A 47,176-nucleotide genomic window follows, 5' to 3' on the forward strand; every position below is an offset into this window, starting at 1 on the left:
AACTCTAATGAGTTAAACAATTTTCAAAATAATGGTGGAGGGAGATGGATTCGAACCATCGAAGGCGGAGCCGTCAGATTTACAGTCTGATCCCTTTGGCCACTCGGGAACCCCTCCACGGGGTGTTGCTTTGGCAACAAGCCATCAAAGCTTGTTTAGGCCGGAAAGATGTACCTTACAACAAATAAGGAACAGCTTTCAAAATAATGGTGGAGGGAGATGGATTCGAACCATCGAAGGCAGAGCCGTCAGATTTACAGTCTGATCCCTTTGGCCACTCGGGAACCCCTCCACAAGTGCGGAGCGGATAATAGCAAACAATGAGTTGCTGTAAACCTTTTTCCTACGAATTTTTGTTTGCATGCTGCTATTTTCATCACATTGTTGATTGTCAGGACATTCCAGCAGTGAACGAAGCCATATTTCTGAGTTATAAACGGAATATTGCCTAACTTTACATTTCTTTACGCCGTTTAAGGCCTGGTTCAGATATTATTCAACCAGTTTTCTTTAAGCGGTTTTTATCATGAAAAAAGTCCTTGTAGCAGCACTGGTAACGGCTGCTCTTTCTGGTGGTGGATTCTTGTATTTTCAGGGCGAGTCTCATGCAGCTGAAAAAAAAGCGCCTCCTGGTGCCGGTCGGCTTATTCCTGTCACCACGGGGGAAGTGTCATCACACCCTGTTGCTCAGTCGTTATCCCTTATCGGTAAACTCGAAGCACAGCGTTCGGTGAATGTCGCCACTCAGGTTGCGGCCAAGGTAGACAATATAGTTGTTGGGGTGAATAGCCAGGTTGCCAAAGGCGAGCTACTGGTTCAGCTTGATGATGCCAAGGCTCGTGCTGCTTATGATGAGGCTTTGGCTTATCTAAATGATGAAAAGCGTAAATACACCGAATTTAAAAGCCTGGTTAAGCGTGGAGCGGTTACTCAGACCGAGCTTGATGCCCAGCTAGCCAGTGTGAGTATTGCTGATGCCAGATTAAAAGCGGCCAGGGCGGAGCTGGATGATCACGCGATTCATGCGCCGTTCGCCGGCACCGTTGGTCTGATCGACATTAGCCCGGGCCATATGCTGACGGTGGGCAGTGAATTGTTTTCGCTGGATGACTTATCGTCGATGCGCCTGGATATTCAGGTTCCCGAGCAGTACCTTTCTTTTCTTTCTGAAGGCATGTCCGTGATGGCGACAAGCCAGGCGTGGCCGGGACGTGAGTTCAGAGGCGAAATTCAGGCCATTGATTCACGGGTACAGGCTGATTCGCTGAATATTAAGGTACGGGTGAACTTTCAAAATGAAGATAACCGATTAAAGCCGGGCATGCTGATGGCGGCAACCATAGGTTTTGTTCCTCAAGATGCGGCTATTATCCCGGTTCAGGCTCTGGAGTATTCAGGTACCAAGCGTTTTGTCTATTTGGTCGATGAGCAGAGTATCGCCCGTCGAACCGAGGTTACTTTGGGCGCCCGTGTTGAAAATGAAGTTGTCATACAGTCAGGCATTAATATTGGTGATCGCATTGTGGTTCAGGGGCTGGTGAATATGCGTGATGGCGTGAGTGTTAACGATCTGACGGCACAAAAACAGTCGACATCGGGAGATAGTGCCTAATGTGGTTATCTGATGTCTCTGTTAAACGCCCTGTTGTTGCGATTGTATTGAGCTTGCTGTTGTGTGTCTTTGGTATTGTCTCTTTTTCTAAATTGTCGGTAAGGGAAATGCCGGATGTCGAAAACCCGGTCGTCACGGTAATGACAACCTATGAGGGGGCGTCAGCCACCATCATGGAAAGCCGGATCACGACGATGCTGGAAGACGAGCTGTCCGGGATCAGCGGGATCGATAGCATCAGTTCCGTAACTCGGAACGGCATGTCACGGATCACGGTGGAATTTGAAATGGGGTGGAACCTGACCGAGGGAGTCAGTGATATCCGAGATGCGGTTGCCCGTGCCCAGCGCCGTTTGCCTGACGAGGCCGATGATCCTGTGGTCTCCAAAGATAACGGTTCCGGTGAACCGGCAGTATATGTCAACCTGACGTCGAGCACGATGGACCGTACCCAGCTTACGGACTATGCCGAACGGGTGTTGATGGATCGCTTTAGCCTTATCAATGGGGTGAGCTCGGTTCAGCTAAGCGGTGCACTATACCGTGTGATGTATGTGAAATTACATCCTGAGCAGATGGCCGGTCGTGGAGTGACGACAAGCGATATTGTTAATGCTCTGAAAGATGAAAATGTCGAGCTGCCGGGGGGAGAAGTGCGTAATGACACCACGACCATGTCGGTACGAACGGCGCGTTTGTACCGTACCCCGGATGATTTTGCTTATCTGGTGGTGCGTACGGCAGAAGACGGAGCCCCTATTTACCTTAAAGATGTGGCCGATGTTGCTATCGGGGCGCAGAACGAGAATGCAACGTTTAAAAATAATGGGGTCTCTAACCTAAGTCTTGGCATGGTAACTATGACCGATGCCAATCCGCTGAACGTTGCGGCGGATGTACATGCAGAGGTTGAGCGGATGCAGCGCTTTATTCCGGAAGGGACGTCGCTGTATGTCGACTATGACTCTACTGTATTTATCGACCGCTCAATCAGTGAAGTTTATAGCACCTTGTTTATAACCGGTTTGCTGGTGGTATTGGTGCTGTACATCTTTATTGGCCAGGCTCGGGCAACGCTGATCCCCGCCATTACCGTACCCGTCTCGTTGATCTCTGCCTTTATGGTGGCTTATTTCCTAGGGTTCTCAATTAACCTGCTGACACTGATGGCTTTGATCTTAGCGATTGGTCTGGTCGTCGATGATGCCATCGTGGTGGTGGAAAACATCTATCACCATATCGAAAAAGGCGAGCCGCCATTGCTGGCTGCCTACAAGGGTACTCGCGAAGTCGGCTTTGCTGTTGTGGCAACCACTGTGGTACTGGTGATGGTCTTCCTGCCAATCTCCTTTATGGATGGTATGGTCGGCCCGCTCTTTACCGAGTTCTCGGTATTGCTGGCCGTCTCTGTGGTTTTCTCCTCCCTGGTTGCCCTTACCTTAAGTCCGGTATTAGGTAGTAAATTACTGAAAGCAAACGTGAAGCCGGGGAAATTCAATCTTTGGGTCGATCGGATGTTCGCTAGGCTCGAAGCGCGTTACCGTCGGCTGGTTACTTTCTCAATTCGCTACCGCTTTGTTGCACCGCTGATCGTACTGGTTTTTATCGGCCTGAGCGTAGTGTTGATGAAGTCTGTGCCTTCGCAGCTGGCACCGCAGGAAGATCGCGGGGTGATCTTTGCTTTTGTTAAAGGGGCTGAAGGCACCAGCTATAACCGCATGGTCGGCAATATCGAAGAGGTGGAAAGCCGCTTGCTGCCGATGGTCGGTGAAGGGGTGATTAAGTCTGTGTCCATCCAAACGCCAGCATTTGGTGGTCGTGCCGGAGATCAGACAGGCTTTGTGATCATGCAGCTGGAGAACTGGGAAGATCGTGAAGTGAGCGCTGCCGATGCACTCGGTATGGTACGTAATGCGCTGCAGGGGATCCCTGATATCCGGGTTTGGCCATTTATGCCGGGTTTCCGAGGCGGATCGTCAGAGCCGATACAGTTTGTGCTTAATGGTGCTGATTATGACGAGCTGTTTAAGTGGGCAAGCCAGCTCATGGATATTGCTGAAGCGAGTCCGATGATGGAAGGTGCCGATCTGGATTATGCGGAAACAACGCCTGAGTTGGTGGTAACGGTTAACCGTCAGCGTGCTGCCGAGTTGGGTATTCCGGTATCTGATATCGCCGAAACTTTGGAAATTATGCTCGGTGGGCGCAGTGAAACTACATTCGTTGACCGTGGTGAGGAGTATGATGTTTACCTGCGGGGTGACGAGAACAGTTTCAACAACGCCACAGATCTGAGCCAGATTTATGTAAGGGCCCGATCCGGCCAGTTGATCACTCTGGAGTCCGTGGCTGAGGTTGAAGAAATAGCATCTGCCCAGAAGCTTAGCCACAACCAGAAGCAAAAATCGATCACCCTGAAAGCGAGCCTGATGCCGGGTTACACTTTGGGAGAGGCGCTGGAGTTTCTCGATGCACAGGCGCTGGAAATGCTGCCGAGCGACATCGTGATTGACTACGCCGGTGAGTCAAAAGATTTTCGTGAAAACCAGAGCAGCATTTTCATGGTATTCGGCTTGGCGCTTCTGGTGGCTTATTTGGTGCTGGCAGCACAGTTTGAGAGCTTCATTAACCCGATGGTGGTAATGCTAACAGTGCCGATGGGGGTATTCGGCGGTTTGGCTGGCTTGCTGATCCTTAACCAGAGCCTGAATATCTTCAGCCAGATAGGGATGATCATGTTGATCGGGATGGTGACCAAAAACGGTATTCTTATTGTCGAGTTTGCCAACCAGCTGCGTGATAAAGGCGTGGCTTTTGAGCAAGCCATTATTGATGCCTCTGAGCGCCGTTTGCGTCCTATTCTGATGACGGCATTTACCACCTTGTTCGGCTCCGTGCCATTAATTTTATCAACGGGTGCGGGTGCCGAGAGTAGAATGGCAGTCGGTACGGTAGTTTTCTTCGGAATGGCGTTTGCTACCTTTGTTACCTTATTGGTGATCCCGGCTATGTATCGATTGATGTCGGCCAAAACGGCATCGCCGGGTCATGTGGCTGAACAATTGGAAAAAGCCCTGCAGCATGATTATATTGGCCGCACAAGCCATGGTGAACTGCCGGATGCGAAGTAAACTGAGATTTGAATAGTTCGGTTCTATTCGCTGAATATAGAAACCGCCCCAATGAGGGCGGTTTTTTTATGTCAAAAGAAGTCGAGTCAATAGTTTGACGGTTTGAATGGCTGAATGAAATGTGAATATTCAATCGAATTCTTTGGTTTTTTATAGAAGTGACAATGACATTGGTTATACCTGTAACAAATAAAACATAGTTTTTAATAGTTAACTAAAGTTAATTCGGCTGTCCATATTTATGAGGCTGTAAAAATAGCTTGGCTATACATAAAGGAGTTTTATTAGTTTTATATTATGTTTATTGATATTGAGAATAAGACTTCAGTCAAATTAATTAAATAACCCTCGGTTAAAAAATGATCGCAACTGGTCGGAGTTGTTTAAGATGAAAGCAATCAGGTGCTTTGCTTGTTGAATAAAGTGAATATTGAAAATAACATATTTTAGTATTTGGCGTGATTTGGGAACAAGGTCACGCTTTTTTCTCTGTTGTTGAAAATTAAATTCCAAATGAATAATGATGATGAGCAGAATGCATCTGAACCCAGTTTTTGGGTAAAAATGCATAGTACTGCATTTGCTGTTGCAGCAATTATGCTGTCTCTTGGGCAATGGAATGATACAAAAGATGTTGTTGGTATGCTTTATGAGTCAGTAATTACGAACTGGACCAATGAAGTCGAGTACGAGCAAATATCTCAAATTAAAGTAGGGCAGACTCACGAGTATATTCAGTCGTTAATTGGTGTCGCACAGGCGTCGAAAAGTTCGAAAGTTGATGCCAATGTTACCTTCTATTATTACGGTAACAATAAATATCTGCTGACTCTGGCAGTGAAGAATGAAAGGCTATCAGGATATAGTGTTACAGGGCTTACTGAAGACTTCTATGCAGAAGTTCCATTTACTGAACTGGTCTTAAATAACAGTACGATTTCAGAACAAGTGACAGAGTTAGAAAACTATTATACTGACAATGGTAATTTGGATTATTACGTCGAGTCTCATAGCCTCGGTCGAAATGCAATGTTCTATACCTTGTCATTCGGTATCGTGAATTATGGTTTGCTGGGTAGTGAAACTTTGCACGAAATTAGCGAGCTCAATAATAAATTGAATCAGGGTGAAGACCTGAACGTGGCTGATATGGCTGGCATTCGTATGTTGAAGCCAAATGTCTTTGCTATCTCCGAAATCAATGCTGATGTGATGGTCGAAGGCCTACTTACACGCTTTGAATATAACGCGTATTTTAACAATTAAAACAAGGGATAAAGCGATGAAAGCTAAGTTGCTCGGCGCTTTGCTGTGCCTGTCTATGCTTACTGGTTGCCAGACTACACCAGAAGTACCAGAGTGGTTTATTAATCCTGTATCAAATACCAATATCGAACTGTATTCCGTTGGAAAAGGTCGCTCACTTGCTGCCGCAAAAAAAATGGCGATGGTTGAGATGAATAAGCAACTGGCGATACAAGTGGAATCAGCTGATTCTCATCAAACAAATACAAATGATGTCAACGGTAACGAGACTTATCAAACAACGACTCGCACTAATGACAAGTTTAAAACTGCGCCGATGGTCTTTGCTGGTGTTGAATATGACCGTATTGAACAGCATGGAAATATCTACTTTGTTGAAGCGAAAATTAGCAAAGACAAAATCAAAGCGCAGTTAATTAGCGAGTTAAAAGCAATTGATGATGATACTAATACCGCATTATTAGAAAGGCAGCATAGTGACTTGTTAGTGTGGTGGCTAAAGCATCGAGATATCAAAAACATTAAGAATAGGTTAAAGATATGTCAAGATAGGTTGCGAGCGGTAAGCTATGGTGAGCCCGTAAATAAACAGATTGATAACGTTATCGAATTAGAAAGAATCTTAGCGGAAACACAAAATCAGCTGCTCATTAAAGTTGATGCAAAGGCTCGTGATAAAGAGATAAAGGGATTTATTGAAAGTCAATTTTCTGAAAAAAATATTAGTACAACAAATAGTAATAATAAAAAGATCACACATCGCGTTAAGCTTTCTACCAACTGGCGACAAAATAAAGTGGGTGACGCTTATATTTCGACAGTGATTGCTAAGCTAAGTGTGAAAAATAAGCAAGGTAAAGCGGTGGCAAGCAGTGAAGTGATTGCCAGCGGTAACTCTGTTTCAAATTATAAAATGTCTAAAGAAGGCGCTTCTCGCCATTTTTCAGCCCAGATGAGTGACAAAGGTATTTGGCACTTCCTTGGCTTTATTTAATACCACAATTACAACAATTGGATAACTAGGTTATGTCTAAAAAACTATTATTAGCAGCGATGATTACATCAACGCTAAGTGGCTGCCAGCTAATGAGTGACGTTGAGCCAGCACCTGAAGGTGTTTGTCGCTCAAATGCACGTATTAATATCCCGCAAGGTGACGTAGCAGTAAAAACATCACAAGGCAAAAAAGCAATTGTACTACCTGTCGATGTTGCTTCGGGTATTGACCACTCTAAGGCTGTTGCAAACGCGTTTCAACGTCGCCTAGAAAGCCAGGTAGATGTATCGGGCGCAAAATTGGTTGACCGCTCTTTGGCGGGCAAAATGAAGCAAGAAATTGAATTGGCGGAGCAGAGCGGGCGCTATAATACTTCAGGTGTGGCGATTGCTGATTATGCTGTTCTAGCAGAAGTGACTTCTTCGACGTTGTCATATTCATTCTCTGATGAAGAGACTAAGGTCAATGATGAAGGTGAGAGAAAATACTATCCTGCATCATGTAAATTTACCGGTAAGGTAGAAGGTCTAGTTAAGGTCGTTGCGCTACCAAGCATGGAAGTGTTGAAGCGTATTGAGATTGCAGGTAAAGAAAGTAGTTCTTTTGACCAGGATCGTCCAGATTCTGATTGCCCGATTTCACAGCGACAATACAAGCGTCTGATCGAAGAAGCTGCTAAAAATGCAGTGAATCGAAATGATGACCTAAAAAACCAGTTGGCACCAAGCGGTGTGGTCGAAGAGCTGCGTCAGTGTGAAGAGTTCGGTGCGATGGTGCGTGTAAACATGGGATCCAATCAGGGTATTCGCCCTGAAACGGAAATGCATATTTCATCACCTGAGCAAGTAGAGACACCGGATGGCAAGGTTGAGGTTGAAATGTATCCGGTAGCCAAAGGTACAACGACGGAAGATGAAGTACGTAATGGTATTAAGCCCACTTATTCCTGGATGAGTGTTGCTCCAGAAAAAGTGGAGCTAATCCAGCGCGGTGATTTAGTTGAAGCCCGTTTTGACAGCGGTTGTAATGATTTACCACAAATCATGCAAGAAGGTTGTTGGAATCTGTATGAATCATTTGGTGGTGATAAATCATGAAAAAACTATTAATTGCTAGCGCCTTGCTTACTGCTCTGACTGGTTGCCAAAGTACGTCTTCTGTTGGTAACGATATTAACCAGATGGCTTGTTATTTCCCTGATGATCTTGCTCAGGAACATCAGGCACCACAATGGGTGTGTGGTACCATGCCTCAAGGTGTAGAAATTGGTGGTATCGGTTATGCCAAGAAAAGTGCTGCAGGCCTTAGTGTAATGCGCACGGTTGCTGTTAATAACGCTCGTAAAGACCTTGCACAGCAGTTTGAAACTAATGTGAACACCATGTTCAAGCAGGCGATGGACTCGACGATCACCTCAACCGGTGAAGCTGTATCTGAAAAAGTAAACGAGCATTTCGAGTCAGTGACTAAGAACATGACATCGCGCTCACTAGCAAATAGCCGTGTGATTGCTACAACTCGTAGTCCGAAAGGTGGCTTGCTTACACTGGTTGGTATGGACAAAGCGACCTTCGACAGTAACCTTGCCCAGGTCGTAGAAGCGGCCGGTAGCAAAGAGTCAGGGTTGTGGAAGAAGTTCAACAACAAGAAAGCTGAAGAGAGTTTGCAGCAAGCGCTGAACTCGATGATCCAGCAGTAATGTGTTGATGAGGGCTACTTCGGTAGCCCTTTTTCGTTCAAGAGATAAGGACAATAAAATGAAGCTTTCCAACTTAGCTTTATGCTGTGGATTATTGCTAAGTGCACCATCACTATACGCCAATGATCCTTTTAGCGAACTGGATGCCTCTATTGAACAGCTTAATCAGCCTCAGGCACAAAAAGAAGCTGAGTTTCGTGAATTTGCTGCTGACTATCTGGGTGAGTATGAAAGCTGGCGTACTGAATATCTGAAGGAGTTCGATCAGTTTCGTGCCGAAGTGATTGCCAAGTGGGGTGACGGCGAGGTTTCTGTTAGCCATAAAAGTGTCGACTACAGCGACACTAAAGATGTAAGAACCATTGTGGATTACGCGAGTAATGAAGCAACTGTGGCTATTTTGGTTGAGCCGAATTTATCGGCTGAAGCAGCACAGCAGAAAATCCAGCAGATGGCGGATAAACTGCTGAGCAACGAAAGCTCATCGTTAGCTGAGGCATTAGGTCATGGAGCATTATTGCCTGACGGTAAGGTGGTCGAAAACCAGGTGAGCTTCTCTGAGCAAAAAGAGAAAGTCGCTAAAAATGTGATCATTGAGCAAACGCGTGCCCAGCTGCAAGAGATTGACAAAGAATCAGAATCTTTATTTGCTGCATCTGAGGTTATTGATGCTGAGTTAGTTGAAGAAGTCGCGGTTAAGAAAAAACAAGCTTTGCTGGCTCAAACCGCAAAGCGCCTGGAAAGTGTTGAGCAATCCTATGATGAAGCACGCAGCCAGGTGGCACAGTTAACTCAGAAAAAAATTGTCGAGTACCGAATTCAGTTACCGGCGAATGGACTGGGCAAGCGAGCAGCAAAATTTGTCGATTATGCTGAAAAAGAAAGTGAACGCTTTGATATTCCTGCTGCGCTGGTGATGGCGATTATGCACTCGGAGTCCAGCTTTAACCCCCGCGCCAAGTCACCGATCCCTGCGTACGGCTTGATGCAGATTGTACCGACCACGGCTGGACGGGATGTAAATGCTCGAGTACGTAAGATTGATGAGCCAATGCGTCCGAATGAACTGTATATGGCTGAAGTTAATGTTGAAACAGGCACGGCTTATCTGAACATCTTAGATAAGAGCTACCTCAAAACCATTACAGATGAGAAAAGCCGACTTTATTGTACGATTGCTGCCTACAATACCGGGGCGGGGAATGTGGCTAAGGCGTTCAACGCTGATGGTTCTCGTAACATCAGAAAAGCGGCGAAAGTCATTAATCAGCTATCGCCGGATGAAGTGTATGACCAGCTTATTGCCAACCTGCCTTATGATGAAACGAAAAATTATCTGAAAAAGGTGACAAAGCGCATCTCTCTCTATGAGAAGCACACGTCATAAGAGATTTGATCAATTGGCTATCTTCGTCAATTTTTCTTTTTCTTGCACTCAACCGCCTGTTCTGGGCGGTTTTTCTTTTTTAAGGCTCTCATTATGTAATAAGCCTTAATGTTGTGAAGTCGATTCATTTGGTCTGATTTTGATAATTCCTTTTCTAGTACCCCATGAGATTGGTAGAATTAGTGGGTATAGCAAACTCAATGACCTTGATCGCGTTGCGAAACGCTCATTAAAGAAGAACATCATGTCTCAGAAACAGCCTCAGAATCCAACTGACAATGCCGACCAGAATCAGGCAAAAGCAGTACGTTTAAACAAATTTATTAGTGATACGGGCTTTTGCTCACGCCGTGAGGCGGACAAGCTTATCGATCAAGGACGTGTGACCATCAATGGCCAAGTACCTGAAATGGGTATGAAAGTACAGCCAGATGATGAGGTGCTGGTGGACGATAAACCGCTACGTGCCAAAGAAAAACCAATTTACATCGCGCTGAACAAACCGACGGGGATTACCTGTACCACCGAGCGCCATGTGAAAGACAATATTGTTGATTTTATTGGTCACCGTAAGCGTATTTTCCCTATCGGTCGTCTGGATAAGCCATCCGACGGTCTGATCTTCCTGACCAACGACGGTGACATCGTCAACAAGATTCTTCGTGCGGGGAACTCGCATGAGAAAGAATACGTGGTACGTGTTGATAAGCCGATCACCCAGGAATTTATCGACAAAATGGCCTCTGGTGTCGAGATCCTCGATACCGTGACGTTGCCATGTAAAGTCACCAAGGAAACGACATATTCATTCCGTATCGTGCTGACACAGGGCCTAAACCGCCAGATCCGTCGTATGTGTGAGGCGCTGGGTTATGATGTTTTCAAGCTGCGCCGCGTTCGTATCATGAACATCAGCATCGATGGCCTGCCAAACGGCAAGTGGCGTTATCTGACGGATGCTGAGATTAACGAGATCCACAGCCTGATTTCTGGCTCTAGCGGTACACAAGAAGCCTCGCAGGTTGATGGCAAGGGTCAATCCATCAAGAAAGCCACCGATGCCAAATTGTTTGACAGTCGTCAGCAAGACGCAGCAGAACGCAGTAATGGCAAAGTGCAGTACAAAACGTATAAAGGCAAAGGTGAGTTTAACCGTAAGCGTCGTCCTGGCGAGCGTGATGATGCGCGCTCTGGTGAACGCAGTGGTTCTCGCCCTAACCGCGGTAGCAAGCCAAGCCACCGCAAACCGAGCCGTGACAATGATTTCTCTCGCAGCCAGAACTCAGGTTCAAGCGGCATCAAGAAGTGGAAATCAAAGAAAGAGTCGTAATGCTGTTATGAAGTTCGTTAACACGGATTAAAAGCCGCTCTGGCAAGAAAGATATCATAGCGGGAGGTTTCTCTCGCTATGCTCCTCATAATCAATTCGGCACTCATTTCTTTAGCCAATATGTCAGCCCCTCTTCGTACTACTTGCTTTAAGAGCTAAATTTATTCCCAGACAATAAGATAATTTCCCCCCTTGCATTCCCTGCGACTAATTTGCACTATGTACTCATCAACGAAGTCACAGATATGGTATACCGCCTAGAAAAATTGGGTTGGTATAAAGAAGCATTAGAAAAACACAGAGGAAGTAATGGCAGGCAATACAATAGGACAACTTTTTCGCGTCACTACCTTTGGTGAAAGTCATGGTCTTGCTCTGGGGTGTATTATTGATGGCTGCCCTCCGGGATTAGAACTGACCGAAGCTGACATGCAGCATGACTTGGACCGCCGACGCCCGGGTACTTCTAAATACACGACGCAGCGTCGTGAACCTGATGAAGTAAAGATCTTGTCAGGTGTATTTGAAGGCCAAACAACGGGGACTTCTATCGGTCTGTTGATCGAAAATACCGATCAGCGCTCGAAAGACTATTCAGATATTAAAGACAAGTTCCGTCCGGGGCATGCTGATTACACCTACCATCAGAAATACGGCGTACGTGATTACCGTGGCGGTGGTCGTTCATCGGCCCGTGAAACGGCAATGCGTGTAGCTGCCGGCGCTGTTGCTAAGAAATACCTCAAGCAAGTTCATGGTATTGAGGTACGTGCCTATCTTTCTCAGATGGGTGATGTCGCGATTGATAAAGTCGACTGGGAACAGGTTGAGCAGAATGCCTTCTTCTGTCCGGATGTCGATAAGGTCGATGCGTTTGACGAATTGATCCGTAAATTGAAAAAAGAAGGCGATTCAATTGGTGCCAAGCTGACAGTGGTAGCCAGTAATGTGCCAGTTGGCTTGGGAGAGCCGGTATTTGACCGTCTAGACGCCGATATTGCCCACTCTTTGATGAGTATTAACGCCGTGAAAGGGGTTGAAATTGGTGATGGGTTTGAGGTTGTCGAGCAGCGTGGTAGCGAACACCGTGACGCGATGACGCCTGAAGGCTTTAAAACTAACCATGCCGGTGGCATTCTGGGTGGTATTTCTTCCGGCCAGGACGTGGTTGCGCACATTGCCCTGAAGCCGACCTCGAGTATTACCGTACCCGGCGAAACGATCACCCGTCAGGGCGAAAGTACTGAGGTGGTCACCAAAGGTCGCCATGATCCTTGTGTCGGTATTCGCGCTGTGCCAATCGCCGAAGCGATGCTGGCGATTACGCTGATGGATCACCTGCTGCGTCATCGTGGCCAGAATGCGGATGTGGTAACGGAAACGCCGAAGATTTGATAATTTAGGATCCAGGACCCAGGACTCAAAAAGCGAGAGGCTTCCACCTCTCGCTTTTTTAAATCGAAGCGCGCTACTCGAAACTAGGACCTCGGTTCGAGCTCTTCCTGTTCTACCTTGGCAACTTCCTCGAACTTGAATATCGGCAGGCTCCAGCTGAACTGTACCGCAGCTACTCGCACTGTAAAGCCAACCACCAGCGTCGCAATAGTCGTGATCGTTTCAGGCATCGCGAGGTATAGCATTCCGTAGTACATACCACCGGCCATAAAGGCAACAGATGCATACAGCTCTTTATGTAGAACCATTGGCGGGCGGCGGGTGATCAAGTCACGTAGCAAGCCGCCAAAAACCCCGGTAACCACGGCGGCGACGATACAGATCAGTGGCGAGAGATTCATATCCATTGCAACTCGGCAACCAATGATGCTGAATACAATTAGGCCCAGAGAGTCCAGTAATACAAACACTTTATGAAAGCGAACAACCAGTGGGGCAACAATGGTGGTAAACAGCCCCGCCATGCAGGTAATAACCAGATATTGTGGGTTTGCTACCCAGCCAAGAGGGTAGTGCCCAAGCAGGATATCACGGACCGTACCACCGCCAATGGCCGTTGCGCTGGCTACCAGCATCACCCCGAACCAGTCCATATGACGCTTGCCTGCAGCCAGTGCGCCTGTCATCGCTTCGGCTGTAATGCCGATAATATAAAGTGTTGTTAATAGCATGAGAAAAATTGATGTATGTAATTGAATGCAAGAGAAAGTGTGATTTTAGTCAGGGGTTGCCCGGACGTCGAATGAATTGTTTAACTCTATGCATGAATTGATTTCATGTGTGGATGGCGAGCAATAAAAAAGAGAGTGCATATTCATACACTCTCTTTATCGACTTACTTAGAATCTAGGGTGTAGATTCGGTCTGCCGTTAAAATTTGTAGTTAGCCTGTACACCGACCAGCCAAATGTTGCCGGTTGTTTCGCCTTCGAAAGAGCCTAATTGCTCATCTTTTTCATGCATAGAGGCATCTTTGGCGAAAATGTAAGTGAAGCCAGCATCAAAACTCAGGTTTTGAGACCAGTTATAACCAGCACCTAGGCTTAGCCATAGACGATCCGTTTCAGGGATTGTTTGAGTACGGTGTTCGTCGCTAACAGCTGATGTATCGTACGCAACACCAGTACGAAGTACTAAGTCATTTGTATATTGGTAAGTTGTACCTACGGCTAAACGGTAATTGTCTTCCCAGTTTTCTTCTTTGATTAGATCTGGCTTGGAAGAAATTGATGGAATATTGGCTTCAAGTTTGTCGAAGCTACTCCAGTCGGTCCAGTTAAAGCTTGCATGAACTGCAACTTTATTGGTTAGCTGGTGGAAACTTGCGATTTCAGCTGTAGCAGGAAGTGTTAAATCCATGCTACCAGCATAATCTTTGCTAGGTTTTTTACCTTGCATAGCAACCGTCTTATCATAGACAAGACCTGATGCCTTGCCTTCAAGTGTTAGATCAACGGCTGAGCGGTAGTTTACACCAATGCGATTGTTATCATTGATCTGCCATGCTGCACCAAGCTGCCAGCCCCAAGCAGTATCATCACCTTCCATGTATTTAAGGTCTGCACCGCCAGCCGCTTTAGGTAAAGCGGCACCGAAATGACCTTCACCCATAACGTAGCGAACACCACCACCAACACTGAACTGCTCATTAATCTTGTAAGCAATGTTCGGGTTGATTTCAATCGACTTAACCATTGCTTGATTACCGAAACCAGTTGCAAGGTAATCTCCACCTAGCTCAGTTTCCATGCCATAGTTAGTTCCAAAAGCAAGGCCGACAACCCACTGGTCATTTACTTGGTGTGAAAGGTAAAGGTTAGGGATAACTGCAGAATTTGCAATGTCACTTGCTTTAGTTGGTGCAACGCCATTCACTTTTCCTTCCACATCAATATTTGGATCGACGTAGATTGCACCTACAGAGATCTGCGTACCTTCCAGGTAGGTCATCATCGCTGGGTTGCGGAACTGGGTGCTGGCATTGTCAGCCATTGCCGCTTCACCGGCAAAAGCGCGGCCTAGGCCTGTTGCTGAGTATTCTGCTAGCTGGAAACCAGCTGCCATTACATTGGCACTCATGCCTAGAGTTAACGCTGCTGCCAAAGAAAGTGTAATTTTGTTTTTATTCATCAGTCTGATTGTTCGCTGAAATTCAATGCCGCGAATCATACGCTTTAGAGTAAAAGCTTTAAGTAAATCTTATTCATCAAGGCCAGTTTGGTTTTATGTTCTGCATTGATGCTGTTTTGTGGTTGTGTGTCTGGTAAAAAGTAAGCGCATTAACCTGGTCGGATGAGATTTCAGCGTACACATGTATCTAAATATGGAGGTTTCAGCGACGCATTGTGCACTGAAAATAGAGAGGGAAATTCTACAAATAGCTTAATTGTCATATATAACAGATGTTTACATGTACAACGAAAAAGGGAGCCAGAGGCTCCCTTTTGTTAACTCAAACGATAAAGTTCGCTGAATTAGAATGAACGGCTGTATTGGATACCGTATAGCCATGCATTGGCACGAGTAGTTCCACTGACGCTTGAAATATACTCAGGACCCATCATCGGATTGCCTGGCGTATAGTTCGGGTTTTCGGTAGCTTCAGTTACTGATACATCTTTACCAACAAGGTAAGTCACACCAAAATCAATGTTAGATTTGCTGTCTAGATGATAAGTAAAGCCGGTAGAGAACCACTGACGATCTGAATCTGGTACTGAGATAGATGTTTTCTTATCTTGAGCACTGGTGTCGTACATGTAACCGGCGCGAAGCGTCCAGTCATTGTTTAGGTAGTAAGTACCACCAATTGCGTAGTGCCATCCGTCTTGCCATTCGTAAGTGTTTAGCGTATCTCCACCTGTAGTATCTAACTGGTCAAAAGCACTCCAGCCAATCCACTGTACGCTATAGTGAACAGCAAATAGCTCATTCAGTTTATGGAAGCCAGAGAATTCAGCCATATCAGGCAGTGGCATTTTTAGTTTGTCACCACTGATGTCAGGATTGCCGGTTTTTGATGACGCATAGAACATATCGCCTTCAACTTCGATTTCTGGGCTGTAACGGTAGGAAAGGCCAAAACGATTATCTTCATTTAGCTCATAAACAGTACCGATGTTCCAACCGAAACCTACACCGTCAGCATCAACATCAAGCAGTTCGCCACCAAGTGCTTCATTTGAGCGCTGAAGTTTACCTGAACCATAAATTACATCTAAGCCGCCACCTACACTCCACTGGTGGTTAATGCGGTAAGACGCACTTAGGGCAAAGTTGACACTTTTAACGTCGGTCAATCCGCCGTATTCATTCGCTGGATAGTCACTGCTGAACTCGGTCTTTGTTCCGAAGTTTGAGTAGATACCTGCACCAACTGTCCATTTTTCATTGATCGGATGGATGTAGTAGATGTTTGGCGCATAGGATGTATCGCCAACAGATTGATCATCAAGGCTACTTGGCTGAAAGCCTGTAGATGGGCCCGTATAGGTAGCATCTTTTACTTCGATATCAGTATCAATCGCATTGATACCCAGCGAGATCGCTGGCGCATCAAATAGTGACATTGCCGCCGCGTTACGTGCCATCGCTGATGCGTTATCTGCGATAACCGCGTCACCGGCAAATGCACGGCCAAGGCCGGTTGCAGATTGTGCGTTAAGCTGGAAGCCAGCAGCCAGTGCTTGCTGAGATGCCATGGTGATTGCAACAGCAACCACAGATTTTGTAAACAGACGCTTCTTATTCATATTTATTGTTATTCCTAATCATATACTGCATTTTTATCTGCTATTTACTGCAGATTGCGCACGATTGTAGGGGGGGAGTATGAAGTATCAAAGCAGACCAGTTGCTAACGTATTGGTTGTTATTGCGAAGTTAACAGCGAGGGTGGGTGTGTAACGAATATTTGCTATAGGAAGGGATAGGTATATTTAAGGAATTCCACATGGGAAATAGATAAAATGCTTATATTTCAGGTGTTTTAAAGTGAACACTCTCATTGCTTATGGAGTGTTCACTTCATTTTGTGGCTAACTTATTAAATTTCCCAATTTAGGTTAGATTTTAGCCGATTGGCAACAGGCGTGACATCTTGGCCTTTATCTCCGACCACGATCAAGCTTGCGTTCTGAATCGGCATGACAACCCCTTGCAAGCTATTGTCACTAAATGGCGACATACTCTGGCTTTGCTCTGGTACGACAAAAACGGTAACTTTTCCGCTGTCTGTGGCCATAACCATATGCAGGGCATTTTTATCGCCAAATCCACAATGGTTTACATAGTAAACATGACCCGGCAGGTCGGACAACTCAGAACCAAAAGGTGTTAGTTTGGCATTAACTTGCTGCAGCGATACCGCCTCATCAATCCCGTTGATAAAGGGTGCCTCTGTATAAACATGATCTAAGGCGACCTGCGCAATCTCGCTGGTATAGCCAGGCGCTGGGGAAATTTGTGAATTAAACTGGCCGATGAACAAACCAAAAGCAAAAGCTACAGAGGCGGCGATAGCAAGGTGGAATCGCATTTTACTTTGAGTTCGCTCTGGCTGACCAGACTGATGAAATAAAATTCGATCAGCGAGGTCGTCAGGTACATTGACCTTTAAGGCGCTTTCTAGCTTTGCATCTAGCTGTAAGAGTTCATCTGACAACTTTCTGTTCGCTATTGATGAATTTCTCGCAGCGACCATGTCCTGACTATTATCATTAGGATCTGCCAGGATACGACGACGGAATTCAAGATCATCCATTTTGGTGCCCCCTCCGCTCGGATTGCTTTTCTATCTGCTCTTTTAACTGATTTCTGGCGCGGAACAAGCGTGTCATTACGGTATTGCGATTAAGCCCGAGAATTTCAGCAATTTCATCGCCGTTAAACCCAGCCATTACTTGCAATACTAATGGTTCCCGGTACTCAGGTGCCAGTTTCATTATCTGCTTATGCAGGATTTGCTGTTCAATATCCATTTCTGAACCCTGGTGTTGGGTATCAGCAACGGCATAGTCATCAATATCAACTAAATCGAGTTGCTTACGCTCAAAACGTCGCGCGTTTTCCCTGCGTAGAATGGTGATTAACCATGATTTAGCGGCTTTGTCATCTTGCAGACTATCGAGAGAGCGCCAAGCTCTTAAACAAGTTTCTTGCACTAAATCTTCAGCAATATGAGGATCGTGGCATAACCAGTAAGCGTAGCGATATAAGTCTCGATGCCAAGCCCTGACAAGGGCTTCGTACCTTTTTTGCTTATTCATGTCTACAGAGACCGAGGCATCCGTCTTTTTCTTACGAAAAAATTGCTTAATCATAAATTTGCCCATCAAAAAAGAAATCGCCGTGTTGTTTGGGGTTGTTTTATTCAGCGATTGCATGATTCATCGGATTATCAGCACTAAAATTGATCTGGTTCAAATTGTGTCTTCGTGGGGAAGTTATAGTAGTTCACGTCATCTGATGGTAAGCATTGAATTCGGTTCTGAGGATCAGGTCTGTTTTTTTTGATTACTATCTGTTGAGCAAGATGACAACTTCCTTTTGAAGGCTGACTTTACTTTCTCCTATCAGGTTTTGCCTGATTTGCAATTGGCTTTATGTTAATTGACTTATACCTTACGTGGATTGCTTTCCGTGTAAATTATAACCATACCATATCGGTATGGTTTTTTTTTAGCTAAATTTTAGCATCTTAGGCAACAGGTTTCGTTTTGTTGATGGTATTAGAAAAAGATTTGCTCTCAATAATTAGCCCTTCATACTGAACTGCTTCTTGCTTCTTGCTTCTTGCTTCTTGCTTCTTGCTTCTTGCTTCTTGCTTCTTGCTTCTTGCTTCTTGTGATGTCGCAATTACTTAAAACAAATGTTTGAAATTCATAACAACTTGATTACAATTGTTGTGGTCTGACCTCTAATTTGCACCTTGAGTGCCCAGCAAACCATAATAAGGAGTTGCGATGACACGTCTCCAAAACCTCACCACCCACCAGGGTGAGCGCATCGCTGTTGTAAGTGGATTACGTACCCCGTTTGCTCGCCAGGCTACCGCCTTTAATGGTGTTCCTGCATTAGACATGGGGAAAATGGTGGTCAATGAAATGCTGCAGCAGATTGACTTTGACCCGAAACTCATTGAACAGGTGGTATTTGGCCAAGTCGTACAAATGCCTGAAGCCCCCAACATTGCCCGTGAAATTGTGCTGGGTACCGGTATGAATATCGGCACCGATGCCTACAGTGTCACCCGAGCCTGTGCGACCAGTTTCCAGGCTGCTGCCAATGTGGCCGAAAGCATTATCTCGGGCACTATCGATATCGGTATTGCGGGGGGCGCGGACTCCTCATCGGTACTGCCTATCGGGGTGTCTAAGAAGATGGCGGCGACTTTGCTGGAATTGAGCAAGGCGAAAACCATGAGCAAGCGTTTAAAACTGCTCAGTAAGCTGAGCATGAAAGATCTTATGCCTGTCCCTCCGGCTGTTGCTGAATACTCAACGGGAATAAGCATGGGACAAACTGCCGAGCAGATGGCGAAAACCCATGGTATTAGCCGCCAGGAGCAGGATGCATTGGCGCATCGCTCCCATACCTTGGCTGCGCAGGCATGGAAAGATGGCCTGATCCAGGATGAGGTTATCACTGCTTTCCCGGAACCTTACCGTCAGTGGATCGACAAAGATAACAATATTCGCGAAGACTCGTCGCTTGAATCGTATGCCAAGCTGCGTCCGGCTTTTGACCGTAAATTTGGCTCGGTAACGGCTGCCAATGCAACGCCGCTGACCGATGGTGCCGCAGCGATTTTGCTGATGCGTGAAGGACGGGCAAAAGAGCTGGGACTGCCACCATTGGGTTATATCCGTTCGTATGCCTTCTCTGCGATTGGCGTAGAAAAAGACATGTTGATGGGCCCTTCCTATGCCACGCCGATGGCGCTGGATCGTGCCGGGGTGACTCTGTCTGATTTAACGCTGATTGATATGCATGAAGCTTTTGCTGCCCAGACTCTGGCAAATGTGAAAATGTTTGGCTCTAAGCAGTTTGCGGAAGAAAAGCTGGGGCGTAGCCAAGCGATTGGCGAGATAGATATGGACAAGTTCAATGTGCTTGGAGGCTCCATTGCTTACGGTCACCCGTTTGCCGCGACAGGAGCGCGAATGATCACCCAGACACTGCGTGAGTTGCAGCGTCGTGGTGGCGGTTTAGCATTGAATACCGCGTGTGCGGCTGGTGGCTTAGGTGCAGCAATGATCCTGGAGGCAGAATAATGACCCAACAACAATCCGCATTTTCTTTATCTTACGGTGATAACGGCGTTGCTTGGCTGAAGATCGATGTGCCGGAAGAAAAAATGAATACGCTGCAGTCGGCGTTTGTCGAGCAAGTTTCTGATGTGCTGGCTGAATTAAAGAGCAAACAAGATGTTAAAGGCCTGGTGGTGTATTCCGGCAAGCCGGATAATTTTATTGCCGGTGCCGATATCCGCATGCTAGCGGCTTGCACCACGGCAGAAGAGGCGCAGCAACTGGCTGCGAAAGGCCAGGAGCTGTTTGCCGAACTAGAAGCACTGCCTTTTCATGTAGTGGCGGCCATTCATGGCCCGTGTCTTGGCGGCGGGATGGAGCTGGCTTTGGCCTGTCATAGCCGTGTGTGTTCTGACGATGACAAAACCCGTTTAGGCTTACCTGAGGTTCAGTTGGGCTTGTTGCCGGGATCCGGTGGTACGCAGCGCTTGCCTCGCTTGGTTGGGGTGGCAAATGCTCTGGATATGATCCTGACTGGCAAGCAGTTACGAGCCAAGAAAGCCAAGAAGCTGGGCGTGGTCGACGAAGCGGTGCCACTGAGTATTTTGCTTGATATTGCCGAGCAGCAGGCGCTGAAAGCCAAACCAAAACGCAAGCATACCTTCCAGGATTGGGCGATGGGCGGTAATGCACTGGGTCGCTCATTGGTGTTTGATCAGGCGGCGAAGAAAACCCGTGAAAAAACCCGCGGCAATTACCCGGCGGCCGATGCCATTCTCGAAGTGATTAAATGTGGCCTGCAGTTTGGTATGGAAAAGGGGTTGCAGCAAGAAGCCAAGCGTTTTGGCGAGCTGGTTATGACATCCGAATCTGCGGCGTTGCGTAGTATTTTCTTTGCCACCACGGCAATGAAAAAAGAAACCGGTTCTGATGCCAAGCCTGGCGACATCAAGCAGGTAGGCGTTTTGGGCGGTGGCCTGATGGGGGGCGGGATCAGCCATGTGACCGCAACCAAGGCCGGCTATCCGGTTCGGATCAAAGACATTGCCAATGACGGTATCCTGAATGCATTGGCCTATAACTACAAGCTACTGGATAAGAAGCGTAAGCGCCGCATTATCAGCAAAGCTCAGCTGCAAAAGCAGATGATGAGTATTACTGGCGGTACGGATTATACCGGCTTTAATCGTGCTGATGTGGTGGTCGAAGCGGTGTTTGAAGATCTGAACCTGAAACACCAGATGGTAAAAGAGATTGAGGAAAACGCCAAACCAGAGACCATTTTTGCCACCAATACTTCGTCGTTGCCGATCCACCAGATAGCAGAGGCGGCAGAGCGGCCGGAAAACGTCGTCGGCCTTCACTATTTCAGCCCAGTAGAAAAAATGCCGCTGGTTGAGGTCATTCCTCATGCCGGTACATCAGAGGAGACGGTTGCGACGGTTGTTGCCCTGGCGAAAAAGCAAGGTAAAACGCCGATTGTGGTAGGGGATAAGGCCGGCTTCTATGTGAACCGTATTCTTGCTCCGTACATGAATGAAGCGGCATCGGTTTTGCTGAGCGGGGAGCCGATTGAACATCTGGATACCGCATTGCTTGATTTCGGCTTCCCTGTCGGGCCTATTACTTTGCTGGATGAGGTCGGTGTTGATATTGGCGCCAAGATCATGCCGATTATGGTCGAAGAGCTGGGCGAGCGTTTCAAAGGCCCGGACGTATTTGATGTGCTGCTCAATGATGGCCGCAAAGGACGCAAGAGTGGTAAAGGCTTCTATCTCTACAACAGCAAGAAGAAAGCCGTTGATAAGAGCGTCTATAAGTTACTGAACATTGAACCGGCAGCCAAGGCCGAAGGCCATGAACTGGCGATGCGTTGTACACTAATGATGCTCAATGAAGCAGCCCGTTGTTTGGATGAAGGGGTGATCCTGTCGCCGCGTGATGGTGATATCGGGGCTATTTTCGGTATTGGTTTCCCGCCATTCCTTGGTGGGCCGTTCCGTTACATGGACCAGCTGGGGATCAAGCGCGTCGTCGAGTTACTCGATGAACATGCCGATAAGTACGGAGAGCGCTTCAAGCCATGTGATAAGTTGATTGCGATGGCCAATGAAGAGCAGTGTTTTTATTCGCTCTAGCGGTTGATAATGCTCAAATACTTATGCTGATTGGTATAAGACAGAGAAGGCCTGCAAATGCAGGCCTTTTTTTATTTCTGCTCGTCACACATGTTGCTTAGGTATTAATCATTATGTTGGAGAAGGTCAATCACTCGAAGGCGGAAGTATGATTCCAATAACCGAGGGCGCAAAAAGTGGTAAGCGATCATCGATAGGCTAATGGCAACAAATCCGTTGACCTTAAACAAGATGATCAGTGGCGCGCTGCAGATAACAATAAAAGCCAGTGCATAGAGCAAAATATCGATTTCATGGTGCGAAAGCGCACACTGGCAATGTGGACAGATAAATAATCATGATACTGGCTTATTGTGGGGGCTGATATAGCTAACTGGCAGTGGGGACAGGAATGGCTCATGGCTTCTACTTAATCTCAACAGGTTTTATGTCATTGCTTTAAGAGGGCTGAGGTATCCGTACCATGAATGCCCGATAACTATTGTTTTTATTGTTAATAGCTAGATAGCTGTTTATTAAGGGGCGCTATTTAGCTTGGTCTTTATGGCGCCGGATTTATCTTGCCGAAGCCAAAATGAATACAAGATGAATGTCTATTCATAGTGAGATTTAGAGGAAAATAAAGCTACTGAATAGTTTTGAGAAAGGCTAAAAAATTGTATGTAGATATAAATTCATTCGTATTTATATCCAAACTAAGCACCTTGACGCTGTTTGGAGGAATCTGCATTTGGCAAGTAACGCGTTGCCCGGTAAGGGAAACCGGGCAACGGGCAGTCAAAAGGGAAGGGACACAATCTAGCGGGCGTTTTTCTGAAACTCTTCGATTGATTCAATCTCTTGGCCGATAGTGAGCGGTTCGAGGTTGCTGTGTGCCTCTCCCTGACAGTGCATAACGAGTCGGTTAGAGGTGCGAGGCTTTATGATGTCGACAATAAATCGCACCATGTCAGCTCGGCTAAGGTTCTGTAATGCTTCCACGACCTTTTGGCGTTGGTTAAATTCAGTATCTTTATTACCGATGCTGACCCAAAATCGTTGCGCACGAGCCCGCAGGTTGGTATCTGGTTCTGACACCTGAGCAATCAAGCCTTGCTTGCTGGCCTGCCACTGGGCTTCATTGAGCTCCAGTAACACGAGGGCAAAAGCATTGGTGAACTCGTCGATGGCTTCCGATAGTTGTGCAGGGCTGGCGACCGGTGATTGGATATATAGAATCAGCCCCGGATGGCGGTTAAGAGGCAGGTTGGCGGTACCAACCATATAGCCCAGTTGCTGACGGGTACGCAGCTCATGGAAAAAGGTTGTCGACATCAGATGATTGGCCAGCGTGTAAATTGCAATTTTACGGGGAGTTGTCTCTCTTGATTGGTAGTACATCAAGATAGCTGAATCCGCATGATTACAGGTTACCTCATGGTTTAGGGTGCCAGCCTTACCTAAACGTACCAGCGGGCGCTGTGCTTCACCGTAGCGCTGGTCGGTGGCGCGGAACGCATCTTTAAGTACCTCGGCCAGTGCGAGAGCATCATCCTTTAGCCAATTACCGTAGACAAAAGTATCGATGTGTAATTCGGCAAACATGGCTTCAACAAACTCAGGCAGTTCATCGACTTCGAGTGACTCCAGCGCCTCTATGAGTACGGGGTACGGGGGATTATTCGGTTGTAGTACGCCAGTCAGCTGGTTAAACAACTGAGAAATAGGTTTATCTTCAGCAGCATTCCGCCAGTTACGCAGCATCTGCGCCTTGATATTGTCAAACCGTACCGGATCAAATGTTCGGTTTTCGAATCGTTCCAATATCAGTTTCAACAACAATGGCTGCTTTTCACTGAACCCGGAGAGCTGTAAGGTCACTCCCCCCTGGTGGGCATAGAGATTGTATGACATCCCTGCGATTTCAGCCGGGTAGGCTGACTCATTGATCGCTTCCAGCAGCATCTCGACACAGAGGCGGGTTTTTACGATATTGCGGGGCGTATCGACAGCATGTGGGCTGTCTATCGCCACATACACGACACCTTTGGGAACCCGGAACTCATGCTCTTGTTTGTGCCACAGACGGAATCCGGGTAAATCCTGGATCAGCTGAGGAGGCTGCTCTGCATCGGCGGTCAGCGGGTGAGGATCAAGCTGTTCGCAGATATAGGGGTTTTTCTCTGGCAGGCAGAGTTCGGGTTCTTCATCAACCTGCTGCCAGCGTAGAAGTTGTTCGGTCGAAAACGGGGTGACAGAGTACGGTGTATGATACCACTGGGCAACCTGGTCATATTCTTGTTCCTGGGCAACCAGTACCAAGCGCATATTATCAGGTGTCAGGTAGTCGAGTAGCTCGCGGATCAAGCTTTCATCATAACCGGCCATCATATAATCACCGTAGATAATATCTTCCGGTGAGTAATGCAGCAGGTTCATCACCAGATAGCTAACGGTGTCTAGCGGGCGACTTTTCTCCTGGTAGCGGAAGGCGACTTCCAGTACCGATTTTTTTTCCTGGTAGCGCCACTCATCTAACCCCTGTTGCTTGATAAGCGCGATATATTGAAATACTGCGGTGACAATATCATCAATATACTCCAGTCCTTTCGGGGTCAGGTTCAGGCTAACCGTAAACTCGCGAAAGTTACTGCCATTGACACCGCCTCCAGCCGCAAGGGTATTGATTAGTCCACGACTTTTTAGCATTGACATCAGGCTGCCGCTACCTTCGTTGCCCAGCAGGTGGGCAATATAGGAAAGGGGTTTCTGACGATAGTATGGTTCGACAGAGGGCATGGTAAAAGACAGTGTCAGTTTTCGCACTTCTTTGATTGGTTTAATCTTGATGAATTTCGCAGTTTCATTGGCGGTGACCAGGGGCTCAGGGATCGTTGGTTTGGCCACTCCTGAGTTTGGAATATGGTCGAAGAAGCTCGTCGCATGGGCCTCGAGTTCGTCCAATGGCTGTGGTCCAAGCAGAACTAGTCCCATTAAGTTGGCGGAATAATGGGTTTGGTAAAACGCAATGAGTTCGTCACGGATAGAGATGCCTTCACGGTCATCCAGAGTCGTTAGATCCCCGACAGAAAATTTAGCAAAAGGGTGGGCCGGGTTAATAGTCTCTTTGTGAACCTGATACAGGCGGCGTACATCATCTTTTATTTTAAGCTTGTACTCGGAGTCAACAGCCTGACGCTCTTTGTCGACAGCCTCTTTATTGAATAATGGTGCGGTAAAAAATTGGCCGAAACGCTCTAGCCCTTCATGAAAGGCATGGGGGCTGACTTCAAAAAAATAGGTGGTGTTTTCTGTCCCGGTCCAAGCATTGTTGCTGCCGCCACTTCGGTTGATAAAGGTTTGGAATTCACCGATCTTAGGGTATTTTTCCGTCCCGAGAAACAGCATATGCTCCAGGAAGTGTGCCATGCCTTGTCGCTCTAGCGGATCATCAAAATGCCCGACGTTGACGGATAATGCAGCTGCAGAGCGGGGGGCCTCAGCATCATGTACCAGAAGGACCTTAAGCTCGTTATCCAAAGTCAGGTAGCGGTACTGCTTAGGATCATTAGGACTAATATGCACGGGAAGAGCCTATTTTCTAAGGAAATTAGACTAATTATGACGCTCAATATAGAGGGTGGCAAATTAAGTTCCGGGTGATTTTTATTGTTGTTGTCCTCTATGGGGGACGTATCAAAGGCGGCTAACCATATTATGAAGAAGCAGGCTCATGGATTCCGTCAAGGGCTTCAGGGGTCACGGAACGGCAATCGAATGCGCAGAATGGCTATCCAGCATGAGCTGGACTTGCTAGCATAGCGGCATACTAGAAGCTTTTTTTAGTCCTATTAACTTCCCCCAGAGGTGAAGACCACGATCCGAAGGAAGATATTTCGGGACTGACGGTCCGGTTAGTTAATAGGAGTAGTGTTATTGGATAGGCTATATGCGAATTTATATCATGCGTCATGGTGAGGCGCAGAATTTCGCTCCCAGCGATGCGGAGCGACCTCTGACAGCGTGTGGTGAGTCTCACTCAGAGCAAATGGCGACCCAGTTGGCCAGTCAGTTAAATGCTGATCTGGATATGGTATGGGTGAGCCCTTATTTGCGTGCCCAGCAAACCTGGCAAGTGATGGCTAAGCATCTACCTGAACCAAAGCGATTGATGGAAGTTGATGAAATCACACCTTATGGTGAGGCAGAAGACGTTGCGGCCTATCTGAAGGCAGTGATTGCGGTCGAGCGGCCTGAAACCGTCTTGTTGGTCTCGCACCTTCCGCTGGTTGGTTACCTAACTGCGGAGCTGGTACCCGGTATTCAGCCTCCAATGTTCCGTACCTCTTCAGTCGCTGCCATTGATTACCAGCCAGACAGTGAGCTGGTTGAGTTCTTGTGGCAGGCTAATCCTGAAGGTTAATTGTGTGGTATTTGAGCCTTAAGGAAATGATGGTTGCTGCCGATATAGGTTTATGTGGCTGATAAGGCTCACTTCAATGTAACGCGGTCTTGTCCTGTACCGGGTTGGGTAGGTTTCATCAACGAGAATAAATATAAGTAGCTATGAAAGGTCTTTTTTCTGCAATCCTCGGTGCTGCGCTGTTGGCGGGGTGTATCCAGGCTCCTCGTGCACCGAGTATTAACGCCAATGGTGCAATCAAATGGGCAAACGGTGTCAGTGAAGAAATGCATATTTCTTCGTCAGGTAGCACCCTGACGTTTGCCTCACCACAAAGCTTACTAAGCCCAGGTGGTATCACGATCTTCTCTCGTATCGACAGTGCCCGTAACGGCAACTGCGAGCATTATTACAGTGAAGGTGCGGTAAAAACCCGCATGCAGATTTGTGACAGCGGGGAAGTCAGGCTGATTGTCGAAGGCCAGGTGATCAACGTCGGTTCACTGGCGAAATACGTTTATTAATCCCCCCAAAAAACAAAAAAGCGAGAGCCTTGATTCTCGCTTTTCTGTTTATTAATTAGCAATGCTTCCCGCATTATCTTTCAGGTATATCGATCAATACCAGCAGCGCGCCATCACCGCCAAATTCCAGCGGCGCCTGGTGGAAGGCCATCACATCCGGGTGCTGGGCCAGCCATAGCGGGGCCTTTTGCTTCAGAATGTGCTTGCCAATTCCATGCATTACGCAGGCACAAGATACGCTTTCTTTTATGCAGGCAGCAATCATCGCAGCCAGCTCGCGCTTGGCTTCTTTTTGGGTCATGCCATGCATATCCAGATACATATCTGGTACATATACACCACGACGTAATTTTTTCACTTCGTATTTCGATACCCCGGTACGGGCATATTGGGTTGGACCATGCTCGTTAAGGTGGGGCTCAAACTCATCTGAGAAATAAAATTCGTGGTTTTGGGTCTCTTTTTCCGAGACTTTGGGCTTATCGGCCTTTGGGCTCTGTCGGCGCGGTGCGATTATGGTATCATGCGACAACTTTTTTACGCCTTTAACCGCATCCTGAAAGAGTGCCAGGTCATCTTCCAGGGTAAGATCTTTTTTACTCATTATGATATTCCAACAACTCTATAGCGGTATTGTAGCGTCAATCGGAGGCTATTTTGGATAAGATTTTTGTCGACGAAGCCGTCAACGAACTTCACACTTTACAGGACATGCTACGTTGGACGGTAAGCCGTTTCAATGCTGCAGGTCTTTTTTATGGTCACGGTACCGATAATGCGTGGGACGAAGCCGTGCAATTGGTATTACCTACGCTGTATCTGCCGCTAGATATTCCATCGGATGTGCGTTGTTCGCGCCTGACAAGCAGCGAGCGCCTTCGCATCGTTGAGCGCGTGATCCGCCGTATTAACGATCGTACGCCGGTGTCATATCTGACCAACAAAGCGTGGTTCTGTGGTATGGAATTCTTCGTTGATGAGCGCGTGTTGGTGCCGCGTTCGCCGATTGGCGAACTGATTGAGAATGGTTTTGAACCGTTCTTGGCCGAACAGCCAACACGTATTATGGATCTGTGTACGGGGAGTGGCTGTATCGGTATTGCCTGTGCCCATGCGTTCCCAGAAGCTGAAGTGGATCTGGTTGATATTTCTACTGATGCACTGGCAGTGGCTGAGCAGAATATCCAGGATCATGGCCTAGAGCAGCAGGTTACACCGCTGCGTTCTGATCTACTGCGCGATGTTCCAAAAGATCAGTACGATCTGATTGTAACGAACCCGCCGTATGTTGATCAGGAAGACATGAACAGCCTGCCAGATGAGTTCCGCCACGAGCCAGAGCTTGGCCTGGCTGCGGGTACCGATGGTCTGAAGCTGGTGCGTCGTATTCTTGCCAATGCGCCAGACTACCTGAAAGAAAACGGTGTACTGATCTGCGAGGTCGGGAACTCAATGATCCATATGGAAGAGCAGTATCCGCATATTCCATTTACCTGGATTGAGTTTGAAAATGGCGGCCACGGCGTGTTCATGATGACACGTGAGCAGCTGCTTGAGTGCCAGGATGAGTTTTCAATCTACCGTGACTAAGTCGTTGGGTTGATAGCTGATATCCAGATATAAAAAACCGGAGTTGATGCTCCGGTTTTTTTATGGCTATTCAGCAGGCTGCTGTGTGGTTGGTGTTAACCGTTAAGCATTGCCTTGGGCTTGCTTGGCCTGCAGGTCTGCCATTACCGCTTCTTTTTGGTTGAGGTAATCGTCGAGGCCGGCTTTACGTAGATCGCAAGACGGGCAGTCGCCACAGCCATCACCAATGATACCGTTATAACAGGTCAGGGTTTTTTCGCGGACGAAATCGAGTTTGTCGTATTGATCCGCCAGTGCCCAGGTTTCAGCCTTGTTCAGCCACATCAGTGGCGTTTCGATATTCAGCGGGCGATCCATCCCCAGTACCAGAGACTGGTTCAGTGATTTCACGAATTCGTCACGGCAGTCCGGGTAGCCGGAAAAGTCGGTTTCGCAAACACCGGTGATCACGGCTTCAGCACCAATCTGGTAGGCATAGATACCCGCGAGGGTCAGGAACAGGATATTACGGCCGGGAACGAAAGAGTTAGGCAGCCCGTTTTCCTGAAGCTCATGGGATACGGCGATGTTGTCGCGGGTCAGTGAGCTGATTGCGAGCTCGTTAAGCAGGCCGACATCCATCACCTTATGCGCTGCTACGCCAAGTTCTTTTGCTACAGACTGTGCCACTTCGATTTCCAGCTTGTGGCGCTGGCCGTAATCGAAAGTAATACAATGTACTTCATCATATTTGGCAATCGCCTGGATCAGGCAGGTCGTGGAGTCTTGGCCACCACTAAAAACAACTACAGCTTTACGCATGTATTCAATGTCCTATGTTGTATTCGTACCGAAAAACAGTCGGTAGGGACTATCTCGACTCACCCCTACAGAGGGGGAGTTGGGTAGATAAAGATAGACCAACAGCAGGTTCTCTATTGGTAGGGCAATGCTACCGTACAGCTAAACATGATGGGAAGGGGGAGAGTGAAAAAAACCGCAGCGGAGAGCTGCGGTTGGGCAATGAGGGATAGTTGGTAAGCTGCTATATCCAGGCTATTTTAATGCCCCTGTTTGCTCAAACGCTTCGAGCTGGCAGACGTAACCAGAGATATCGCCAATATTTTCGTGAATCCACTCAGGGTTGAAATAGGTATCGAGGTAACGCTCGCCACTGTCACATAGCAGAGTAACAATTGAGCCTTTTTCGCCTCGTGCCTTCATCTCACAGGCAAGTTGCAGCACGCCATACAGGTTTGTTCCTGTTGAAGCGCCGGCCTTACGACCCAGCAGTTTCTCTAGCCAGTGGACGGTGGCAATACTGGCAGCATCAGAAATGGTACGCATTTCATCAACCACATCAGGAATAAAGCTTGGTTCTACCCGAGGGCGGCCAATCCCTTCGATACGGCTGCCTACGGTACTGGTCAGGTTCAGGTCCCGGGTCTTGAAATAGTCATGGAATACCGAGTTTTCCGGATCAACCACGCACAGCTTGGTGTGGTGCATCTGGTAACGGATGTAGCGGCCGATTGTGGCTGAAGTACCGCCGGTACCCGGGCTCATAACAATCCAGCTTGGGATCGGGTGCTCTTCAAGCTTCATCTGCTCGAAGATGCTGTTGGCGATATTGTTGTTTCCGCGCCAGTCGGTGGCTCGCTCGGCAAAGGTAAACTGATCCATATAATGGCCGTTCAACTCCTTGGCCAGACGGCGCGACTCGTCGTAAATTTCGCTTGGGCTGTCAACGAAATGGGCGCGGCCACCGTAGAACTCGATCTGTTCAATCTTCTTGCGGGCGGTCTTTCTTGGTACCACGGCAATAAATGGCAAGCCCAGCAGGCGGGCAAAATAGGCCTCGGAAACCGCAGTGCTGCCCGACGAGGACTCGATCACCGTGGTGTCCTGGCCTATCCAGCCGTTACACAGGGCGTACAGAAATAGCGAGCGGGCGAGTCGGTGTTTTAGGCTACCTGTCGGGTGGGTGCTCTCATCTTTTAGATAGATATCAATACCTGAAAGGCAAGGAAGATCCAGCTTGATTAAGTGGGTATCCGCCGAACGTTGAAAGTCAGCTTCAATCTTTCTGATGGCAGTGTTAATCCACTGTGGGTCATGACTCATGTTTCTTCCTTATTTATCAGGCGGTTCTGCTGGTAGACCCAACAGATAACCAGTTTGTTTGGAATAGTAAGAATAGTACTGGATATTGAGGAAAAATCTTTGCTTTGTTTACTGCAGTGTCGATAAAATAGAGAAAGTTTTTCTCTATTATTGAAGTAAGGGATAATCAGATGGCTGATCTGGACAATACTGACAGAACATTACTACGGTTGTTACAGCAAGACGGGACATTGGCATTGGCTGAGCTGGCTGAAGCGGTAAATCTGACCACGACACCCTGCTGGAAACGTCTAAAACGGCTGGAAGAAAACGGGATCCTCAGGCAGCGGGTTGCTTTGCTCGATCCGGTTAAGCTGGGACTGTCGTTTACAGCTTTTGTCCAGATCAAAACCAGTAACCATTCTAAAGAGTGGTATCACTGTTTCGTTGAAACTGTGTCTGACTTTCCTGAGGTGATGGAGTTTTACCGGATGGCTGGTGAATACGATTACATGATGAAGGTGCAGGTCGCCGATATGTCGGCGTTTGATAAGTTCTACAAAAAACTGGTCAACAGCATCGAAGGGTTGACCAATGTGACCTCGACCTTTGCGATGGAGCCCCTGAAATATACGACTGCTTTGCCGGTCTGAAATACTGTATAAAAAAGCGGATTTCCCTAATTTATAAATTGTTATGGACAATGTGATTGTTTTAATTATGATCTCTTCTATATAGTTGATTTATTAGCCAGTTTTTCGATAATGGCTTTGTTGACAGGGTGTTTCGCAACAAAGCCTGAGCGATAAATCGGCCTTTCTATTTGTATTGATACGGTTATACCTCCCCTAACGGGTATTCATTATCCGGCATGTTGCACCTGCAAAATAAATGTCTCACTGAAATTCGTCATAAACTATGACTATGCCTACTTCTGTGGAGGGATTATGCAGATTTTTTGGCAGTTAAGATGGTACTTTCGCCAGCAGTGGCGCCGTTATGGCGGTGCGATTCTAATATTGGTTTTGGTTTCCTTGTTTGAGCTATTGCCTCCGCGCGCTATAGGCTGGATTGTCGATGGCGTCGTCGCCGGTGATCTGAGCCTGTCGGCGATGCTGGGCTGGTTGGCTGCAATCGCTGCATTGTGGTTTGTCGTTTATTTCCTGCGCATTATTTGGCGGGTGTGGTTATTTGGTGCGGCGGCGGAATTGGGCACCGTGCTGCGTAATCGACTTTATCGTCATTTCTCTTCCCATCCCCCAGTGTTTTTTGAGCGTTATAAAACCGGTGATCTGATGGCCCGCTCGACTAATGACGTAAACGCGGTCGTCATGACGGCCGGTGAAGGTGTATTGACCGCTGCCGACTCGCTGATCATGGGGATTGCGGTGCTGTTTGTGATGACAACCATGTTGAGTTGGGAGCTCACAATTTTGGCATTGCTTCCTATGCCGTTGATGGCGTTGGCGGTATTTCGCTTTGGCCGCCAGCTGCATTCTTGTTTTTCCGAGTCACAGGCGGCGTTCTCTGATCTGACCGATAAAACCCAGGAAAGCCTGAATGGCGTAAGAATGATCCGTGCTTTTGGCCTGGAGCAGCGTCAACAAGCTGATTTTGATGAGGTGGTTGAGTATGTCGGAGAGAAGAACCTCGCGGTTGAAAAGGTGGATGCCAAGTTTGATCCGGTGATCCAGCTGGCAATTGGTATGTCATTTTTCCTCAGTATTGCTGGTGGCGGTTATATGGTTTCACAGGGGCGTTTAACCTTGGGGGATCTCACGGCATTTACCTTGTATCAGGGATTGATGATTTGGCCGATGCTGGCGATGGCCTGGTTGTTTAATATTCTGGAACGAGGTTCGGCCGCCTGGAAACGCCTCCAGCAGATCTTTGATGTGGCTCCTGAGATTATCAGTGGTGACGAGGCCTTGAAAGCAATGCAGCAGGCATTGCAGGTTGATATCGAGGCATTTAGCTGGAATGGCCTGACGCAGCCAGCGTTATCTTGTGTGAATTTTACCTTGCAGGCCGGGCAGATGTTGGGTATTGCCGGGCCGATTGGCAGCGGAAAGTCTACCTTGTTGGCCCTGCTGTTACGTCAGCATGAATTAACGCAGGGCTGCATCAGCTATGGCGGGATCAGTATTACCCAAGCGGATTTGAACCACTGGCGCAGTCGGTTTGCCGTCGTCAGCCAGAGTCCGTTTTTGTTTTCCCGTTCTATTGCCGACAACATTGCCCTCGGCCGGCCAGATGCTTCCATGGAACAAATTCGAAAAGCTGCCAGAGCGGCCTGTATTGATGGCGATATTATGCAGTTTCCGGAAGGTTACGACACCTTGATTGGCGAAAAGGGGATTACCTTGTCTGGCGGGCAAAAGCAGCGAATCTCAATCGCCCGTGCCTTGTTGCTCGACGCCGAAATTTTAGTCCTGGATGATGCGCTGTCTGCCGTTGATGGCAAAACCGAGCACAAGATCCTGGCTAACCTGCGCAGGCAGCGTCAACAAACCGTAATTGTGATAGCCCACCGTCTTACCGCACTGGAGCAGGCCGACAATATTTTGGTCCTGCAGCATGGACGAATCGACGAGCGTGGTGATCATCAGGCTTTGTTGAGAGCGGGGAGCTGGTACGCTGAGATGTTCCGTTATCAGCAGCTGGAACAAGCCATTGAGGGGGCGAAATGACAGAAAAAGCAGTAAACCGAGCCGTACTCAAACGTCTGCTAGGCTATGCGCTGGCTGATAAAAGAAAGCTTGGAATCGCCATAGGACTGTTGTTGATAGCTTCGCTGGCCGATGTGTCAGGTCCTTGGCTGATCCAGCATTTTATTGATAATCATATTGCCAAAGATGATTATCCGTTAGATACCGTGGTCGGACTGTCGCTGGCTTATATCGCCCTGATGTGCGTAGCGGCATGGTTTAAGTATATTCAGTCGCTGCGGTTCAATGAAATTGCAATTGGTGTGGTCCAGACTGTCCGTAAGCAACTGTTTGGCAAGATAATTAACCAGCCATTGTCTGAATTCGACTACATGCCATCTGGAAAGCTGATCTCCCGGATCACCAATGACACTGAATCGATCAAGGATTTCTATGTATTCGTCATTGGTACGGTGCTGAAGAACGTCATCTTGATCAGTGTAATGCTGGTGGTAATGAGCTGGCTGAGCTGGCGCCTGACGATTGTGGTACTGATACTGCTTCCGATCGTGGTGGCGGTTATGGCGCTCTATCAACACAAGAGTGCCGGCGCGTACCGCAAAATGCGGGATTTGCTGGCTGATATCAATGCTTCGATGAGCGAGTCGATCCAGGGGATGAGCCTGATCCAGCTGATGCGTCAGGAGCAAGCGTTTAGTCAGCAGTTTTCAGTACTAACCCGACGTCACCTTGACTCCCAGATTGGGGTGATGAAGCTTAACGGCTTGTTGCTCCGACCGCTGATAGATTTTCTGTCGGGGGTTGCCTTGTTGTCACTTGTTGCCTTGTTTGGCGTAAGTGGTACGGAACTGATTGGTGTCGGGGTACTGTATGCTTTTATTAGTTACCTTGGCCGGGTGACCGAGCCACTGATCGAGCTGACTCAGCAGCTTTCCCTGCTGCAGCAGGCACTGGTGGCCAGTGAGCGGATATTTGGTTTTATTGATGCCAGGCAGCAGGGTTATGGTGATGATCTACAACCATTGTCAGAAGGCCAGCTTGACTGTGATGGTGTGACGTTTAGCTATGATGGCAAGCAGACGGTGCTGAGTGACATTAATGTTAGCTTGCCGCATCGAGGATTTTTGGCGCTGGTAGGGCATACCGGCAGTGGTAAAAGTACCTTGGCGTCTTTGATGATGGGCTTCTACCCAGTCTCGCACGGTGAGTTGAAGTTGGATGGCAGGCCACTGGCCTCCCTTGGGCATTCTGTACTCAGGGAAGGGATCGCCATGGTCCAGCAGGATCCGCATGTACTCAGCGATACGGTCAGAGAGAATATCCGCTTAGGCCGGGAAGTTGATGACACCTTGATTTGGCAGGCCTTGAAAAAAGTCGGCTTGGCTGAGCAAATTCGAACTTATTCGCAGGGGCTAGATACACGCTTAGGGAGCGGAGAGGTCAATTTATCGGCAGGGCAAAAACAGTTGCTTGCGATGGCGAGGGTACTGGTAGCCAAACCAAAGATTTTGATCCTTGATGAGGCGACGGCCAATATCGACTCGGGTACCGAGCAGAAAATACAGCAGGCGCTGCATACCCTGCGGCAGGATATGAGTATCGTGGTGATTGCCCATCGTCTGTCGACCATTATGGAGGCCGATGAAATAATGGTACTGAGCCGAGGCGCGATGACAGAGCGGGGAAACCATCAGCAGTTGCTGAAACAGCAAGGACATTACTGGCAGATGTACCAGCTTCAGCGGGCGGGTGAGCACCTTCATCAACTCGAAGAGTCTGAGCCGACCGAGTCTGCTGCTGCGGTAAACTAACCTGTGCCGGCATGACGCAAATAATTCGTGTACAACGTCTTCAGAAACAGAGGTTGGTTGTCCCAACCTCTGCACTTTATTCAACCAGCAGCGACTATTGTTTTTGGCGCATCAGACCTTCTTGTATTGCTGAGGCAACAAGCTCACCTTTCTGGTTATAGATTTCCCCACGTACCAAGCCACGTGCTCCACTGGCAGATGGGCTGTCAATGGCAAACAACAGCCATTCATCCATACGGAACGGTCGGTGGTACCACATGGAGTGATCAATTGTTGCCACCTTCATTTTCGGTGTCAGGAGAGTAACGCCGTGTGGCTGCAAGGCGGTAACCAGAAAGCCCCAGTCTGAGGCATAGGCCAGCACATATTGATGGATGCGGTGATCCTCTGGCATTTCACCATTGGCCTTGATCCATAGATATTGCTTGGGAGCCTCGGGCTTGGGATCCAGAGGGTTGACGACGGTAACGGGCTTAACTTCAATGGGGCGTTCACGGCCAAAGGCTTCGATGGCCGCCTTAGGAAGGTGCTGGGCAATAGATTGTACCAGTGCTTGCTCGGAGATTAGCGATTCCGGCGGCGGCACATCTGGCATGGTTGACTGGTGGCTGAAACCCTCTTCTTCAATTTGGTAAGATGCGGTCAGGTAGAAAATCGGGCGACCAAACTGAATGGCTTTGACCCGGCGGGTACTAAAACTGACTCCGTCACGCAGGTTTTCGACATCGTAAATGATCGGTTTTTGCGGATCGCCCGGACGTAGGAAGTAGCTGTGAAAAGAGTGAACCTGACGATGTTCGTCTACGGTTTCTTTGGCTGCGGATAATGATTGACCAATAACCTGACCGCCATACACCTGAGGTAAGCCAAGGTGTTCGCTCTGGCCTCGAAACAATCCTTGTTCAAGCTGCTCTAAGTGTAACAGAGTGAGAAGTTCATTCAGTTCTTTGCTCATCGGAGCTCCATATTCCATGTTATTATTAGGCGTTTTACGGATATTTATACCCAAATGACTTTGAGATGCTCGTTTCAGTGTGTTGACTGGGTATAAACACATATTCAAGTGTAATTGATTGGTAATTGCAATGTTATCAGCGTGTGTTTGGGCATTAAGGGGAGAAAAATGAAAAAGATTTTTACACTTATTTCAGCATTGGCTGTGGTATTGGTTATTTCGGCGTGTACGAACTTAATCAAACAAGATGCAGATCTGGGACAAGTGGAAGGGTCTTTGGCATATCGCGAGCGTATTGCGCTGCCGGATAATGCACGCATTACTGTCACATTATCGGATGTATCTCTGATGGATGCACCTGCCGATGTGATCAGCAGCCAGGCCTTTATGGCTGGTGGAAAGCAGGTTCCTTTTGCGTTTAACTTGAATTATATGCAGGCTGAGATCCAACCGAATCATACTTATTCGGTCAGCGCCCGTATCGAAGTGAACGGTAAGCTAATATTTATTACCGATACCGCTAACCATGTGATCACCGATCCTGCGGCGACAACCAAGCTGGATCTGATGTTGGTTAGGGTGAAATAAGTGATGTTGCCTTCCACGGTCGCGAGCAGATCGTGGAGGGGATATTGTTTGGTATTACATCCCGTCCCAGCGATATTTAGCTAACCTCAATTTGCCGTTTTCCGAGATCTCAACCCCTTCCTCGAGCAGCCGCTTACGCTGTCGCTGCAAATCATGACCGGTAAGTGAAATCATTCCTTTTGCATTGATTACCCTGTGCCAGGGTAGTTTAGAGTCCTCAGGTAGGGTCGCCATTAACCGACCCACCTGACGGGCATAGCCGGGAAATCCCGCAAATTTGGCAATATCACCATAAGTTGACACTTTGCCAAAGGGGATTTGGTGAACCTGGCTGTAGATTTGACCTGCAAAATCGTCCATATTTATACCTGAACCAAACAAAACATCCCGATAGTCGTTGAAGTTAGCCTTTTTTATTCGAGCTATCGGATAACGCAAGGAGGTGCTGCCATGTTGTATGCCGCGTTACTTGTTATGGTCAGCATTGTGCTGACCGTGTTGGGGGTCAGTGCATTAGGTTATAGCCAAGGAGAGCTCCCTGCACTGGCATTGGCTATTCCCGCCTTATGGTTACTGCCCCAAGGTGGAATTTATGCCTGGCTGTTATTACTCGGCTTGGGCGCATATGGCGCCGTTCTGCCCGAGCAGCCTCTGGCCCTGTCAATCAGCATCTTTATGATGTTACCTGTTTTTGCTGTAAGTTTCTCACCAAAGAGTGGCTGGCAGCTGGCGGCCTTGCTGATTTCGATTGTTTTGGCAATGGATGTCGGCCTGATGGCGCTACAGGGGGAAGGTAAACTCTCGGGTCATGTATCATCAACCGTGATTCAAATTCTGGCGGTTACCCTGATCTGGTATGTTGGCCGCAGCTGGCGTCCGGTTGAAGGCAATACTTGGTGGCCATTGTTCCTTGTTGTTCCCTTATGGGTTGGCGGTATGGAACATGCTGCGCTCGTAGCACTGTGTGTGACGGGGCTGATTGCGGCTATGCAAGAGATGATGAAAAGCAAACTGCGTGATTGGGTCCCGCGGATGGCTTGGATTTTACCTGCGGTTGGCTTCGCAACTCTCGTTATCGTGCCTTATTTCGAAGTGCCTAATCCGGTACTGGTGGCCTGGCTACTTGTATTGGGGGGAGCCCTGCTGGGCGAGTTCCTACTGGAAGAGCCGGAAGAAGAGCTGTAAGCATCCTGTTTTTTCAGGGCGTTATGCTGTTTTTACGGCAATGCCATTTGAATTTGAACAATAAAGAAGCAGTTGGATCGGTTGGGGGTATTGAGCCCTTGCATTGCCGCAAGTGTTAGCGGATAATCAACCCCGTTCTCGAAACGAGACAAAGAATCTATGGAGGCCCCCATTGGTCCTCCCGCAACACTAACCTGTGAACTCGGCCAGGCCCGGAAGGGAGCAACCGCAGCAGGCGTCGTGTGTGCCGGGATGTGGCTGGTGGGGGCTTCCACCCATCTGGCGTTTTGTAGTTTGCACCATAAGCCTTATTTATAGTTCCCCTGACTATACTAAAACCCCATCAAAAGACTCATCTTCTTTACTCAAGTAGCTAATCTTTAAATTAGATCAATAGTGAAAATTCTACTATACCTACTAAATCAAGTTGCGTATGGAAGGGCTTTCAGTGGCTGCACTGGTGAAGGTAACAGCAAAGGTTCGAACAGATAAATCTGGGCGCTTACTTGAGGTGCCAGTGCTTCTGACTAAGCAAGGTGTGTTTGAGCCTTTGTTGGACTATGTACTTAGTCAGTATCATGCTCGAAGTCAGCCTTGGATGAATCGTGTTGTCTTTGCTTGTCAGTTGTTACTAGAGTACATGCAGGCTAACCGTGGTTTGTATTCATCACCCACTGTTTTATTTTCCAATTTCGTTAATAAGCTTTCTTTAGGTACTATCAATCATGATGGTCATGACCCGTCAGGATTGTATTGGTTACCGCGTTCTGTAAGTAACACCAATCAACTTATCTCAGCACTCAATGGGCTTACAGACTGGTTAGTTCTTAACAATGGAGTGTCTAACTTAAACCCATTAGAAGAAGCTTCAAGTTACCAACAAGCTTTGAATTATGCTGCTTGGCATAAGAAGAACCAGTTTAATTTCTTGGGCCACTTAAAACCCCACGGCTTGTCAGATATGGTGAAAAAAACCAGAAAGCTTCGTGGGAAGAGAGACGTTATTAAGGTCGATGATGATGCCATAGCTTTTTCTGAAGCCATGTTTAAGCCCTTTTTTATTGATGGGCTTGGTAGTGCAAAAGACTATCGAGTTCGCCTGCGAGATCAACTAATCGTATTACTGATGCATGGTGCAGGAGTACGTGAAAGTGACGCTTTACATTTGTGGGTTGAAGATGTGTATGAAGATCCTGATGATTGTAACAGTGTCATTGTGCGGCTATTTCATCCTGAAGATGGTAAAGCTCCCAATAATTGGAGAGGGCGAAATAAACAGCAAACACGCAGTGCTTATCTTGCGGAAGTGTTTGGTCTGAGGTCTAGAAATCAACTTACCGGAACAGCACGGGTTGGTTGGAAAACACGGATAGTTGATCATTCTGACAACTATATCCAACTGTGCTGGTTCCCATCATATCTTGGTCAATTGTTTAGGCAGTTATGGCGTGAATACCTTCGTTTACTACTACCTTTAGAACGTTTTCACCCTTATGCATTTGTGTCTTTTTCTGTCACGACGCTAGGGCAGCCTTTAACACTTAATGCTTTCAATTGTAATTATCGTGCTGCATTAAGCCGTATTGGATTAACTGCCTCGAAAGTTGAAGGGTTGTCTCCTCATGCACACAGACATGCCTTCGGTCGGCGGCTTACAGAAGCAGGCCTAGATCCAATATTAATCAAGAAAGCACTTCACCATGCGTCGTTATCTTCTCAACTGGTTTATACCCAACCTGGTATTAGGGAAGTCACCAAGGCTTGCCATGATGCAACATCACGTCTTGATGGTATTCAACATCCTACATTCAAAGAAGAAGTCGTGTTGTCATGGAAAGATATTTTAAGGGAAGGGTTTGACGATATTGACCCGAGAGGGTTGTTCTCTGGTCATCAACCATCATTTGGGAGCAGAGAATGAACCGTTCGGATGATATGGAGTTTTTGTGGTTTACAGATAAGTTTGGTAGTGGATGGGACACGTGGCGTGAGTTGGCATCCACATATTTACTCCAAAAAAACTTTGGTGTTGATCGAACTAGAACGGCGTTGTCTCGGTTTCTTGAAGCTTATTTAGTGCCTCAGTTTATCACTGACCCAGTGGAGTTATTCCAAAGTAAGCTTCAGCCATATAATGAGTTTTTACAGCAGTTTGAGCTTTCAGAAGGGTATCAGGTACGCCTGAATAACGAAGTATCACAGTTTGTTGATTGGGTGCTTGCTACCTATTACAGCGAGCCAGATGATAATGGTGACCTAATTCCATTATTTAGTAACCCTTTCAATATGGAAGGAAACAGTACTCCTAAGCAAGAAACAGTTTATAACACCTTGCCATATGCTTATATCAAGAGGCTCAGACAACAACTATGTCCTCGACCAAACGGGAATTTCAGAGATTGGGTCTGGGCAATAGCGCAAAGCAAGGCAATTGAAAGCAGTTCACGGCACCTTAAAGATTGGATCTTGGTCGATAAATCGGAAATCAACGTAGATGATCAAGACTGTGTCTGGCAGGCCATAAAGCTTGATAAAGACCGGACGATTGATGTTGATGGTATTAAGAGGTCCTATAAGTCAGGTGAAACGCTTTACTTTATTTGGTCACCAGTTCGTGCAATGGCGGTGTATCTCAAATTACAGCTACCGCTGAGAACATTTCAAGTAAGGATGTTGGATTCTGGTGAGGCTGATACATGGCGTTATCAGAGCCAGAATTGGGTACTCAATGACAAGCATAGTTTTGTTGAGGGTACGGAGAAGCGACCATGGCAGAAAGGCGTTTTTCATCGGATAAAAACGCCAGATATAGGCGATATCATGACTGGGCTATACATCAATACCAACAAAACGGCAGATAGAAATAAGGATGAGTTGTCTCGAGGTTATGTTATCCCATGGCAACATGGTGAAGTTTTATATTGGCTGGAAAAGCTCAGAAATTGGCAAGAAAAGTATAACCCTCTAACGCAACCAACATCGATACACTCCTTGAAATATAAGCACTTCGGTAGCACGAAGACGACTGTTCAGCGTGAAGCCATTGGGGATATCTGCTTTCTCTTTCGAAACGCTGCTGCAACGTTATTGAATGAGCGGCATTTTCCTATAACTGATGGAATGATTAATCATCTATGGATTGCTTTGCTGAAATTTTTTGAAGGTCAATTATTCGAAGAGGGGACGGCGTTATCGAATGGCGATAAAATTTGCTTCGTTGATCCAAGCAATGCTCGTAAGTCTTTGTTTCCTACGCATAGCCTAAGGGTATCACTAATTACTTGTTATATGTTAGAGGGTGAGATACCTGCGCCTGTGTTATCAAAGCTGCTTGTTGGGCATAGTCGGCTGATGATGACCATGCATTATACCAAAGTTACACCAGTGATGATGGCGAAGAAAATGCGTAAAGCGGAGGAGAAAATTAACGATCAGCAAGATGAAAGTTTACAGACTTTTCTTGCTTGTCAGTCACTGGAGCAGATTGAACTTCAAACGGCCAGTAATGATTTGGTATCTATTGCCAATGTACTCCGCGTTAAGAATCCCGCGGGTTGGCAGGAAAAGCATATAGGTTTGTGTTTAGTGGGGGGGAACACGTCACGAATTGAGGCAAATACAAGCTTAGGAGGCTGCTGGAATGGTGGTGAAAAGCTCAAAAAGGCAAATCGTAATCAACCTGATCTATATGGCCCAGTTCCGCATGGAAGCGAGAATTGTATTCGTTGCCGGTGGTTTATTACTGATATCCGCTATCTACATGTGCTTACTGCACATTTCAATAATCTGAGTTATCAGGCCACACAAGCTGCCAAATTAGCGACTGAACTGGAAGCTAAACAGGATGCTTTATTGGACGAAGAATATTTTTGTGAGGTGAACAAACAGACCTTCATGAAATATCATGAGCTTCATACACTGGATCGTAGGATTGAAAAGCAACGTGTAGAGGCAGATGAATATTGCAAAGACTTGGTAGCTTGCTTTCAGATTATTCGTAAGCTGATTAAGTTGGAGCAAGACAGAACTGAAAGTGATAACACTCAAAAAGTCATCGCAATTGGCTCCTTACATGATATTTTCCCACACTTTAACTTCTTTGAAACAACCTCTGAGTTTCGCCAGCTTATTAAGCTCTGTGATGATGCTGAGATTTACCATGATCTTCGTGATGAGTTAACAAAGACGTCAGCCATTACCCAGCGCTCGAACTATCTCAACAAAGTACTGATGCAGTCAGGTTATATGCCAGTTTTCATGAATATGGATGAAGAAACTCAGCTCCTGGCTGGTAATGCCATGGTTAATGCAATGATGAATAAAACTGGTATCAAAGATAGTGAGCAGGCACAGGGTAAAGTGGCAGAGTACATTGAAACAGGCCAGTGTTTGGTTGAAGCGGGGTTGCTTGAAGCGGGGATTGAAGCTATGGAGAAACAAACGCAGTTGTCGATGATTCGTTTGTCTGACTTAAATGCAACGGGTGCAATAGGAGGTGGAGCCAATGAGCGAAATCGTAAAGCCTGAAATAGTATTGGGCGAGCTGTTAGCAAATGCTACAGCACGGACTGCGAAAGCAATTAAAATTTTGAACAAGGTGCTGGAAGATCAGGCTGAATCCGAAAAGAAAGACTTTTGCATAGCAACAATTGGTCGGTTGTCTGCTGAAGCTGGAGGCCCATCAACCCAAACGATTCGCAACCGAACAGGTAAACACTTTCAGCAACTGATTGAGGTTTGGGCAACTTACTCGGGGACAACAACCAAAAAGCCGATGTCTGTTCGTCAGAAACAGCTCTTCAATAGTAATGATCAGGCAGTATTGGATAGTATCAATGATCCCGTAATAAGAGCTGTCGTTGGTTCAATCCTCGCGGAGAGGAATAGATACCGCGATCAATTAAACATTATCAAGGCTAATACAGAAATAGTGATCGATAAAACAAAAAATCCAGAAACAGAAGCAGCCGAACAGTTAACACCAATGGAAGTTGAAGCCTTAAAGCATGCTGTATCTGAAGAGTTGATGAGAGCAATGCAGTGGGTAGTGATGCCTACAGGCCAGATAAAGGATAAAGAAGGTAATGAGGTTTATAAACGTGGTTATGTTAATGGCTTAAAAAAACTATAAGTATAAAATAGGTTGATGATAATGTGTTATTAAGTGGCGGAATATTAATTTGTCCTAGAGAGATAAAGGGGCATAAAATCGCCCCTTTATGTGGGTTATTATTTGTATTAGTTCCGACTAGATCTGACACTTCAATTGGAAAAGAAGAGAGTTACCCACTTTGATTAAAGGTGCTGAATCCGTAATCAAAGAAACTAAGAGGTAACTCTCATGCTTCATACTAGCAATCCAATCATCAAACACAAAGCTGGTCTTCTCAATCTTGCAGAAGAACTCGGCAATGTATCAAAAGCCTGCAAAGTTATGGGCGTATCAAGAGACACTTTCTACCGCTACCAAGAGCTGGTTGAAACAGGTGGTATTGATGCTTTAATCAATCAAAGTCGCAGAACACCAAACTTAAAGAATCGTGTGGATAGTGAAACTGAACAAGCTGTTCTCAAGTACGCCATTGATTTCCCTGCTCACGGGCAAGTTAGAACGAGTAATGAACTGCGCAAGCTAGGCGTGTTTATCTCTCCAAGCGGCGTTCGTTCAATCTGGCTTAGGAATGACCTTGAGAACTTCAAGAAACGACTTATAGCGCTGGAAAAGCAGGTTGCCGAAAACGGTATCATCTTAACGGATGCACAAGTTGCAGCATTAGAGCGCAAAAAGCAGGATGATGAGGCTTGTGGCGAGATAGAAACGGCTCATCCTGGATACTTAGGCTCTCAGGATACGTTCTATGTTGGCAATTTAAAGGGAGTCGGCCGTATCTACCAGCAAACGTTCGTAGATACCTATAGCAAAGTAGCGTTCGCCAAACTCTACACCACAAAAACGCCTATCACTGCTGCCGATATGTTGAATGATAAAGTATTACCGTTCTTCGAGTCACACGAGCTACCAATGCTTCGAATACTGACTGACAGAGGCACAGAATACTGTGGCCGCGTTGAGCAACATGACTATCAGCTTTACCTCGCCATTAATGATATCGACCATACGAAAACCAAAGCCATGTCGCCACAAACGAACGGTATCTGTGAGCGCTTCCATAAGACGATATTAAACGAGTTCTACCAAGTTACGTTCAGAAAGAAACTGTATGGCTCGATGGAAGAGTTGCAGAAAGATCTGGACGAATGGATGGACTACTACAACAATCATCGTACTCATCAAGGAAAAATGTGCTGTGGCAGAACGCCAATGGAGACATTAGAAGATGGGAAATCAATCTGGGCCGAAAAGAATCTAGCCCAGATTTAATCTGACAGGCACCGAATCAAAAATGGGTAACTGTCAGATCAGGTCTGAATTAGTACATATTATTTTATATGATAGGTTTCAATTGATTGTTCTAATTCTCTTCCAGCAATCTTTTCTGGCATTATTGCGAGGTCATCACCAACTTCTAAGCTATAAAAATGAACATTTTCTCCATTTTTGAATGTGTTCCTATGAACAAAATATCGTTTTTTGTAAGCATCTTCAGTGAAGATGAATGGTTTTCTTAAGCCATTATCATTAGGAATGTTTTGAACTTTTGTTCGGACGAATTTTTTACATGAATTTATTGTGTTAAATGAAACGCCTATTTCTTCAGAAGGACTCTTTCTAATATCCCACTTAGTGCTTGAAAAAGGATTATTATCAATTGATAGTGAACGTGCGTGTTTAACAAATTTGTATAATTCGCTGGTGTCTTTATTTTGCTTTTGATAAATGTCTTTGATGTGCTCATCGCAAAATGTTAGCAATTGATGTGCTGATTTAACCTGTTCTGCACAAAGTGAGTTTCGTCTGTTAAAGAAGTAGTATGAAATGCTATCAATGATTTTATACGCTTCACGTGTTGCAACAAAGAAATAACCAGATTCTTTAAGTACCGTGTGCATTATTTTTAAAGCACTGTTGAAAGATTTATATAACTCATCTGTTTCATTGTTTTCGATTTGAGTTTCTATCTTTCTTTTAAATGCAGATGCCCGGTAGGTTCCTAGAGTGCTACCATATTGCGAATCATCGCGCCATTTTTTGGTTGAGTCAAATATCATTTCATATTTGCTCTGGTGCAAAAGGCATATGTAATAACCATTTAAGATTGAGTACCAAGTACATCGATCATTTCTAATGTCAGTTTTTTCTAATAGTTTTGTGTATATCTTTTCAGACTCATCATATTCACGTTCTTCATGATAGGATTTAGCTAAAAGAATCGCTGTTGCAACATCATTTGAATTAATCTTATAAGCCTTTAGCAATGAAGCTTTAGCATTAATATTATCATGCATTAATGTATAAAGTCTGGCTAAAGTTCTCTGATATAAATAATCATTATTATATACAGAACCGATCTCTTGAAATTCTGTATAAGTGTCGGTTATTTTTTCAAAGTCAACATTACCCTTAGACTTTTGATGACATAACTTATTAACCTTATGAAGATTGATTTTTAGAGTCTCATCTATGTGTTCAGGTATAAAGTTTTCACTATATTCAGAAATGTTTTTTGTATTCTGTAGTCTAATTATTTCAATAGCTCTATCTTTGTTTTTTCTGATGTTAGTCTGTACTTTTTGTCTGACATTAATGTTCTTTGGACTTACTAATAAGAAATCACGAATAGATGCATTAATTTCATAGTATTCATGATCAGCTTCAGTTATTCGTCTGATTAGACTTGTTTTTGATAGCTCTGAGATTGCTTTAGCTGATTCATCAATGTTAATGCTTAATAAGTTACATATGTCTTTTCTTGAGCACCTATCCGCAGTAAATAATAACTCCAGAACCTCAATGCTTTCACTAGAAAGTGATGAAATTAGATTTTTGAATGAGAATTCAGCAATTCCAGAGTTAGCTTTTTGCCATGCTGTTGGTAGAGAGTTACCTAGAGACCAATAATCCAAAGTTAACTTTATCGCTAATGGATTAAAATTACAGTTATTAATTACTTTATCTATTTCATCTTGATTTAGAGGTAGAGAACCTTTGTTTTTCTGGTATTCTCTAGCCAATTGTGATGCTGCTGGTGAGCTTAATGTTGGAAGCGGAAGTGTTTTTGCTGTTGAAACATTAATTCGACTAGTAATTAATACTTTCCAATCATATGGTAGACTGGAGTTGAAATCATTGAAAATTGATTCGTTATCTCTAATTAAAGTTTCTAAGTTATCAATGAACAAAAGAGGTTTATGTTCAATATCACTTGAAATTAAACTGTCAAAATTATCATAGTCGGTGTTCCATAAATCATTAAATGTATCTAAGATCGCATTTTTTAATTCTTCTAAGCTTTGAATTGCGGATAAACTTTTTATGCCGTTCGGTGTTAGCTCTTCTGTTTTTAATGAAACGAAAATAAGACCATTGAAGTTGTTTGCTGTTTCTGTGGTAAAAGATAAGTTGTGTAGGAGATCTAATACGAGAGCTGTTTTACCGACACCACCTGGAGCTACGACTGCAATTGTATTTACACGCTTATTCAAGATAAGTTTGGTTAGCTCTTTTGCTTCTCGATTACGACCAACCAATCCAGTCGAGTCATGTTCAAAATATGCAGGAAGATTATTAGGGATTTTATTACTTGTTTCTGCTAACCACTCTTTAGGTGGTTCTTTTAAATCATCATTTTCCGCACTGATGACATTTTCAATAACATTTTTCAAACCCAAACTTTCAATTTCAGGTAAAGTACCTAAAGATGCAGCAAGATACCAATATTGTAATTTGTAATCTCTATTAGCATGAGAAAGAGAGTTTCTAATAGTTGTTAAGTTGATATCGTGTGCGTATTTACGTATTTTGCTGAGGAGTTCTTCATCGCTAGTATTACTGGCAGCCTGAACGGCTAAATCTAGAACTTCTGAAAAATGAGATGCACTAACAATATCGCTTAGTTGATTAGGATCACATGACTTTCCTAATCTTGCTTCTCGATCTGCAATTTGCTGAACAAGTTGTTCACTTAGATTTTCTAGAGTATTTTTTTCTATAATATAGTCACCTAA

36 protein-coding genes, 2 tRNA genes and 1 other RNA gene are annotated in these 47,176 nt (G+C 46.2%); 24 read left to right on the forward strand and 15 right to left on the reverse strand.

Annotation, left to right across the window (positions count from 1 at the left end):
• Nucleotides 1-32 precede the first annotated feature (32 nt).
• A tRNA-Tyr gene (locus MD588_RS24275) sits at nt 33-117 on the reverse strand.
• 90 nt (nt 118-207) lie between these two features.
• Nucleotides 208-292, reverse strand: a tRNA-Tyr gene (locus MD588_RS24280).
• Between the two features lie 234 nt (nt 293-526).
• On the opposite strand from MD588_RS24280, the gene MD588_RS24285 reads away from it, so the two are divergent.
• The 9 genes from MD588_RS24285 to aroC all read left to right on the forward strand — a co-directional run bounded on the left by MD588_RS24285 (nt 527) and on the right by aroC (nt 12,817).
• Nucleotides 527-1,612 carry an efflux RND transporter periplasmic adaptor subunit gene (locus MD588_RS24285; protein ID WP_265700461.1) on the forward strand — a complete coding sequence of 362 codons (1,086 nt, stop codon included), beginning with the start codon at nt 527-529 and terminating at the stop codon, nt 1,610-1,612.
• Nucleotides 1,612-4,743, forward strand: coding sequence for a multidrug efflux RND transporter permease subunit (locus MD588_RS24290; protein ID WP_265700463.1), 3,132 nt, complete (start codon nt 1,612-1,614; stop codon nt 4,741-4,743). Before MD588_RS24285 ends, MD588_RS24290 begins: the two co-directional genes overlap by 1 nt.
• 513 nt (nt 4,744-5,256) lie before the next feature.
• Nucleotides 5,257-6,009: an ETEC_3214 domain-containing protein gene (locus tag MD588_RS24295; RefSeq protein ID WP_265700464.1), complete on the forward strand. Its 753-nt coding sequence runs from the start codon at nt 5,257-5,259 to the stop codon at nt 6,007-6,009.
• Between the two features lie 16 nt (nt 6,010-6,025).
• Entirely contained in the window at nt 6,026-7,003 is a 978-nt protein-coding gene (locus MD588_RS24300; RefSeq protein ID WP_265700466.1) for an LPP20 family lipoprotein, read from the forward strand.
• 32 nt (nt 7,004-7,035) lie between these two features.
• A complete protein-coding gene (locus tag MD588_RS24305) occupies nt 7,036-8,103 on the forward strand; it encodes a hypothetical protein (protein WP_265700468.1) in 1,068 nt (355 codons plus the stop codon).
• Nucleotides 8,100-8,705: an LPP20 family lipoprotein gene (locus tag MD588_RS24310; protein WP_265700470.1), complete on the forward strand. Its 606-nt coding sequence runs from the start codon at nt 8,100-8,102 to the stop codon at nt 8,703-8,705. The genes MD588_RS24305 and MD588_RS24310 overlap by 4 nt, the downstream gene beginning before the upstream one ends.
• Nucleotides 8,706-8,763: 58 nt before the next feature.
• Nucleotides 8,764-10,092 carry a transglycosylase SLT domain-containing protein gene (locus tag MD588_RS24315; RefSeq protein ID WP_265700472.1) on the forward strand — a complete coding sequence of 443 codons (1,329 nt, stop codon included), beginning with the start codon at nt 8,764-8,766 and terminating at the stop codon, nt 10,090-10,092.
• Between the two features lie 244 nt (nt 10,093-10,336).
• Nucleotides 10,337-11,422 carry a 23S rRNA pseudouridine(2604) synthase RluF gene (gene rluF, locus MD588_RS24320; RefSeq protein WP_265700473.1) on the forward strand — a complete coding sequence of 362 codons (1,086 nt, stop codon included), beginning with the start codon at nt 10,337-10,339 and terminating at the stop codon, nt 11,420-11,422.
• Nucleotides 11,423-11,731: 309 nt separating this feature from the next.
• Nucleotides 11,732-12,817, forward strand: a complete 1,086-nt coding sequence (gene aroC / locus MD588_RS24325; protein WP_265700474.1) for a chorismate synthase — start codon at nt 11,732-11,734, stop codon at nt 12,815-12,817.
• 83 nt (nt 12,818-12,900) lie between these two features.
• Here aroC and MD588_RS24330 read toward each other — a convergent pair whose 3' ends face one another.
• The 5 genes from MD588_RS24330 to MD588_RS24350 all read right to left on the reverse strand — a co-directional run bounded on the left by MD588_RS24330 (nt 12,901) and on the right by MD588_RS24350 (nt 18,198).
• Nucleotides 12,901-13,548 (reverse strand): trimeric intracellular cation channel family protein, encoded by a 648-nt coding sequence (locus MD588_RS24330; RefSeq protein WP_265700475.1) that lies wholly within the window; start codon nt 13,546-13,548, stop codon nt 12,901-12,903.
• A 199-nt stretch (nt 13,549-13,747) separates the two neighbouring features.
• A complete protein-coding gene (locus MD588_RS24335) occupies nt 13,748-15,007 on the reverse strand; it encodes an outer membrane protein transport protein (protein ID WP_265700476.1) in 1,260 nt (419 codons plus the stop codon).
• Nucleotides 15,008-15,351: 344 nt separating this feature from the next.
• Entirely contained in the window at nt 15,352-16,629 is a 1,278-nt protein-coding gene (locus MD588_RS24340) for an outer membrane protein transport protein (protein ID WP_265700477.1), read from the reverse strand.
• A 293-nt stretch (nt 16,630-16,922) separates the two neighbouring features.
• Complete coding sequence (locus MD588_RS24345) at nt 16,923-17,639, reverse strand: DUF3379 domain-containing protein (RefSeq protein WP_265700478.1); 717 nt, start codon at nt 17,637-17,639, stop codon at nt 16,923-16,925.
• Nucleotides 17,632-18,198 carry a sigma-70 family RNA polymerase sigma factor gene (locus MD588_RS24350; protein ID WP_265700480.1) on the reverse strand — a complete coding sequence of 189 codons (567 nt, stop codon included), beginning with the start codon at nt 18,196-18,198 and terminating at the stop codon, nt 17,632-17,634. Before MD588_RS24350 ends, MD588_RS24345 begins: the two co-directional genes overlap by 8 nt.
• A 642-nt stretch (nt 18,199-18,840) precedes the next feature.
• Here MD588_RS24350 and fadI point away from each other — a divergent pair.
• Together fadI and fadJ are read left to right on the forward strand one after the other, a co-directional pair.
• Complete coding sequence (gene fadI / locus MD588_RS24355) at nt 18,841-20,151, forward strand: acetyl-CoA C-acyltransferase FadI (RefSeq protein WP_265700482.1); 1,311 nt, start codon at nt 18,841-18,843, stop codon at nt 20,149-20,151.
• Nucleotides 20,151-22,265: a fatty acid oxidation complex subunit alpha FadJ gene (fadJ, locus tag MD588_RS24360; protein WP_265700483.1), complete on the forward strand. Its 2,115-nt coding sequence runs from the start codon at nt 20,151-20,153 to the stop codon at nt 22,263-22,265. Before fadI ends, fadJ begins: the two co-directional genes overlap by 1 nt.
• A gap of 798 nt (nt 22,266-23,063) precedes the next feature.
• On the opposite strand, the gene MD588_RS24365 is transcribed toward fadJ, so the two are convergent.
• The gene (locus MD588_RS24365) at nt 23,064-25,829 is read right to left on the reverse strand and encodes an insulinase family protein (RefSeq protein ID WP_265700485.1); all 2,766 of its coding nucleotides are present in this window, start codon (nt 25,827-25,829) and stop codon (nt 23,064-23,066) included.
• Nucleotides 25,830-26,193: 364 nt separating this feature from the next.
• Here MD588_RS24365 and sixA point away from each other — a divergent pair, with 364 nt between their 5' ends.
• Both sixA and MD588_RS24375 read left to right on the forward strand, forming a co-directional pair.
• On the forward strand, nt 26,194-26,667 hold the full coding sequence (gene sixA, locus MD588_RS24370; protein ID WP_265700486.1) for a phosphohistidine phosphatase SixA: 474 nt from the start codon (nt 26,194-26,196) through the stop codon (nt 26,665-26,667).
• Between the two features lie 143 nt (nt 26,668-26,810).
• Nucleotides 26,811-27,170 carry a hypothetical protein gene (locus MD588_RS24375; protein WP_265700487.1) on the forward strand — a complete coding sequence of 120 codons (360 nt, stop codon included), beginning with the start codon at nt 26,811-26,813 and terminating at the stop codon, nt 27,168-27,170.
• Nucleotides 27,171-27,243: 73 nt separating this feature from the next.
• On the opposite strand, the gene smrB is transcribed toward MD588_RS24375, so the two are convergent.
• Nucleotides 27,244-27,774 (reverse strand): endonuclease SmrB, encoded by a 531-nt coding sequence (gene smrB, locus MD588_RS24380; RefSeq protein ID WP_265700488.1) that lies wholly within the window; start codon nt 27,772-27,774, stop codon nt 27,244-27,246.
• Between the two features lie 53 nt (nt 27,775-27,827).
• Here smrB and prmB point away from each other — a divergent pair, with 53 nt between their 5' ends.
• Nucleotides 27,828-28,760, forward strand: coding sequence for a 50S ribosomal protein L3 N(5)-glutamine methyltransferase (gene prmB, locus MD588_RS24385; RefSeq protein ID WP_265700490.1), 933 nt, complete (start codon nt 27,828-27,830; stop codon nt 28,758-28,760).
• Nucleotides 28,761-28,862: 102 nt separating this feature from the next.
• On the opposite strand, the gene queC is transcribed toward prmB, so the two are convergent.
• Together queC and MD588_RS24395 are read right to left on the reverse strand one after the other, a co-directional pair.
• Nucleotides 28,863-29,561, reverse strand: a complete 699-nt coding sequence (gene queC / locus MD588_RS24390) for a 7-cyano-7-deazaguanine synthase QueC (protein WP_265700492.1) — start codon at nt 29,559-29,561, stop codon at nt 28,863-28,865.
• Nucleotides 29,562-29,795: 234 nt separating this feature from the next.
• Nucleotides 29,796-30,863, reverse strand: coding sequence for a PLP-dependent cysteine synthase family protein (locus MD588_RS24395; protein ID WP_265700494.1), 1,068 nt, complete (start codon nt 30,861-30,863; stop codon nt 29,796-29,798).
• Between the two features lie 170 nt (nt 30,864-31,033).
• On the opposite strand from MD588_RS24395, the gene MD588_RS24400 reads away from it, so the two are divergent.
• The 3 genes from MD588_RS24400 (at nt 31,034) to MD588_RS24410 (ending at nt 35,322) form a co-directional block, all read left to right on the forward strand.
• A complete protein-coding gene (locus MD588_RS24400; RefSeq protein ID WP_265700495.1) occupies nt 31,034-31,495 on the forward strand; it encodes an Lrp/AsnC family transcriptional regulator in 462 nt (153 codons plus the stop codon).
• Nucleotides 31,496-31,789: 294 nt separating this feature from the next.
• Complete coding sequence (locus MD588_RS24405) at nt 31,790-33,532, forward strand: ABC transporter transmembrane domain-containing protein (protein WP_265700497.1); 1,743 nt, start codon at nt 31,790-31,792, stop codon at nt 33,530-33,532.
• Nucleotides 33,529-35,322, forward strand: coding sequence for a SmdB family multidrug efflux ABC transporter permease/ATP-binding protein (locus tag MD588_RS24410; protein WP_265700499.1), 1,794 nt, complete (start codon nt 33,529-33,531; stop codon nt 35,320-35,322). Before MD588_RS24405 ends, MD588_RS24410 begins: the two co-directional genes overlap by 4 nt.
• Before the next feature lie 94 nt (nt 35,323-35,416).
• Here the strand turns inward: MD588_RS24410 and tesB are convergent, their stop codons facing one another.
• Nucleotides 35,417-36,277 (reverse strand): acyl-CoA thioesterase II, encoded by an 861-nt coding sequence (tesB, locus tag MD588_RS24415; protein ID WP_265700501.1) that lies wholly within the window; start codon nt 36,275-36,277, stop codon nt 35,417-35,419.
• A 168-nt stretch (nt 36,278-36,445) separates the two neighbouring features.
• Between tesB and MD588_RS24420 the strand changes: the two genes are divergently transcribed.
• Nucleotides 36,446-36,865, forward strand: a complete 420-nt coding sequence (locus MD588_RS24420) for a YbaY family lipoprotein (protein WP_265700503.1) — start codon at nt 36,446-36,448, stop codon at nt 36,863-36,865.
• 54 nt (nt 36,866-36,919) lie between these two features.
• Here the strand turns inward: MD588_RS24420 and MD588_RS24425 are convergent, their stop codons facing one another.
• Nucleotides 36,920-37,225: an MGMT family protein gene (locus MD588_RS24425; protein WP_265700504.1), complete on the reverse strand. Its 306-nt coding sequence runs from the start codon at nt 37,223-37,225 to the stop codon at nt 36,920-36,922.
• Between the two features lie 90 nt (nt 37,226-37,315).
• On the opposite strand from MD588_RS24425, the gene MD588_RS24430 reads away from it, so the two are divergent.
• Nucleotides 37,316-38,050: a VP0952 family biofilm-associated protein gene (locus MD588_RS24430; RefSeq protein WP_265700505.1), complete on the forward strand. Its 735-nt coding sequence runs from the start codon at nt 37,316-37,318 to the stop codon at nt 38,048-38,050.
• Nucleotides 38,051-38,082: 32 nt separating this feature from the next.
• Here MD588_RS24430 and MD588_RS24435 read toward each other — a convergent pair whose 3' ends face one another.
• Nucleotides 38,083-38,223: a hypothetical protein gene (locus MD588_RS24435; RefSeq protein ID WP_265700507.1), complete on the reverse strand. Its 141-nt coding sequence runs from the start codon at nt 38,221-38,223 to the stop codon at nt 38,083-38,085.
• On the opposite strand from MD588_RS24435, the gene ffs reads away from it, so the two are divergent.
• The 5 genes from ffs to MD588_RS24460 all read left to right on the forward strand — a co-directional run bounded on the left by ffs (nt 38,221) and on the right by MD588_RS24460 (nt 44,432).
• An RNA gene (gene ffs, locus MD588_RS24440) (signal recognition particle sRNA small type) lies at nt 38,221-38,317 on the forward strand. The genes MD588_RS24435 and ffs overlap by 3 nt on opposite strands.
• 181 nt (nt 38,318-38,498) lie before the next feature.
• Nucleotides 38,499-39,971: a gamma-mobile-trio recombinase GmtY gene (gmtY, locus tag MD588_RS24445; protein WP_265700508.1), complete on the forward strand. Its 1,473-nt coding sequence runs from the start codon at nt 38,499-38,501 to the stop codon at nt 39,969-39,971.
• Nucleotides 39,968-42,577, forward strand: coding sequence for a gamma-mobile-trio integrase GmtZ (gene gmtZ, locus MD588_RS24450; RefSeq protein WP_265700509.1), 2,610 nt, complete (start codon nt 39,968-39,970; stop codon nt 42,575-42,577). The genes gmtY and gmtZ overlap by 4 nt, the downstream gene beginning before the upstream one ends.
• Nucleotides 42,555-43,181 (forward strand): gamma-mobile-trio protein GmtX, encoded by a 627-nt coding sequence (gmtX, locus tag MD588_RS24455; RefSeq protein ID WP_265700510.1) that lies wholly within the window; start codon nt 42,555-42,557, stop codon nt 43,179-43,181. The genes gmtZ and gmtX overlap by 23 nt, the downstream gene beginning before the upstream one ends.
• 210 nt (nt 43,182-43,391) lie before the next feature.
• Nucleotides 43,392-44,432 carry an IS481 family transposase gene (locus MD588_RS24460; RefSeq protein ID WP_265700511.1) on the forward strand — a complete coding sequence of 347 codons (1,041 nt, stop codon included), beginning with the start codon at nt 43,392-43,394 and terminating at the stop codon, nt 44,430-44,432.
• Nucleotides 44,433-44,491: 59 nt separating this feature from the next.
• Here MD588_RS24460 and MD588_RS24465 read toward each other — a convergent pair.
• On the reverse strand, nt 44,492-47,176 hold a 2,685-nt coding region (locus tag MD588_RS24465; protein WP_265700513.1), incomplete at its 5' end, for a hypothetical protein.

Source organism: Photobacterium obscurum (assembly GCF_026191635.1).
Taxonomy (GTDB): domain Bacteria; phylum Pseudomonadota; class Gammaproteobacteria; order Enterobacterales; family Vibrionaceae; genus Photobacterium; species Photobacterium obscurum.

What these genes read in the sequence shown, in the direction of transcription:
- MD588_RS24285 (WP_265700461.1), top strand. Translation starts at nt 527, where the DNA reads ATGAAAAAAGTCCTTGTAGCAGCACTGGTAACGGCTGCTCTTTCTGGT.
- MD588_RS24290 (WP_265700463.1), top strand. Translation starts at nt 1,612, where the DNA reads ATGTGGTTATCTGATGTCTCTGTTAAACGCCCTGTTGTTGCGATTGTA.
- MD588_RS24295 (WP_265700464.1), top strand. Translation starts at nt 5,257, where the DNA reads ATGAATAATGATGATGAGCAGAATGCATCTGAACCCAGTTTTTGGGTA.
- MD588_RS24300 (WP_265700466.1), top strand. Translation starts at nt 6,026, where the DNA reads ATGAAAGCTAAGTTGCTCGGCGCTTTGCTGTGCCTGTCTATGCTTACT.
- MD588_RS24305 (WP_265700468.1), top strand. Translation starts at nt 7,036, where the DNA reads ATGTCTAAAAAACTATTATTAGCAGCGATGATTACATCAACGCTAAGT.
- MD588_RS24310 (WP_265700470.1), top strand. Translation starts at nt 8,100, where the DNA reads ATGAAAAAACTATTAATTGCTAGCGCCTTGCTTACTGCTCTGACTGGT.
- MD588_RS24315 (WP_265700472.1), top strand. Translation starts at nt 8,764, where the DNA reads ATGAAGCTTTCCAACTTAGCTTTATGCTGTGGATTATTGCTAAGTGCA.
- rluF (WP_265700473.1), top strand. Translation starts at nt 10,337, where the DNA reads ATGTCTCAGAAACAGCCTCAGAATCCAACTGACAATGCCGACCAGAAT.
- aroC (WP_265700474.1), top strand. Translation starts at nt 11,732, where the DNA reads ATGGCAGGCAATACAATAGGACAACTTTTTCGCGTCACTACCTTTGGT.
- MD588_RS24330 (WP_265700475.1), bottom strand. Translation starts at nt 13,548, where the DNA reads ATGCTATTAACAACACTTTATATTATCGGCATTACAGCCGAAGCGATG.
- MD588_RS24335 (WP_265700476.1), bottom strand. Translation starts at nt 15,007, where the DNA reads ATGAATAAAAACAAAATTACACTTTCTTTGGCAGCAGCGTTAACTCTA.
- MD588_RS24340 (WP_265700477.1), bottom strand. Translation starts at nt 16,629, where the DNA reads ATGAATAAGAAGCGTCTGTTTACAAAATCTGTGGTTGCTGTTGCAATC.
- MD588_RS24345 (WP_265700478.1), bottom strand. Translation starts at nt 17,639, where the DNA reads ATGGATGATCTTGAATTCCGTCGTCGTATCCTGGCAGATCCTAATGAT.
- MD588_RS24350 (WP_265700480.1), bottom strand. Translation starts at nt 18,198, where the DNA reads ATGATTAAGCAATTTTTTCGTAAGAAAAAGACGGATGCCTCGGTCTCT.
- fadI (WP_265700482.1), top strand. Translation starts at nt 18,841, where the DNA reads ATGACACGTCTCCAAAACCTCACCACCCACCAGGGTGAGCGCATCGCT.
- fadJ (WP_265700483.1), top strand. Translation starts at nt 20,151, where the DNA reads ATGACCCAACAACAATCCGCATTTTCTTTATCTTACGGTGATAACGGC.
- sixA (WP_265700486.1), top strand. Translation starts at nt 26,194, where the DNA reads ATGCGAATTTATATCATGCGTCATGGTGAGGCGCAGAATTTCGCTCCC.
- MD588_RS24375 (WP_265700487.1), top strand. Translation starts at nt 26,811, where the DNA reads ATGAAAGGTCTTTTTTCTGCAATCCTCGGTGCTGCGCTGTTGGCGGGG.
- smrB (WP_265700488.1), bottom strand. Translation starts at nt 27,774, where the DNA reads ATGAGTAAAAAAGATCTTACCCTGGAAGATGACCTGGCACTCTTTCAG.
- queC (WP_265700492.1), bottom strand. Translation starts at nt 29,561, where the DNA reads ATGCGTAAAGCTGTAGTTGTTTTTAGTGGTGGCCAAGACTCCACGACC.
- MD588_RS24395 (WP_265700494.1), bottom strand. Translation starts at nt 30,863, where the DNA reads ATGAGTCATGACCCACAGTGGATTAACACTGCCATCAGAAAGATTGAA.
- MD588_RS24400 (WP_265700495.1), top strand. Translation starts at nt 31,034, where the DNA reads ATGGCTGATCTGGACAATACTGACAGAACATTACTACGGTTGTTACAG.
- MD588_RS24405 (WP_265700497.1), top strand. Translation starts at nt 31,790, where the DNA reads ATGCAGATTTTTTGGCAGTTAAGATGGTACTTTCGCCAGCAGTGGCGC.
- MD588_RS24410 (WP_265700499.1), top strand. Translation starts at nt 33,529, where the DNA reads ATGACAGAAAAAGCAGTAAACCGAGCCGTACTCAAACGTCTGCTAGGC.
- tesB (WP_265700501.1), bottom strand. Translation starts at nt 36,277, where the DNA reads ATGAGCAAAGAACTGAATGAACTTCTCACTCTGTTACACTTAGAGCAG.
- MD588_RS24420 (WP_265700503.1), top strand. Translation starts at nt 36,446, where the DNA reads ATGAAAAAGATTTTTACACTTATTTCAGCATTGGCTGTGGTATTGGTT.
- MD588_RS24425 (WP_265700504.1), bottom strand. Translation starts at nt 37,225, where the DNA reads ATGGACGATTTTGCAGGTCAAATCTACAGCCAGGTTCACCAAATCCCC.
- MD588_RS24430 (WP_265700505.1), top strand. Translation starts at nt 37,316, where the DNA reads ATGTTGTATGCCGCGTTACTTGTTATGGTCAGCATTGTGCTGACCGTG.
- MD588_RS24435 (WP_265700507.1), bottom strand. Translation starts at nt 38,223, where the DNA reads ATGGGGGCCTCCATAGATTCTTTGTCTCGTTTCGAGAACGGGGTTGAT.
- gmtZ (WP_265700509.1), top strand. Translation starts at nt 39,968, where the DNA reads ATGAACCGTTCGGATGATATGGAGTTTTTGTGGTTTACAGATAAGTTT.
- gmtX (WP_265700510.1), top strand. Translation starts at nt 42,555, where the DNA reads ATGAGCGAAATCGTAAAGCCTGAAATAGTATTGGGCGAGCTGTTAGCA.
- MD588_RS24460 (WP_265700511.1), top strand. Translation starts at nt 43,392, where the DNA reads ATGCTTCATACTAGCAATCCAATCATCAAACACAAAGCTGGTCTTCTC.